Source organism: Oerskovia flava (assembly GCF_026163685.1).
In the GTDB taxonomy this organism is placed as follows: domain Bacteria; phylum Actinomycetota; class Actinomycetes; order Actinomycetales; family Cellulomonadaceae; genus Oerskovia_A; species Oerskovia_A flava.
Map to the genome: position 1 here is coordinate 138334 of NZ_JAOXSR010000010.1, position 52446 is coordinate 190779.

The 52446-nt window shown below is 72.0% G+C and carries 55 protein-coding genes and 2 tRNA genes (1 of these 57 only partly in view); 21 read left to right on the forward strand and 36 right to left on the reverse strand.

Annotated elements, in window-relative coordinates; genetic code table 11:
* The 10 genes from cas1e to OHL10_RS15740 all read right to left on the reverse strand — a co-directional run.
* A protein-coding gene (gene cas1e, locus OHL10_RS15695) for a type I-E CRISPR-associated endonuclease Cas1e (RefSeq protein WP_265523167.1) crosses the window boundary here: on the reverse strand, positions 1 to 276 show its 5' end (the start). Its footprint begins 678 nt before the window's first position; the window shows 276 of its 954 coding nt (coding positions 1-276); its start codon is at positions 274 to 276; the stop codon falls past the left edge of the window.
* Positions 273 to 965, reverse strand: coding sequence for a type I-E CRISPR-associated protein Cas6/Cse3/CasE (gene cas6e / locus OHL10_RS15700; protein ID WP_265523168.1), 693 nt, complete (start codon positions 963 to 965; stop codon positions 273 to 275). The genes cas1e and cas6e overlap by 4 nt, the downstream gene beginning before the upstream one ends.
* On the reverse strand, positions 966 to 1700 hold the full coding sequence (cas5e, locus tag OHL10_RS15705) for a type I-E CRISPR-associated protein Cas5/CasD (protein WP_265523169.1): 735 nt from the start codon (positions 1698 to 1700) through the stop codon (positions 966 to 968).
* Positions 1697 to 2842 (reverse strand): type I-E CRISPR-associated protein Cas7/Cse4/CasC, encoded by a 1146-nt coding sequence (cas7e, locus tag OHL10_RS15710; RefSeq protein ID WP_265523170.1) that lies wholly within the window; start codon positions 2840 to 2842, stop codon positions 1697 to 1699. Before cas7e ends, cas5e begins: the two co-directional genes overlap by 4 nt.
* Complete coding sequence (gene casB / locus OHL10_RS15715) at positions 2839 to 3531, reverse strand: type I-E CRISPR-associated protein Cse2/CasB (RefSeq protein WP_265523171.1); 693 nt, start codon at positions 3529 to 3531, stop codon at positions 2839 to 2841. Before casB ends, cas7e begins: the two co-directional genes overlap by 4 nt.
* On the reverse strand, positions 3528 to 5237 hold the full coding sequence (gene casA, locus OHL10_RS15720; protein ID WP_265523172.1) for a type I-E CRISPR-associated protein Cse1/CasA: 1710 nt from the start codon (positions 5235 to 5237) through the stop codon (positions 3528 to 3530). The genes casB and casA overlap by 4 nt, the downstream gene beginning before the upstream one ends.
* Positions 5230 to 8223: a CRISPR-associated helicase Cas3' gene (gene cas3, locus OHL10_RS15725; RefSeq protein WP_265523222.1), complete on the reverse strand. Its 2994-nt coding sequence runs from the start codon at positions 8221 to 8223 to the stop codon at positions 5230 to 5232. Before cas3 ends, casA begins: the two co-directional genes overlap by 8 nt.
* Positions 8224 to 8722: 499 nt before the next feature.
* The gene (locus OHL10_RS15730) at positions 8723 to 9607 is read right to left on the reverse strand and encodes a DUF4262 domain-containing protein (protein WP_265523173.1); all 885 of its coding nucleotides are present in this window, start codon (positions 9605 to 9607) and stop codon (positions 8723 to 8725) included.
* Between the two features lie 33 nt (positions 9608 to 9640).
* Positions 9641 to 10564: an ATP-grasp domain-containing protein gene (locus tag OHL10_RS15735; protein ID WP_265523174.1), complete on the reverse strand. Its 924-nt coding sequence runs from the start codon at positions 10562 to 10564 to the stop codon at positions 9641 to 9643.
* A 36-nt stretch (positions 10565 to 10600) separates the two neighbouring features.
* Positions 10601 to 11674, reverse strand: coding sequence for an ABC transporter ATP-binding protein (locus tag OHL10_RS15740; RefSeq protein ID WP_265523175.1), 1074 nt, complete (start codon positions 11672 to 11674; stop codon positions 10601 to 10603).
* A gap of 70 nt (positions 11675 to 11744) precedes the next feature.
* On the opposite strand from OHL10_RS15740, the gene OHL10_RS15745 reads away from it, so the two are divergent.
* The 3 genes from OHL10_RS15745 (at position 11745) to OHL10_RS15755 (ending at position 14333) form a co-directional block, all read left to right on the forward strand.
* Positions 11745 to 12467 carry an ABC transporter permease gene (locus tag OHL10_RS15745; RefSeq protein ID WP_265523176.1) on the forward strand — a complete coding sequence of 241 codons (723 nt, stop codon included), beginning with the start codon at positions 11745 to 11747 and terminating at the stop codon, positions 12465 to 12467.
* Complete coding sequence (locus OHL10_RS15750) at positions 12464 to 13144, forward strand: ABC transporter permease (RefSeq protein ID WP_265523177.1); 681 nt, start codon at positions 12464 to 12466, stop codon at positions 13142 to 13144. Before OHL10_RS15745 ends, OHL10_RS15750 begins: the two co-directional genes overlap by 4 nt.
* Positions 13145 to 13304: 160 nt before the next feature.
* Positions 13305 to 14333 (forward strand): glycine betaine ABC transporter substrate-binding protein, encoded by a 1029-nt coding sequence (locus OHL10_RS15755; RefSeq protein ID WP_265523178.1) that lies wholly within the window; start codon positions 13305 to 13307, stop codon positions 14331 to 14333.
* Between the two features lie 28 nt (positions 14334 to 14361).
* On the opposite strand, the gene OHL10_RS15760 is transcribed toward OHL10_RS15755, so the two are convergent.
* Positions 14362 to 15888, reverse strand: coding sequence for a dihydrolipoyl dehydrogenase family protein (locus OHL10_RS15760; protein ID WP_265523179.1), 1527 nt, complete (start codon positions 15886 to 15888; stop codon positions 14362 to 14364).
* Between the two features lie 49 nt (positions 15889 to 15937).
* The gene (trmB, locus tag OHL10_RS15765) at positions 15938 to 16690 is read right to left on the reverse strand and encodes a tRNA (guanosine(46)-N7)-methyltransferase TrmB (protein WP_265523180.1); all 753 of its coding nucleotides are present in this window, start codon (positions 16688 to 16690) and stop codon (positions 15938 to 15940) included.
* A gap of 85 nt (positions 16691 to 16775) precedes the next feature.
* Between trmB and OHL10_RS15770 the strand changes: the two genes are divergently transcribed.
* Complete coding sequence (locus OHL10_RS15770) at positions 16776 to 18164, forward strand: DUF2252 domain-containing protein (protein ID WP_265523181.1); 1389 nt, start codon at positions 16776 to 16778, stop codon at positions 18162 to 18164.
* A gap of 89 nt (positions 18165 to 18253) precedes the next feature.
* On the opposite strand, the gene OHL10_RS15775 is transcribed toward OHL10_RS15770, so the two are convergent.
* Positions 18254 to 18329, reverse strand: a tRNA-Lys gene (locus OHL10_RS15775).
* 72 nt (positions 18330 to 18401) lie between these two features.
* A complete protein-coding gene (locus OHL10_RS15780) occupies positions 18402 to 18764 on the reverse strand; it encodes a GroES family chaperonin (RefSeq protein WP_425499023.1) in 363 nt (120 codons plus the stop codon).
* Positions 18765 to 18839: 75 nt separating this feature from the next.
* Here OHL10_RS15780 and bcp point away from each other — a divergent pair, with 75 nt between their 5' ends.
* Positions 18840 to 19313 carry a thioredoxin-dependent thiol peroxidase gene (bcp, locus tag OHL10_RS15785; protein ID WP_265523182.1) on the forward strand — a complete coding sequence of 158 codons (474 nt, stop codon included), beginning with the start codon at positions 18840 to 18842 and terminating at the stop codon, positions 19311 to 19313.
* A gap of 49 nt (positions 19314 to 19362) precedes the next feature.
* Positions 19363 to 19444 (forward strand) — tRNA-Leu (locus OHL10_RS15790).
* A gap of 28 nt (positions 19445 to 19472) precedes the next feature.
* Here the strand turns inward: OHL10_RS15790 and OHL10_RS15795 are convergent.
* From OHL10_RS15795 to OHL10_RS15825, 7 genes are all read right to left on the reverse strand, one after another.
* On the reverse strand, positions 19473 to 19946 hold the full coding sequence (locus tag OHL10_RS15795) for a carboxymuconolactone decarboxylase family protein (RefSeq protein WP_265523183.1): 474 nt from the start codon (positions 19944 to 19946) through the stop codon (positions 19473 to 19475).
* 247 nt (positions 19947 to 20193) lie between these two features.
* On the reverse strand, positions 20194 to 20928 hold the full coding sequence (locus OHL10_RS15800; RefSeq protein ID WP_265523184.1) for a GOLPH3/VPS74 family protein: 735 nt from the start codon (positions 20926 to 20928) through the stop codon (positions 20194 to 20196).
* 164 nt (positions 20929 to 21092) lie between these two features.
* Positions 21093 to 22472: a DUF2252 domain-containing protein gene (locus OHL10_RS15805; protein WP_265523185.1), complete on the reverse strand. Its 1380-nt coding sequence runs from the start codon at positions 22470 to 22472 to the stop codon at positions 21093 to 21095.
* Positions 22469 to 23782 (reverse strand): glutaminase, encoded by a 1314-nt coding sequence (locus OHL10_RS15810; RefSeq protein ID WP_265523224.1) that lies wholly within the window; start codon positions 23780 to 23782, stop codon positions 22469 to 22471. Before OHL10_RS15810 ends, OHL10_RS15805 begins: the two co-directional genes overlap by 4 nt.
* Complete coding sequence (locus OHL10_RS15815) at positions 23782 to 24174, reverse strand: GNAT family N-acetyltransferase (protein WP_265523186.1); 393 nt, start codon at positions 24172 to 24174, stop codon at positions 23782 to 23784. Before OHL10_RS15815 ends, OHL10_RS15810 begins: the two co-directional genes overlap by 1 nt.
* A 157-nt stretch (positions 24175 to 24331) precedes the next feature.
* Positions 24332 to 25000: an NADPH-dependent F420 reductase gene (locus OHL10_RS15820; protein WP_265523187.1), complete on the reverse strand. Its 669-nt coding sequence runs from the start codon at positions 24998 to 25000 to the stop codon at positions 24332 to 24334.
* A complete protein-coding gene (locus OHL10_RS15825) occupies positions 24997 to 26067 on the reverse strand; it encodes an LLM class flavin-dependent oxidoreductase (protein ID WP_265523188.1) in 1071 nt (356 codons plus the stop codon). The genes OHL10_RS15820 and OHL10_RS15825 overlap by 4 nt, the downstream gene beginning before the upstream one ends.
* A 96-nt stretch (positions 26068 to 26163) precedes the next feature.
* Between OHL10_RS15825 and OHL10_RS15830 the strand changes: the two genes are divergently transcribed.
* The 6 genes from OHL10_RS15830 to OHL10_RS15855 are packed head-to-tail and all read left to right on the forward strand — an operon-like array spanning position 26164 to position 30913.
* Positions 26164 to 26640, forward strand: coding sequence for a MarR family winged helix-turn-helix transcriptional regulator (locus OHL10_RS15830; protein ID WP_265523189.1), 477 nt, complete (start codon positions 26164 to 26166; stop codon positions 26638 to 26640).
* On the forward strand, positions 26637 to 27773 hold the full coding sequence (locus OHL10_RS15835) for an NAD(P)-binding domain-containing protein (protein ID WP_265523190.1): 1137 nt from the start codon (positions 26637 to 26639) through the stop codon (positions 27771 to 27773). The genes OHL10_RS15830 and OHL10_RS15835 overlap by 4 nt, the downstream gene beginning before the upstream one ends.
* 48 nt (positions 27774 to 27821) lie before the next feature.
* On the forward strand, positions 27822 to 28355 hold the full coding sequence (locus OHL10_RS15840) for a histidine kinase (RefSeq protein ID WP_265523191.1): 534 nt from the start codon (positions 27822 to 27824) through the stop codon (positions 28353 to 28355).
* Between the two features lie 55 nt (positions 28356 to 28410).
* Positions 28411 to 29253, forward strand: a complete 843-nt coding sequence (locus OHL10_RS15845; protein WP_265523192.1) for a DUF4097 family beta strand repeat-containing protein — start codon at positions 28411 to 28413, stop codon at positions 29251 to 29253.
* 47 nt (positions 29254 to 29300) lie between these two features.
* Positions 29301 to 30089 (forward strand): ABC transporter ATP-binding protein, encoded by a 789-nt coding sequence (locus tag OHL10_RS15850; RefSeq protein ID WP_265523193.1) that lies wholly within the window; start codon positions 29301 to 29303, stop codon positions 30087 to 30089.
* On the forward strand, positions 30089 to 30913 hold the full coding sequence (locus OHL10_RS15855; RefSeq protein WP_265523194.1) for an ABC transporter permease: 825 nt from the start codon (positions 30089 to 30091) through the stop codon (positions 30911 to 30913). The genes OHL10_RS15850 and OHL10_RS15855 overlap by 1 nt, the downstream gene beginning before the upstream one ends.
* Before the next feature lie 30 nt (positions 30914 to 30943).
* Here the strand turns inward: OHL10_RS15855 and trxA are convergent, their stop codons facing one another.
* A complete protein-coding gene (gene trxA, locus OHL10_RS15860) occupies positions 30944 to 31336 on the reverse strand; it encodes a thioredoxin (RefSeq protein WP_265523195.1) in 393 nt (130 codons plus the stop codon).
* A gap of 111 nt (positions 31337 to 31447) precedes the next feature.
* On the opposite strand from trxA, the gene OHL10_RS15865 reads away from it, so the two are divergent.
* From OHL10_RS15865 to OHL10_RS15880, 4 genes are read left to right on the forward strand one after another with little or no spacing between them, the layout of a single operon-like run.
* Entirely contained in the window at positions 31448 to 32887 is a 1440-nt protein-coding gene (locus OHL10_RS15865; protein ID WP_322645577.1) for an MFS transporter, read from the forward strand.
* The gene (locus OHL10_RS15870; RefSeq protein ID WP_265523196.1) at positions 32884 to 34467 is read left to right on the forward strand and encodes a pyridoxal phosphate-dependent decarboxylase family protein; all 1584 of its coding nucleotides are present in this window, start codon (positions 32884 to 32886) and stop codon (positions 34465 to 34467) included. Before OHL10_RS15865 ends, OHL10_RS15870 begins: the two co-directional genes overlap by 4 nt.
* Positions 34464 to 35036 (forward strand): NUDIX hydrolase family protein, encoded by a 573-nt coding sequence (locus tag OHL10_RS15875; RefSeq protein ID WP_265523197.1) that lies wholly within the window; start codon positions 34464 to 34466, stop codon positions 35034 to 35036. Before OHL10_RS15870 ends, OHL10_RS15875 begins: the two co-directional genes overlap by 4 nt.
* Positions 35033 to 35722, forward strand: coding sequence for a Pr6Pr family membrane protein (locus OHL10_RS15880; protein WP_265523198.1), 690 nt, complete (start codon positions 35033 to 35035; stop codon positions 35720 to 35722). Before OHL10_RS15875 ends, OHL10_RS15880 begins: the two co-directional genes overlap by 4 nt.
* A 51-nt stretch (positions 35723 to 35773) precedes the next feature.
* Here the strand turns inward: OHL10_RS15880 and OHL10_RS15885 are convergent, their stop codons facing one another.
* The 3 genes from OHL10_RS15885 to OHL10_RS15895 form a co-directional block, all read right to left on the reverse strand.
* Positions 35774 to 36484, reverse strand: coding sequence for an alpha/beta fold hydrolase (locus OHL10_RS15885; RefSeq protein WP_265523199.1), 711 nt, complete (start codon positions 36482 to 36484; stop codon positions 35774 to 35776).
* Positions 36485 to 36601: 117 nt separating this feature from the next.
* Positions 36602 to 37318, reverse strand: coding sequence for an alpha/beta fold hydrolase (locus tag OHL10_RS15890; RefSeq protein ID WP_265523200.1), 717 nt, complete (start codon positions 37316 to 37318; stop codon positions 36602 to 36604).
* Between the two features lie 2 nt (positions 37319 to 37320).
* The gene (locus tag OHL10_RS15895) at positions 37321 to 38283 is read right to left on the reverse strand and encodes an alpha/beta hydrolase (RefSeq protein WP_265523201.1); all 963 of its coding nucleotides are present in this window, start codon (positions 38281 to 38283) and stop codon (positions 37321 to 37323) included.
* A 225-nt stretch (positions 38284 to 38508) separates the two neighbouring features.
* Between OHL10_RS15895 and OHL10_RS15900 the strand changes: the two genes are divergently transcribed.
* Positions 38509 to 40587, forward strand: coding sequence for a helix-turn-helix transcriptional regulator (locus tag OHL10_RS15900; RefSeq protein ID WP_265523202.1), 2079 nt, complete (start codon positions 38509 to 38511; stop codon positions 40585 to 40587).
* A gap of 102 nt (positions 40588 to 40689) precedes the next feature.
* Positions 40690 to 41253, forward strand: a complete 564-nt coding sequence (locus tag OHL10_RS15905; protein WP_265523203.1) for a flavodoxin family protein — start codon at positions 40690 to 40692, stop codon at positions 41251 to 41253.
* A gap of 19 nt (positions 41254 to 41272) precedes the next feature.
* Here the strand turns inward: OHL10_RS15905 and OHL10_RS15910 are convergent, their stop codons facing one another.
* Positions 41273 to 42901 (reverse strand): ABC-F family ATP-binding cassette domain-containing protein, encoded by a 1629-nt coding sequence (locus tag OHL10_RS15910; RefSeq protein WP_265523204.1) that lies wholly within the window; start codon positions 42899 to 42901, stop codon positions 41273 to 41275.
* Between the two features lie 80 nt (positions 42902 to 42981).
* Between OHL10_RS15910 and OHL10_RS15915 the strand changes: the two genes are divergently transcribed.
* Together OHL10_RS15915 and OHL10_RS15920 are read left to right on the forward strand one after the other, a co-directional pair.
* Complete coding sequence (locus OHL10_RS15915) at positions 42982 to 43395, forward strand: DUF3054 domain-containing protein (RefSeq protein ID WP_265523205.1); 414 nt, start codon at positions 42982 to 42984, stop codon at positions 43393 to 43395.
* On the forward strand, positions 43392 to 43829 hold the full coding sequence (locus tag OHL10_RS15920; protein ID WP_265523206.1) for a DUF3054 domain-containing protein: 438 nt from the start codon (positions 43392 to 43394) through the stop codon (positions 43827 to 43829). Before OHL10_RS15915 ends, OHL10_RS15920 begins: the two co-directional genes overlap by 4 nt.
* Positions 43830 to 43842: 13 nt before the next feature.
* Here the strand turns inward: OHL10_RS15920 and rdgB are convergent, their stop codons facing one another.
* From rdgB to clpS, 7 genes are all read right to left on the reverse strand, one after another.
* The gene (rdgB, locus tag OHL10_RS15925; protein ID WP_265523207.1) at positions 43843 to 44496 is read right to left on the reverse strand and encodes an RdgB/HAM1 family non-canonical purine NTP pyrophosphatase; all 654 of its coding nucleotides are present in this window, start codon (positions 44494 to 44496) and stop codon (positions 43843 to 43845) included.
* On the reverse strand, positions 44493 to 45260 hold the full coding sequence (rph, locus tag OHL10_RS15930; protein WP_265523208.1) for a ribonuclease PH: 768 nt from the start codon (positions 45258 to 45260) through the stop codon (positions 44493 to 44495). The genes rdgB and rph overlap by 4 nt, the downstream gene beginning before the upstream one ends.
* A gap of 22 nt (positions 45261 to 45282) precedes the next feature.
* Positions 45283 to 46101, reverse strand: coding sequence for an MBL fold metallo-hydrolase (locus tag OHL10_RS15935; protein WP_265523209.1), 819 nt, complete (start codon positions 46099 to 46101; stop codon positions 45283 to 45285).
* Positions 46101 to 46904, reverse strand: a complete 804-nt coding sequence (murI, locus tag OHL10_RS15940) for a glutamate racemase (RefSeq protein ID WP_265523210.1) — start codon at positions 46902 to 46904, stop codon at positions 46101 to 46103. Before murI ends, OHL10_RS15935 begins: the two co-directional genes overlap by 1 nt.
* Positions 46905 to 47067: 163 nt before the next feature.
* Complete coding sequence (locus OHL10_RS15945) at positions 47068 to 47223, reverse strand: hypothetical protein (RefSeq protein WP_265523211.1); 156 nt, start codon at positions 47221 to 47223, stop codon at positions 47068 to 47070.
* 90 nt (positions 47224 to 47313) lie between these two features.
* Positions 47314 to 47928: a DUF2017 family protein gene (locus OHL10_RS15950; protein WP_265523226.1), complete on the reverse strand. Its 615-nt coding sequence runs from the start codon at positions 47926 to 47928 to the stop codon at positions 47314 to 47316.
* A gap of 11 nt (positions 47929 to 47939) precedes the next feature.
* Complete coding sequence (gene clpS, locus OHL10_RS15955) at positions 47940 to 48299, reverse strand: ATP-dependent Clp protease adapter ClpS (RefSeq protein ID WP_425499024.1); 360 nt, start codon at positions 48297 to 48299, stop codon at positions 47940 to 47942.
* A gap of 215 nt (positions 48300 to 48514) precedes the next feature.
* Here clpS and OHL10_RS15960 point away from each other — a divergent pair, with 215 nt between their 5' ends.
* Positions 48515 to 49801 carry a nicotinate phosphoribosyltransferase gene (locus OHL10_RS15960; protein WP_425499026.1) on the forward strand — a complete coding sequence of 429 codons (1287 nt, stop codon included), beginning with the start codon at positions 48515 to 48517 and terminating at the stop codon, positions 49799 to 49801.
* A gap of 33 nt (positions 49802 to 49834) precedes the next feature.
* Here the strand turns inward: OHL10_RS15960 and OHL10_RS15965 are convergent, their stop codons facing one another.
* From OHL10_RS15965 to OHL10_RS15975, 3 genes are all read right to left on the reverse strand, one after another.
* Positions 49835 to 51586 (reverse strand): DEAD/DEAH box helicase, encoded by a 1752-nt coding sequence (locus OHL10_RS15965; RefSeq protein ID WP_265523228.1) that lies wholly within the window; start codon positions 51584 to 51586, stop codon positions 49835 to 49837.
* 98 nt (positions 51587 to 51684) lie between these two features.
* Positions 51685 to 52011 carry a DUF3039 domain-containing protein gene (locus OHL10_RS15970; protein WP_265523213.1) on the reverse strand — a complete coding sequence of 109 codons (327 nt, stop codon included), beginning with the start codon at positions 52009 to 52011 and terminating at the stop codon, positions 51685 to 51687.
* A gap of 69 nt (positions 52012 to 52080) precedes the next feature.
* On the reverse strand, positions 52081 to 52446 hold a 366-nt coding region (locus OHL10_RS15975; protein WP_265523214.1), incomplete at its 5' end, for a sugar phosphate isomerase family.

The following is a 52446-nucleotide window of genomic DNA, read 5'->3' on the forward strand; positions in this document are numbered from 1 at the left end:
GTAGCGAACGCCGCGCTCCCCCACCCACACGACGGTCGCCCCACTTTCGGCGAGCAGGACCATCGCCTGGTGCGTGACGTTCGTCCCGGGCCCGAGGAGAAGCGCGCCGAGCGTCGCGGCCGGGACGTGCACCGTGCCGCGCTCATCGGTAGCCGTGATCGCGCTCGCGTCGCGCGAGATCACGCACCGTTCGAGGTACAAGAACGTCAGGCGGTCCTGGGCGCGCACCAGCTCCGGAAGGGTCGGCGGGCGCGCGCCCGGGATCTGTTGGTTCATCGAACTGGTGCCAACGTGAGCAGCCCGCACCCGTAGCCCTTGGCGGGACCGAGACCGGTCACGAGCGCGTCACGCAGCCTGGCGGGGTCGCTCACCTCGAGCAGACCGTCGAACGACGCCGTCACGAGTGTCACGGTGCGCCCACCCCGCTGGAAGCGCCGGGTCTGACGGTCGTGCACGACGACGCCCCCACCCTCCCCGGGAAGAGTGAACCCCCAGTCGTCGGTGCGCCCGGCGAACCAGTTCAGCTGCTGCTCCACGGTGACGTGACCGTAGCGTCGGGTCTTGGGTCGACCCTTCGCATTGAGCTCCACGGCCTCAGGCGCCGCTTCGCTCATGCGGCCTCGGCGCGCGGTGCTTCGTGTGGGATTGGCCGTCAACCTGAACGCCCACCGCTGCCCCTCGACGAGCCCGTCGAGTACGGGGGCGTAGGGGCGCGTGTCCCAGCCCCGCTGCGTCGACGGCCATCCAGCGTCCTCCACAATTGCGGTGAAGTCCGGCTCGTACCGACTCACCACGTAGAGCCATACATGGTGCGCGTCGCGGTCGACACGCCAGAGGACCCTGCCGCGTTCGTCGTCGGGGTGCGGGAACGCCGAGAGGACGGCTGCGTGCATGGACTGAGGTGAGCCGAGCAGCTGCCGAGATGCCCGTCGCGCCGAGTTGATCTGAACACGCGAGAGGAACATTCACCGGCCCCCCAGTGCAGCCATCGGGTCATGACCCCGAGGACCGGGCCCAGCTTGCGCGGTCTCTACCAGGTCGTTCGCGACCAGCACCGCATGGCGCTCCACGGTGCGCCACGAGTACGACCGGCGTCGCGGATCGAACGAGACAGGAGCGTCGTGATGGGTCGTCACCGTCTTGTCGGAGCCCGCCTCGGCCGGGACGACACCAACGTCGACGATGAGGTCGAGCGTCACCTGCGGGTCGCTCCGCCGTTTCCACCACGCCGAGGCTTGCCACGGGTACTCGTGAAGGACCGACCACGCCGACTCTTCGTGGACGCCCAGGGTGAGCTGGCCCTCCGGCGTGAACGCACGGCGCCCGAGGTAGAGCGGAAAAACCGGGCGCCGTACCGCCTCGTCGAGAGCCTGCACGATCTCCTCCGCACCCTCGACTGCAGCGAGGAAGACAGCATCCGACCGGAAGTACCGTTGGGTGAGCGGAAAGCTCTTCGACTTGTCGAGTGTCATGGCGGTCTGGAAGTCCCGCTCGACCCTGCCCGGTTGGTCGATGCGCACGGCGAGCTGGAGACCCAGCAGGTCCTCGATCGGATCTGTCCTACGCCGTCCGAGCGCAGCCGCCAGCAGGCCGACGACTCCGCTCTTGGTGGGCGCCTCATTGGTGTCCCGGCGCGCGAACCGGGAGTCCTCGCCCCAGGACTGTTGTGGTCCGGCGAGCCTCAGCAAGAGCGTCGTCATGTGGCGTCCGTCGTGTCGGCGACCTGAAGTCGCGTGCTCACCGTCGCCGTCGCCGCCTCGACGAGCGCAGCGAACGAGAGAGCCGAGCCCAAGGGTGCCAGCCTGTCGGCGATCGGCCCGACGCCGACCGTCCAGGTCTGCACAGCGCTGCTCAAGAAGGCAGCCTCAACATCTCTCGCTTGGGCGACGAGCTTGTCGACCGACGCCGCGACCCTGCCGCCCGCCAGAGAGTCGGGTACCGGCTCCTCGAACGCTCCCACCAAGGACACCGGCTGGTCCTCCCGCAGCGAAACAACGACGGCGTCCGGCACAGTGCGGTTCGCGAACGTGTTCTGCTTTCCCGTCGGCATGCTCGTGACGAAGGATCGCAAGAAGGCGGCGACAGCGCGTTCGGTCGCTGCGGCGTCTCCGAGGTTCTGGTGAAGTCGGTCCACGTCGACCGTCGCGTAGCGGTAGAGCGTGGAGGAGTTGAACTCCACCGTGCCGATCATGCCCGCGCCTGCGTCCTCTTCCGCGTCGGCCGCCTTGTGGTCGTCGACAGCGGTGTAGTAGTCGAACTCGTTGTCCACCTTGTGCGTCGAGATCGCATGCGCCACCTGACAGGCCGCGTCGACGTTCAGGTCCGAGACGTCCGCGACCATCCGGCCGAAGAGCGCTAGGTCGATCGAGTTCTTGCCCTTCACCAGGGGTTGCGCCAAGGCCCTTGTCGGAGCGACCCCCGTGGTCAGCGAGTCCGCCCCCAACTGGGCAAGCGCCTCGATCTGCTGGGCAGACAGGAAGAGCAGGTATCCGGACTCGGCGGGCGCGCCTGCCTTGCCCCGCGGCTCAGCGGTCTTGATGCCGGCTTCTTTGAGCACCTGGGCCGCGGCAGCAAGCGCATTTTCGGTCGTGTGGCCAGTGGAGATCTCGGCGATCCGTGCACCGACGAGCTCGACGACGCGCTTGGTACGTGTTCCGAGCTCTGTTGCATCGAGGTGTCCCTGGAAGGCGGTCCGTGTCGCACGCTTCCAGGCCTGGGATGACACCCGGGCTCGACGCACTCCGCCGTAGGTCGCCGTCTTCGGGCTGCCGGTGTCGTCGCGGTTGAGATTGCTCGGAGGGACTGTCTGCAGGACATGGATGTCCAGAATCGTGCGGCTCACGCGTGCTCCTCAGTCTCGTCGGTGCTCTCGGTGCTGGCGGTCGGGGATACCGTTGAATCGTCGACGGTGCCGGGCTTGTCGAGCCTGTGGTACTGGCGCCCCCATCGGCGTCGAACGGCGTCGGCCTGCCCGGGGCGTTGGAACTGCAGCAGATCGTCCGCGAGCGCCCCGTAGTCGAGGCCGATGCTCTCGCCGCGCATCTGTGTCACCAGACCACGCATGTGGTGGGTGAGGTCGTCGACGCTGCTCGCGGTCACCACGATGTTGAACCGCCGGCGTACGGGGCCCGTACCGTCGTCGGCGTCCTGTCGGGCACGTCCTAGCTGCCACACGGCACGGCCGAAGCCGACCCCTCGCACATGCATCGGAGCATCCCTGGCCTGCTGGTGAAGCGCGAACAGGGTCATGGCTGCATGTACCGCTCTCTCGGCTGTGGTCGGGTCGTCGCTCCGCGCGTCAGGTGACACGTCTCGCAGTGTCACGTCCCAGATCGACGGGTCGCGGCCGGGCGGGCGCCCGACGTTGTTGCGCAGCCGTGCCAGAGTGGCGACCGCTGTCGAGCTCTCACGAGTCCTGAGCAGCCGTCGGACCCGCGTATCGACGAGCCTGCCGAGTTCGTGCTGCCCGCCGGTGCTCGACCCGACGGGTGCAGGAACGTCCTCATCGCTCGCGACTGTCTGCTCGCTCATGCCATGACCTCCTCGTCGTCGACTCTCTTCGTCTGTTCCACGGCTTGCGGCGGGTAGCTGTGGGGCAGGATCTCTCGCAACTTCTTCCGGAACCTGTACTCGGCCAAGCCGGCGTCCATGTACTGGTCGCCGACCATCCGCCCGACGACCGCACCAGGGCCGGCATCTGCAATGACCTCACCCGCCAGGCGTGACAAGACGGTCTGCACCTGCACCTGCCATCGGGTGCGCGCGTCGACCTCGTCGGCCGTGACCGCAAGGGTGCGGAGCCACTCCCGGAACGGGCCGTCGAGAGCGTCGAACCCGCGTTCCCTCGCGCGCTCCTGCGGTCCCTCGGCAGCGTCGGGTGATGCGCCTGCGGCGCGTGCGACGTTCTGCGCGAGGTAGCCGAGGTGGAGCACGGCCTTGTCCGCCTGGTCGACGGCATCGACGGCGCTCTGCGCAAGCCCGGCAGCGGACTCGCTCAGGAGTGACAGAGATAGAGACAACTTGTCGTCGATGACGGCACCGATCGCTGTCTGGTTGCTCTCGTACGTCGCACCGATGGCGCGTACACCGACGAGCCGGTCGTCGAGCATGCCGGAAAGCTGCAAAGTCCGCAGCCACGTGACGACCGCCGGCACCAACCGCTCCGACTGCCCGTCCTTGGTCCTTCGTTCGGTCGCGTGCGGCAGGAGCGACTCGAGGCCACGCCACAGCGCACGCCCGGGGACGAGTTCGAGCGGCATGTAGACGGGCTTCTTAAACTTCGCCGTCTGAGGCTTGGAGTGTCGCCAGGAGGTGAGCGGTTCGAGTCGTTGCCTGAACTGCGGCGTGGCTCGGTCTCCTTGAGCGTTGACGACGCCCGTCACGTAGGCCTCGTCGCCGACGAGTCGGACTCGGCGAGACTGCCAGGTGTAGAGATCAACAGGCCCGGTCGGCTCACGGTAGAGGTGATTGGCGGCGTCGGACTCCAACCAGTCTTCCGGGCGGGCGTCCAGCGGGGGCCGCTCCCAGACAGGCTTGTCGGGCTGCCGCGTCTCCAGCCCTGACCTGCCGGCGACCACAAGGTTCAGCATCAGCGTCTCCTGGAGGGTGTCACCGACGAGGTGGATGCCTCCGATCTGGCCCGCCCACCCGGTCCCGATCGGATACCCCTTCCCTCCCTTGACGCGTGGGTCCCCGACTGCGCCGGAATGGATGCCCGACACGTCGTACGCGTGGACATGGACGAGCCAGCGCGCGGCCTCCGCCCAGGTGATCCGGCTCAGTCCCTCCCCCAACCGTGTCGTCAGGTAGGCGGAGTTCCCGGGGCCGTCAGCGATGATCTCCGCAGGAGACTTCAGCTCGCCGTTCGTGCTCTCGAGCCCCGCCACCTGGAAGAACGGTTCCGTGGCATGAACGAGCCAGAACCGGTCCCGGAAGCGTTCCAGGTACTGCTCCACGCGCTCGACGGTCGAAGACCAGTTGCTGCGGATCTCACCCCATTCCTTCTCGCTACGTGGCCCTGTCTCGCGACTCGTTCCGACGGCGCGGTGCAGGATCGCGAGGAGCAGGCGAAGGTTCGCGAACGTCTGCGTCGGCAGCTCGCCGGTCAGCTCACGTAGCTCCCCGGCACGACGAAACGCGTCGACGAGCGAAAGGTCCGTCTGCTGCCCTTGGTGGTCGAGCGCGGGTAACCAGGCGCTGTCGATCAGGTTGAACCACGGGGCGAGATCTTCACTCATGCAGGCTCACGCTCATTCCTGTGCGGCGGTCGTAGCGGATATCGAGTCCGGCCACGCAGGCACGGCCGGTGCGGTCGAGGGACAGGACGAGCTGCCCCTTCAAAGCCGGGTGCTCCTGCCAGGCGTCCCGCACGTCTACTTCCAGTGCTTCGATGAGATCGGCGACGGGGTCAGGCATTCCGTGCCGACGCGGGAGGAAGCCAGGCAACCGCACGCTGCATCCCGCGAGCGTGCGCAACTGCGCCGCCCGGGGCACACGATCTCGGGGGAGCTCCCGATCCTCGGGTACGTCGCGGTCGAGCCAGTCGGGCAGTCTCCACTGGTCTGCGCCGTCGGTCTGGACCACCAGGACCTCGATGCCGTCCTCTCCGTCACGCACCTGCGCCCGTCCTGAAGACTCGTCCGCCTCTCCGACGCTCTGGTCGAGCCATCCCACCAAGTTGGCCTCTGACCCGGCCGCCGGGGCCGGGAGCCGATAAGTCGCCGCGCGTGACTCGGCATGGCGTTCTCTTGCATCGGAGCTCGAGCGGGCACGGAGCATGTCGTCCTGCCACGTGTCAGGCCCGAGTGCATCCTCGCCATATGCCTCTTGGACCAACGGCGAGATGTGACGTGGTAGCTCGATACCTCCCGAGCCAGCGATGATGTTGCGGACCTGCGCGGCTGCTCGAAGCAGCAGGTGCCTCCCGTAGACGGCTTCGCTCCCCCGGGGGAAGGCCGGTGGGCCGCCTGCGCGGTCCGTCATGCCGACGATCACGATCCGGGCCACTCGTAGCTCCTCGGGTCGGTGGTCCGCAGGACGGGCGTGGCGGTGGAGCCGGCCGACGCGCTGGAGCAACAGATCGGTCGGTGCGAGATCAGTGACAAGGAGGTCGAAGTCCACATCGAGGCTTTGCTCCACGACCTGGGTCGCCACGACTATCCGGCGTACGACGGGTCGCGCTCCCCTCGTGCCATCGGCTGGCGGCGGTCCGAGCTCCCTCACCAACTGCGCCTCACGCACCTTGCGGTCCAACGCGAGGAACCGAGAGTGCAAGAGCTCGACCTCGTCGCCAAAGTGCGCTTCGAGCGCCTCGTACGTCTCTTGCGCGCGAACAACGGTGTTCCGCACCACGAGAACGCACCCCGCTGACACCGTCGCCTCGGTGACACGCCGGACCAACGTGTCGAGGTCGTCATCTGCCAGGTCGATCTTCACGTCAAGCACTCGGTCGGCGGCGTCGACGGCTGTGCTCTGCATCACGCCGGACTGCATCGAGGTCACCACCGTGGACGGGGAGTCGCTCGCGGAACCACGGATCGCGGACACCTCGCGATCGTCACCCGGTTCGTCATCCCAGTCCGACTCCCACAGCGAGGCCGATTGGGCGGACCCTGCCCCCACCACCGTGCGGTTGCCGCGGTTGTAAGCGGCGTGGAGCCGTTCGCGAAGATGCGTGGGAAGCGTCGCCGACATGGCAACCACCGGAACCCCGTAGGCGCCGAGCCACTCCAGCGCGCGCTCGAGGTAGCTGTTCATGTACGCATCAAAAGCGTGGACCTCGTCCAACACCACCACCTTCCTCGCGACCGCGAGGTGACGTAGCGCCACGTGCCGTGACTGCAGCGCTGCGAAGAGCACCTGATCGATGGTGCCGACGACGAAATCGGCGAGGACCCCCTTCCGGTGGCCTGAGAGCCAACCGTCGACGTACGCGGCACCGAAGCGACCTGAACCGCTCACTCCGTCTCCAATGTCCCGACCGATGTCGCGGGTGCCCGGCAGGCGTCGCGGAATCGCCGCGAAGTCTGGGTTGAGCCATGACTTGCCGTGCGCGAGGAAGACGGCGTGCGCGCCGTCGTCGTCCACGACTCCGGCAGGGTGCGCGAGGGCTTTAGCAACGCCGGAGGCGGGAATGCCCACCTGCCATTGCAAGACGCGGCGGAACATCGCGTCGGTCGTCGCCTGGGTCGGGAGCGCGACGAGCAGTCCACCAGCGCCACTTCGCGCGGCGAGGATCTCGGCGGCGAGCAGCGCAGCCTCGGTCTTCCCTTCGCCCATCGGAGCCTCCACGATGAGCATCCCAGGAACATCCATCCGTCGGGCCGCGTCGACGACCGCCCTCTGCACAGGACGGGCGGTGGCCGACTCCGGGAACCGGAACCGGGCGCGAAGCAGTTCGTCCGCGCCCTCCAGCAGGTCGGTCGCCGACCACGGCGAGGGCAGGCGGACCTTCGCCCAAGCCGCCGCGAGGCGTACCTCGTCGTCGTCCGGCGGGGCGAGGGGGTGCCCGTCCTCGACGGGACTCAGCGGGAAGAGCTCGGTGTTGGAGGCGAGCCAGTCGGCGACGACCACGATGCTCGTCACGAGGACCTGCACGGTGTCCGGTACCTCGCGCCACGCGTGTCCGGCGAGGAATCGCGTCGCTCCCGTACGGCGCGCCATGTGATCGAGGATCTCGTCCTGGACGTCGCGCCATGCCCGGTCACCGAGGAGTAGGGCGTTGATGCTCGAGTCGAGCGTTGCCTCACGCACCTCGGAGGCGCTCGGCGGGATCCCGTGATGCCCGCCAACCACGACGGCCAAGCGATCCGCCTCGGGACCCACCCACTCATGCTCTTCTCGCAACCAGCGACGCAGGATCACGTGCCCGGCAAGGCTGTGCGGACGACGTCGCCGCTCGACCACCGGGATGTCCTTCGGCATCGAGAGCCCTGCCTTGACCATCTCGTCACGCAGGGTCGGGACCTGCACGGCGAACGCCGGGCTGAGCTTCCCGCAGTCGTGGACTCCCGCGAGAAACGTGACGAGCGACCGCGCAGCATCTTCGCTGCCCGTCGCGTCAACGACCTGACGCGTGACCATCGGAGGGAGCCAGCAGTCCCACAACCTGCTCGCTATCGCTGCTGAGTCCTGCAGATGCCTCCACAACGGGTTCCAGTGCTCGATCTCGGCGCGCATCGGCCAGCTCTTGCCCCACGCCGCCCGTGCCCCCGCGCTCAGCATCACTGGGACCCCGCTATCGAAGAGAGTGCCGACTTAGATTGCCCACGGCGTATCACGAGAAGGGCTAGCCCCTCCCTGACCGTGAGCTTCATGATCACGACGGTAGCACCGAAACTTCCTTAGCGCTACGCTCACTCATATACACATTATTCTTCTCCGAGGATGTCGCGACCCCCTGCTCTCGATAGAATCGACCCGTTCCCGACTTGGTCGGGATGATCCGGTGTACATGAGCGAGCGGATCGCACAGTGCTCCCCGTGTCGCGGGGCGTGAGGCGGGCGTGCCAGCTCTCAAGCCAGACACGCCCGTCTCCTCCCGGCGGCGCGGCGTCGGACCACACGACGGTTGTGCTCCGCTTGCTTGCGCAAGGATCAGAGCCGCTCAACAACGCCGTGGTGTCCGCGGTCCCGGAGATGGCACCGACCGAACGACTGGTTGACGAGCACGACCCACGGATCCGGTCCTCGAGGACGAAGTGGGACGGTCCAGCGACTCACCTCATTGATCTGGCGACTCTGCGGGCGAATAGAGCGCCGGTTGTGCGCACCGTGGGTTGAAACCCTGTTCCCAGGGCATGCGATGAGCCTTGTCCGGCAGGACGAGCTGCCGGACGGGGACCTCGCACCCATAGGTCTCGTACGCACAGCCGAGCGGGTCTGCGAGCTCGACGACGCTCCTCAGCTGAGGGGCGTAGCCACCGTCCAGCAGGCCCTCGATCCGCTCACCATCAGGGATGCTCGTTCCCCCGAGGAGCCGCTCGGCGACATCGTCGAGCAGTCGCCCACCTGCTTCCTCTGCCAAGCCGTAGACGATGAGCTCAGGGATCCTCTTGTCCCAGAGCCCGACCGTGTACTGGAACTCCTGCGCGGAAGGGTCTTCCGGCCGGACCGACACGACCGTCCAGCCGTACGCGTCGATCTGCTCCCGAACCGACATGCCCCTCGTCGGGCGCGATCCGACCTGTCGAGGAACCGCGGCGGCCCGATCTCCATCGCCCAAGGGAAGGTCTCGTGTCAGTCCGGCCTGCTTCATGCTGGCGGTGTCCGATTCGAGCAGTTCGACCAGATCACGATCCCGGTACGGCCCGAAGACGTGCCACGAGCCAGTCTCTCCGTCCCGCACCCCCCGAATGGCGTACTGGCCGGGCCTCAGGTCGAGAGAGAGCAGGTCACGGTCCATCTCCGGCACACGCCCAGGCGCGACGATCACCGGATCGTCGTCATCCGCCTCCTGCAGCGACAGGACCAACCACTCACCGTCGTGCCAGTAGAGGACGAGAGCCGGGGCGAATCCGTGGTCCGTGACCTTCGAGCTCGTGGTGATCGTCGCCGCGGTGGCTAGTGAGACCGGTCGCTTCTTTCGCCCTCGACCCTGCCACTTCATGATGTCGCCCGGTGCCGGAGGCAGGCGGCGTCGTCAGCCCGCGGGCGTGACGCGAGCGGCGACGGCGTCGGCGAACCGGTCGAGGGCTCCGGGTGCGAATCCGAAGAAGAGTGACGGCTCGGTGAGCTCGAGCTCGATGACGGTCGGTACGTCGTTGTCGCCGACGACCAGGTCGACGCGGGCGTAGAGGTACGGGCCGTCGCCGGGTACGGCCTTCGCGGCCACCTCGAGTGCACGGCGGGCGACGTCGATCTCCGCCTCGGTCGCCTCGTGGCGCCGCATCTCCTCCTGCTTGTACAGGCCCTGCGTGGGGCGGTGCGGGCCGGTGAGGAGGGCGTTCTTGCGCAGCGCGTGGGAGAACTCGCCGTCGATGAAGACGATGCAGGTCTCCCCCGCGGTGTCGACGCTGCGGATGTACGGCTGAACCATGACCTGCCGCCCGGAGACGAGGAGCGCCTTCGCGTGCTGGATCGCGAGCCCGCGGGAGTACGCCTCACCGGACTGGTAGCGGCCGGTGTCGTTCGCGCCCGCGCTCACGACGGGCTTGATGACGAAGTCGCCCTGGGCGGGCAGACGGGTGTGGATCGCGCGCGAGGAGAGGTTGCGCTCGGGGTCGAGCCACAGCGTCGGGATCACGGGGACGCCGTGCGCGTCCAGCTCGCGCAGGTAGCCCTTGTCCGTGTTCCAGCGCACGACGGGCTCGGGGTTCAGCAGGTGAGGCACCCGGGCCGCCCAGGCCACGAAGTCGTCGCGGCGCGCCGAGTAGTCCCACGTGGAGCGCAGCACGACGGCGTCGAAACCGGACCAGTCGACGGACTCGTCGTCCCAGACCGCCGGCTCGGCGTCGACCCCGCGCTCGGCGAGCGCGCCGATCAGGGGCGCGTCGTCGGGGTCCAGGTGGGGCAGGACGGAACAGGTGGCAAGGGCGACCCGCGGTCGCGTCGTCTCGGTGGTCACGGGACGAGCCTACGGGAGCGACGGGCGACGAGGACCTCAGGTCCGCGATGCGCCGTCCGCGATCCGGCGCAGCCCGGCGAGGATCCCGTCCGCGGTGAGGGAGCCGACGACGGTCCCGTCCGTGTCCACGACGGGCACCCGACCCATCGCGGCGGCGGGCAGCGCGGCGATGGCCTCGAACGCCTCGCTGAGCGGCGCACCCAGTCGCACGGCGGGCGGGGCGGGTTGCACGATGTGCCCGGCGTCGTCGAGGTCCGCCTGCTCGACGCGCGCGAGCGCGAGCATCCGTACCGGCGCGCCGTCGCCGATGAAGTCGCGGACCGGACCGCTCGCGGGGTGCGCGAGCACCGTCACGGGCTCGGCGAGCTGCTCGAGCCGGCCGCCGCTGCTCAGGACCGCGATGCGGTCCCCGAGGAGCACCGCCTCGTCGATGTCGTGGGTGACGAGGAGCACCGTGGTCCCGAGCTCGCGCTGGATCCGGCGGAACTCGGCCTGCAGCCGGCGCCGGCCGGCCGGGTCGACCGCACCGAACGGCTCGTCCATGAGCAGCACGGGCGGGTCCGTCACGAGCGCCCGGGCGACACCCACCCGCTGACGCTCCCCGCCGGAGAGCTCGTGCGGGTAGCGCGCGGCGTAGGTGTCGGGCGCGAGCCCGACCAGCTCCAAGAGGTCGTGCACCCGGGACCGGGTGCGCTGACGGTCCCAGCCGAGCAGGCCGGGGACGGTGGCGACGTTCTGGGCGACCGTGCGGTGCGGGAAGAGGCCCACGTTCTGGATGACGTACCCGATGCGGCGGCGCAGCTGCACCGGGTCGACCTGCGTGACGTCCTCGCCACGCAGGAGGATCCGCCCGCTCGAGGGCTCGACCAACCGGTTGACCATCCGCATGATCGTCGACTTGCCGCAGCCGGAGGCACCCACCAGGGCGAGCAGCTCGTGCTCGCGCACGCTCATCGAGAGGTTGTCGACCGCGACGGTGCCGTTCGGGTACTCCTTGCGGACCTCGTCGAGCTCGATGACGACGTCGCCCGGGGTGTACCCCAGGTCGTCCGACTCTCCGCCCGCCGGGGCGCGGTCGGTCACGGAGCTGCTCGCGGCGGGGCTCGACATGGCACCGACGCTACCCGGCGGGACCCACACCGGCGCGCGCACGTGGGTGCCTGCCGGTACGTTCGAGCGCATGCCACCCAACCCGTGGTTCTCCTGGGACTACGTCGTGAACAACTGGGACGAGCTGTCCACGGCGCTCGTCCAGCACACGACGATCACCCTCCAGGCGATCCTCATCGCGCTCGTGATCGCGCTGCCGCTGGCCGTGCTCGCGCACAACGTCCGTTGGCTCGCCGCGCCCGTGCTCGGCACCGCCGGAGTGCTCTACACCGTGCCGTCCCTGGCGCTCTTCGCGATCCTCGTGCCGTTCACCGGGATCGGCCGCACCCCGGTCCTCATCGGGCTCGTGATGTACGCGCTGCTCATCCTCGTGCGCAACGCCCTCGTCGGCCTGCAGGGGGTCGACCCCGACGTGCGCGACGCCGCCACGGGCCTGGGTTACGGGCGCTGGCGGCTGCTGGTCGCCGTCGAGCTCCCCAACGCGCTGCCGAGCATCATCACGGGTGTGCGGCTCGCGACCGTGACCACCGTCGCGCTCGTGACCGTCGGCTTCGTCGCGGGCTACGGCGGCCTGGGCACCGTCATGTTCCGCGGGTTCCGGTCCAGCTACAACGCGCAGATCCTCACCGCGACGCTCCTGTGCGTGGTGCTCGCGGTCGTGCTCGACGTCGCGCTCTACCTGCTCGGGCGGGCCCTCATGCCGTGGTCCCGCACGGGGTCCGGTGAAAGCCGTCGCGTGCGCCGAGCCCGACTTCGGGCACGTACGCCCGGCACGCTGGAGGGCGCCGCGTGAACATCCTCGACGACGCCCTGACCTGGCTCAACGATCCCCTCAACTGGACGGCGCCCGGCGGGCTGATCGACCGGACGGGCGAGCACCTCGCAATGACGGGGATCGCGGTGCTCCTCGCCGCCCTCGTCGCGCTGCCGCTCGGGATCTGGTTGGGGCACACGGGGCGCGGCGCCGCCGCCACGATCGTCGCGGCGAACACGACCCGCGCGCTGCCGACCTTCGGCATCCTGCTCATCCTCGCCGCCGGCGGCCTCTTCGGTGACCGCGCCGCGATCATCGGCGCCGCCGTGTTCGCCGTGCCGCTCATCCTGTCCAACACGTACACGGGGGTGGCGGGCGTCGATCCCGCCGCGCGCGACGCGGCCCGCGGGATGGGCATGGCCCCGCTCCGGTCCTTGTGGATCGTCGAGCTCCCGCTCGCCGTGCCCCTCATCGCGGCGGGACTGCGCACCGCGATCGTCCAGGTCGTGGCGACCATCCCGCTCGCCGCGTTCGTCGGCGGCGGCGGCCTGGGCGTACCGCTGCGCGCCGGGTTCGCCACCCAGCGCTACGGCCAGGTCCTCGCGCTCGGCCTCGTCATCGCGCTCCTGTGCCTCGCCATCGACGGGCTGCTCTCCCTCGTCCAGCGTGCTGTGACTCCTCGACCACTGCGAGCCTCCGCACGGGTGCGCGGATGACCGTGCCCGCCTCCGGTTGCCACGCCTCGCGCGCGACGGTCCAATAGGACGTCATCCACGCGCGTGAGCCCCTGCCTCATCCCCGTGCTGCCGCAGAACACCGCCGCACGCCACCTGCCGCGACACCCTGAACGACACGCCCGACAGACGAGAGGCCACGATGTCACCCCGCCTGACCACTTCCCGCCGCGCACCCCTGCGCACCGTCGCCGTCTCCGCGGCCCTGCTCGTGGCGCTGGCCGCCTGCGGGGACCCCGGGTCCTCGGGCGGCGGCACCACCCCCGACGCCGACGACGCGCCCACGTCAGGTGCACCCGTGTGCGACCCGATCGCGGGCGACACCCTGGTCGTCCTCGACGACGACCAGAACCTGCAGACCGTCGACAACATCATCCCGGCCGCGAACGCCGCGGCCGTCGCCGACGACCCCGCCGTGATCGAGATCCTGGACTCCGTGTCCGCGGCGCTCGACACCGACAAGCTCATCGCCCTCAACCGCGCCGTGGACGTCGACCGTCAGACGTCGGCGCAGGCGGCCGCGCAGTTCGTCGAGGACGAGGGTCTCGCCGTAGCGGACGACGCCACCGGGTCGAGCACCGTCGTCGTCGGCGCGGCGAACTTCTCCGAGAGCGTCACGCTCGCCGAGATCTACGCCGCGGTCCTCGCGAGCGCGGGGTACGACACCTCGGTGCAGACCATCGACGCCCGCGAGACCTACCTGCCCGCCCTGGAGGACGGGCAGATCACCGTCTTCCCCGAGTACGTGGGCACCCTCACCGAGTTCCTCAACAAGTCGGTCAACGGGGAGGACGCGGAGGCGGTCGCGAGCGGTGACCTCGACGCGACGGTCGCCGCGCTGACCGAGCTCGGCGAGGAGCGTGGGCTGGTCTTCGGCGAGGCCTCGGCCGCGCAGGACCAGAACGCGTTCGCCGTGACGCAGGCCTTTGCCGACGAGCACGGTGTCACGACGCTCACCGAGCTCGCCGAGGCGTGCAGCGGACTGGTGCTCGGTGCGGGCCCGGAGTGCGTGGAGCGCCCGTTCTGCCGGCCCGGCCTCGAGGAGACCTACGGTCTCGAGTTCGCCGACTTCGTCGCGCTCGACGTCGGCGGCCCGCTGACGAAGACCGCCCTGCAGCAGGGCGAGATCTCCCTGGGCCTCGTGTTCTCCTCGGACGGCCAGCTGGGCTGACCGGGCGCCCCGGCTGCTCGGGAACGGCCTACAGGCCGTACTTCTCGAGCAGCCGGAGCCACACCTCGCTGATCGTCGGGTAGGACGGCACGGCGTGCCACAGGCGCGCGAGCGGCACCTGCCCGACGATCGCGACCGTCGCCGCGTGCAGCATGTCCGCGGCGTCCGGGCCCACGAAGGTCGCCCCGACGATCACCTCGCGCTCGGTGTCCACGACGATCTGAGCGGTCCCGGTGTACCCGTCGGCGACGAGCACGGCCCCTGCCACCGACCCGACGTCGTAGCGCACGCACCGCACCGACAGCCCCGCCTTCTTGGCACCGGCCTCCGTCAGCCCGACGGAGGCGACCTCAGGCCGGGTGAACACGACCTGGGTGGCCGCCGCACCGTCGGCGGTCGCGGCGTACCGCGTCCACGGGGCAGGCTCGTCGCCCACCGCAGGTGGCTCGTCCCCCGAGGTCGGCGCACCGGACGTCTGTCGCCCGTACCGGGCGGCGATGACGTCCCCGACCACGCGTCCCTGGTACTTGCCCTGGTGCGTCGTCGGCGCGCGGCCCGTCACGTCGCCGGCCGCGTAGAACCACCCGTCCGACGCCTGGGCGTCCGCGCCCTCGGGCCACCGCACCTGCAGCGCCTCGTCAACCCGGAGCGGCGCGCCTGCCTTGAGCCCGACCGACTCCAGGCCCAGGTCCTGCGTGCGCGGCACACGCCCCGTCGCGACGAGCACCCGTTCCGCCGACACCGACCCCGCCCCGGCGCCCTCGAGCACGAGGCGCGCGCCGCCGTCGGGCAGGGCGACCACACCGCTCACGCTCACCCCGGTGCGCACGTCCACGCCGAGCTCCCGCAGCCCCGTCGCGACGGCCTCCCCCGCCCACGGCTCCATCTGGCCCAGCAGCCCGCCGCGGGACAGCAGCGTCACGCGGCTCCCGAGGTCGGTGAAGGCCACCGCCATCTCCGTGGCGACGACACCGCCCCCGATGATCGCGAGCGAGGCGGGGACCTCCTGCACGCTCGTCGCCTCTCGGCTGGTCCAGGGGTTCACCTCGGCGAGGCCAGGCGTCGACGGCAGCACCGGAGCGCTCCCGGTGGAGGCGACCACCGCGTACCGCGCCTCGAGCAGCCGCGTCGCCGGGACGTCGTCGACGTCGGCATCCGGTTCCTCGGGCACGACCTCGACCAGCCGCGGGCCGACGATCCGCCCGAGCCCACGTTCCACCGTGATCCCGACGCCGTCGAGCCACTGCACCTGCCCGGAGTCGTCCCAGTCGGCGACCATCACGTCCCGGCGCGCGAGGATCGCCGCCGGATCGAGCGTGGCGGACGCCTCGATCCCCGGCACAGCCCGCGCGGCCGCGAGCGCCGCTCCTGGTCGCAGCAGGGTCTTCGACGGCATGCACGCCCAGTAGGAGCACTCACCTCCGACGAGCTCAGCCTCGACGACGGCGACGCTCAGGCCGGTCCGGCTCGCCCGGTCGGCGGCGTTCTCGCCGACCGGGCCACCGCCGATCACGATGACGTCGTAGATGTGGTCCGGTGTGCGTGATGCGGTCATGCCTTATGGTGGCGCGAGTTCGCGCTCCGCGCTCGGCACCGCGCGGAGGTCACCGTCGCCGGTAGGCGAGGTCGGTGATCGTCCGACCGGCGTCGTGCGCCTTGTTCTCGAAGCTGGTGCGGACTCGTCCGTCGAACCGTGCGACCACGCCGTCGTCGCGCGCGACGGGCGCGAACCGGTCGTCGGCCTCGACGACGGCCCGCATCTGGTCGGCGTAGTGCGCCCAGTCCGTGGCCAGGCGCCAGGTGCCGCCGGGGGCGAGGACGCGGGCGGCGAGGCCGACGAACTCCGGTGTCACGAGCCGGCGCTTGTGGTGGCGGGCCTTGTGCCACGGGTCGGGGAAGAAGACCCAGAGCTCGTCGACGCTGGCCGGGGGCAGGGTGGTGGCGAGGACCTCGGCGGCGTTCGCCTGCAGGAGCCGCAGATTGCCGAGGTCGCGTTGGGCGGCGCGCAGCACGGTCTGCGCCAGCCCGGGCGTGTACACCTCGACGGCGAGGAAGTCGCGCTCCGGCGCCGCTGCCGCCGCTGCGACGACGGCCTCGCCCTGCCCCGACCCGATCTCGACGACGAGGGGTGCCGAGCGCCCGTAGGTGGCCGCGACGTCGAGCACGTGGGCGGGGTCCACGGAGGTGCGGGCGATGTGCCGGGGAACCTCGAGGAGGTAGCGTCCGTCGTCGGCGTCCCACGCACGCTGCTGGCGCGGGTTGAGGCGTCCGCTGCGGCGCATGAAGGACACCGGCTGGGTGCGGAACCGCGAGAGGTCGTCCGGTCGCGGCGGGGTGGCAGGAGCGTGCTCGGGCATCCGTCCAGGATACGAGCGCCCACGTGTCGGGAGGACCCACGGGCGCCCGGTGGCGGTCGTGCGGCCGAGGGCTACGCTCGGGATCGTGGACTCGCCCCTCTCCGCGCGTTCGGCAGTCGGCAAGGCAGCACGCCGCCGAGCACCCCGCAGCGCCCTCGGCGCATGGCGGCCCGCGGCGGACCGCCCCGACCCGGTCGGTGTGCTGCAGGCCCAGGCCACCACCCGTGTCCCGGAGCTCGTACCGATCCGCTACGGGCGGATGCTCGCCAACCCGTTCGCCTTCTTCCGCGGAGCGGCGGCGATCATGGCGGCCGATCTCGCGACGCTGCCGACGTCGGGCCTGCTCGTGCAGGCGTGCGGTGACGCGCACCTGGCGAACTTCGGGCTCTTCGGGTCGCCCGAGCGCACGCTCGTGTTCGACATCAACGACTTCGACGAGACGCTTCCCGGCCCGTGGGAGTGGGACGTCGCCCGGCTGGCGGCGAGCCTCGCGGTCGCCGGGCGCCACAACCGCTTCTCGCCCGCCGAGCGGCGTGTGGTGGTGACCGCGGCCGCTGCCGAATACCGCCACGCGATGGCCGAGTTCGCCGCCCAGCGGAACCTGGACGTCTGGTACGCCAACGCCCGGGTCGAGGAGGGCCTGCCGCGGGTCGCGGCGCTCCACGACGACGCCGCGCTCAAGAAGGCACGCAAGCTGGTCGCGAAGGCGCGGACCAAGGACTCCGCGCAGGCGGCGTCCCGGCTCTCCCACGTCGTCGACGGGAAGGTCCGGCTCCTCGCCGACCCGCCGCTCCTCGTCCCGATCGAGGACCTGCTGACCCCGGAGCTCGCCGCGTCGTTCACCGACTGGATCCGCGAGGTCCTGGCCGCGTACCGGTCGACGCTCCCGCCCGACCGCCGTCTGCTCCTCGACCAGTTCCGCCTCGTGCACGTCGCGCGCAAGGTCGTCGGGGTCGGGAGCGTCGGGACCAGGGTCTGGGTGCTGCTGATGGAAGGCCGTGACACCGACGACCCGCTGGTGCTGCAGGCGAAGGAGGCCGAGGCGTCGGTGCTCGAGCCGCACCTCGCACCGAGCCGCTTCGGCCAGCACGGCCGCCGGGTGGTCGAGGGGCAGCGGCTGATGCAGGCGACGAGCGACATCTTCCTCGGGTGGACCCGCACGGACGGGCTCGACGGGCGGACCCACGACTACTACATCCGCCAGCTCCGCGACTGGAAGGGCTCGTGGGACCCCGAGGAGATGGGGCCCACGACGATGGCCGCGTTCGGGACGTCGTGCGCGTGGACCCTCGCCCGGGCGCACGCCCGGTCGGGCGACCGCGTCGCGATCGCGTCCTACCTCGGCCGCTCGGACACCTTCGACCGCGCGGTGGCCGACTTCGCCGAGCTCTACGCGGACCAGAACGAGCACGACCACACGGCGCTGACCCGCGCCGTCGACGACGGCCGCTGCACCGCGCAGACCGGGCTCTGACGACGCCGGCAGCCGGTGCACGAGCGACGGGTGCACAACCGCAGACGAAAGGCCCCGACCCGCATCACTGCTGGTCAGGGCCTCTCGGGTGGTGCGCCATCAGGGACTCGAACCCCGAACCCGCTGATTAAGAGTCAGCTGCTCTGCCAATTGAGCTAATGGCGCGCGAGAAGAAACACTAGCAGCCGCTCGGACTCTGGTGGAAATCAGATCGGGCGTCGAGACCTGTGACCTGCGCTACAGGTACAGGCCCGTCTGACCCGAGGTGTCCTCGGGCTCCGAGACGGCGTGCACGTCGCGCTCGCGGAGCAGCACGTAGTGCTCCCCGCCGAGCTCCACCTCGGCACGCTCGTCGGGGTCGAACAGCACCCGGTCCCCCACCGACACCTGCCGCACGTGCTCCCCCGCCGCGACCACCCGCGCCCACGCGAGCCGCTTGGGGCCGACGGCGGTGGCCGGGATCACGAGGCCCGCGGAGGACTGGCGCTCGGCGGCGTCGACCTCCGGCAGGACGAGCAGCCGGTCGTGCAGCATCCGGATCGGCAGCGGGCCGGCGGGCACCGAGGTGCTCGGCGAGGTCGGGGCGGGTGTCGTGCTCACACCGCTCACGCTACCGGGGTCCTCTAGGCTCGAGGTCACCGCTGCACACCGCAGCCCGCACCACGAAGGAGCTTCATGAGCACACGTCTGCAGGTCGGGGACACCGCTCCCGACTTCACCCTGCCCACCACCGACGGGAAGGTCTCGCTGTCCGACCTGCGCGGGCAGCACGTCGTCGTGTACTTCTACCCCGCGGCCGGGACGCCGGGCTGCACCAAGCAGGCGTGCGACTTCCGCGACTCCCTGGCGTCCCTGCAGGGCGCGGGGTACACCGTCGTGGGGATCTCCCCGGACCCGCTGACGAAGATCGCGGCGTTCGTCGAGGCGGAGCAGCTGACGTTCCCGCTCGCGTCCGACGAGGACCGCTCCGTCCTCGCGGCGTACGGCGCGTGGGGCGAGAAGTCGCTCTACGGCAAGACGGTGACCGGGGTGATCCGCTCGACCGTCGTCGTCGGCCCGGACGGGCTCGTCGAGCTCGCCCAGTACAACGTCAAGGCCACGGGCCACGTCGCCAAGCTGCGCCGCGACCTCGGGATCGACACCGCCTGACCGCTCGACCGGAGCACCGCGCCCTCGCGCGCCCGTAGACTGTGCGGGCGCGCGAGTGGCGTAACTGGCAGCCGCGCCAGGTTTAGGTCCTGGTGTCTTCGGACGTGCGGGTTCGAGTCCCGCCTCGCGCACTCTCGGAGCGCTGCCCCACCAGGCGTGCTAGCGGACGACCTTCCCGTCCGCGTCCCGGGGACGCACCGGGTGCTGGCTGAGGATCGAGATCCGGTTGAACGCGTTGATCGTGACCGCCACCCACTCCGCCGCGACGAACGTCTCGTCGCCGAGGACCGACCGCGCGCCGGCGAGGTCGGCCTCCGACTCCTCGGAGAGAGGGAGCGACGTAGCCGCCTCGGCGACCACCAGCACCGCGCTCTGCCGCTCGTCGAACAACCCCGACTCCCGCCAGGCCGGCAGCACGTCCAGCTGCTGCTGCACGATCCCCACCTTCCGCGCGTCACGCGCGTGCAGGTCCAGGCAGAACGCGCACCCGTTGATCTGCGACGCACGCAGCTTGATGAGCTCGGACTCCTGGACCGAGAGACCGTGACGCGAGGCCTCCTCCCGGATCACCGACGACAGGGCCGCCATCGCCTGCCACGCGTCGGGCATGACCTTGTCCATGAACGGACGCATCACATCTCCTCTTCTCAGCCGGGACCGTGGCCGCCCGCTGCTTCACCTCAGGCAGCCCGGCACGAAATCGTACGCCCGCCTCGTGACTCTCCTTCTCGGTTCACGCTCACGGTGGACGACCGGGCCATGTGCACGGACTCCATCACCCACGATGCAGTTCACCCCGTGTACCGGGTACAGGGTCAAGCGCTGCGCTCTCCCGCCGCCTCGTCGCGGTCGCGGAGCGCGCCCCGAGCCCACCCGTCCGCTAGGTCCGCGGCAGCACCGCGGCGGCGACGATGACGTTGTTGACGATCGTCGCGGTGACCGTGCGCGCCACCGCCTCTGCTGCGGCACCGGCACCCCAGCTCCCGTTCTTGAGCTCCTCGGCGCGCGCGATCACCGGGGAGCTCCACGGGATGTCGCGGTCGAACTGCGGCAACGTCCCGCTCCCGTAGAGAAGCGCTGCGAGCGCCGCGACGCGTGGCGTCGGCGTCTCGCCGTCGACGAGCACGGCCCGGACGTCGGCGAGCAGGCCCGCTCGCCGGCCGCTGTCGCCCTCCGTGAGCACGGTGGTGTCGAACACGCCGAACGTCTTGCGCGTGCCGCGGTAGACGTCTCCGCGGTCGACGAGCCGGTCGAGCAGCGGTCCACGCAGGGTCGGTCCCGTCGCTGCGAGGACGGTCTGCACCCCCCGTGGCTTGTCGGCGACGTACTCCCAGCTCGCGCGAAGGAGGTGATCCGTCGGCGGGTTCTCCGCGATGGCCTCGACCGTCATCGTCCCCGTCCGGCCCGTGCCGGTCCGGACGTTCCCTGCGAGACCGAGGTCCGCGAGCACCGCCCCGGCGAGCACGTAGTAGAGCGTGCCCTCACCGGCGATGGTCCCGCTGCGGGGCTGGAACAGGAGCAGGAGGAGGTCCTCCGCCACCGTCGGGCTACCTGCTGCTGTCTGGTCCGGCTGCTCGGAGGAGTCCGGACGACCGTCGGCGTTCTGCTCAGTCATGGCATGTTCCGTTCTCTTCTCGCGATCGGGCAGGAGGCCAGTCGAGGCCATGTTCTGGGAACAGGGTCAAGTCAGGCAGACATCACCGTCCGTCCGCCTGACTGCCGTCGAGAGCCGGGACGCCACGGACTCGAACCCGTCGGGACGATCGTCGATTAGGCCTGCTACCAGGCTCTCTCAGCGGCCCTGACCTCGTCGTTCGCGATCGCGGCGCGGAGATCGGCGTGGTCGACGCGGTTCTGCTCGGCGTAGGCGCGGGCGAAGCCGAGAATGCCGGCAGCGAAGGCGTCCCCGCCGCCGATGTAGCCCGCCACCGCCTCGGGGTCACCGCTGCGAGCGTGCGACTTCGCCAGCGCACGTCCGCACGCCGCGGCGAACTGGGGCAGGTACCCCGAGATCTCCTGCCCGCTGGGGATGATCTTCATGTCGCGGAACTGGCGCACGTAGTAGTCGTGGCCGTCGACCCGCATGTGGCCGAGGAAGATGTCGCTCGCGGTCTGCATGAGGCGTTGACCGACGATGACGCGTTCGCCGTGGTTCGAGAACTCGCTGGGGCCCAGGTGCTCCTCGTAGACGGATGCCGTCGCCTGCTTGACCTGGGAGAACACCGGCTGACGACCGCTGTCGCCCTCCAGCAGGTGCAACCAGACGCGCATGCCGACGCTCCCCACGCCCACGATCTGCCGGACGGAGTCGACGCGGCTGAACCGCTCGACGAGCCGCCGCAGATGGGGCGGGATCGAGGCGAGGTACGTGTCGTAGACCTGTTCGTAGGCGCGGGACCGCTGGGCGTCGTCCAGTCCGTCGTCGATGCGCTTCATGGGGTCCAGGGCGATCCTCCGGCGCCCGTCCTCGTCGACGACGAGCTGCTTCGCGACCCCCTGGTGCGTCCGCTTCCTCGACTGCTTCTCGATGGTGCGGGCCGCGGCTTCCGCGAACTCCGAGCTCAGACCCTTCAGCGGCACGTCCGGCGTGATCCGGTCGTACCACACGTCCAGCTCACCCATCCGCGCGTACCGCCGCATCGCCGCGCGGTACGCCTCGACGGCGGCAGCCGCGGCGTCGTCCCCGCACGAGACCTCGAGCTGCTCCGCGTCCGCGAGCACGTAGACGCTGGTCGCGAGGCGCTTGAGGTCCCACTCGAACGGCCCGGGCAGGGTCTCGTCGAAGTCGCGGGCGTCGAAGAGCAGCTGTCGCTCCGGGGACGCCCAGAACCCGAAGTTGAGGATGTGCGCATCGCCGCACATCTGCACCGTGAGGCCCGAGTGCGGTGCGGCGGCAAGGTCCGCCGCCATGACGGCAGCAGCACCCCGCAGGTACGTCCACGGGGAGGTCGCCATCCGGGCATAGCGCAACGGCATGAGCGCCTGGTCGCGCACGGCTTCTTGCGCGCGCAGCCGGTCGATCGCGCTCACGCGACGGACGCCCGGGTCCCACAGCCCGGCGGACCGCCGCGGGGCGCGCCGGCGCGCGCGACGCCCGTCGTCGGCGTCTGCACCGACTCGCTCGGACGCGCGGACGCGCGCGACCGGCTCACCGGTCATGACGGGACCCCACCGTAGGTCGCACCGTGGACCGTCGTGCTCGCCACGTGCCCGACGTCGTCGATCACCGTGACCCTGCCGCCGTCGCCGGGTTCGGGGTCAGGGAGGATGGTCTCCGGGTCGACGAGGTAGACCTCGTGGCCGTCCAGCGTGAGCCGACGCACGATCTCGAGCACCATGCGCCGTGCCACGTCGTCGATCGAGGAGACCAGCGTGAGGTCGAGGACGACCCGGTACTCCGAGGGCGGGTGGTCCACGACCTCACGGACGACGCGTTCGGCCGCGGCGAAACGGATCCCTCCCTGCAGGTGGAGCACACGGATCGCGTCCGGTCCACGCCCGACGACCTCGTTGGAGCGCACGACCGCGAGCGCCGTGGGTGGAACCTCCATCACGTGCAGGCCCATGTCGGACGAGAACCGTTCGAACAGCGACACGCCGCGCACGCTGTTCCCGTGGACGTCCAGCCGTGGCGAGAAGGTGGCGATGCCGATCTGACCGGGCAGGGCACCGATCAGGCCGCCCGCCACGCCGCTCTTCGCCGGGATGCCGACCTGGGTCGCCCAGTCACCGGCCGCGTCGTACATGCCGCAGGTGGCCATGAGGCTCAGCACCTGCCGCACCACCCGCGCGTCGACGACCTGCTCGCCCGAGACGGGGTTCACCCCACGGTTGGCCAGCGTGGCCGCCATCATGGCCAGGTCGCGTGCGGTGACCAGCACCGAGCACTGGCGGACGTAGCCGTCCACCACGGCCCGCGGATCCTCGGTGAGGATGTCGTGGCTGCGGAGCATGTGCGCGATCGCCAGGTTGCGGTGGGCGTGCTCCATCTCGGACGCGCACACGGCCTCGTCGACCGTCAGGCGGCGTCCGGCGAACGACGACAGGCCGTGGACCACGCGTTCCACGCGCTCTGTCGGGCTCAGACCTTCCGCACCCGCCAGCGAGTGAGCGGTCATCGCGCCCGCGTTGATCATGGGGTTGAAGGGGCGCCCGGTGTCGCTCTCGAGGGAGATCTGGTTGAACGCCTCTCCCGACGGCTCCACACCCACCTTGGCGAGCACGGCGTCGAAGCCGCGGTCAGCCAGTGCCAGCGCGTACGCGAACGGCTTGGAGATCGACTGGATCGTGAACTCGGTGTCGACGTCGCCGGCCCCGTAGACCTGGCCGTCCACGGTGGCGAAGACCGCGCCGAGCCGATCAGGGTCCGCTGCTGCGAGCTCGGGGATGTACTGCGCCAGGACACCTGAGGTGTCCGCCTCGACATCACCGAGCACCTCCGTCAGGTAGTCGGGGACGACTGGCCGCATCATGCCCCGCCTCGTACCGCACGGGTGACCACGGTGATGTCTGCCGATGTCGGCTTCCGGAACACGCCGCCGCGCGCGACGAACTCGTCACCGTGCCTCGTCAGGTGGCGGGCGAAGAGCGGGCACACCGGGACGACGGTGAGGCCGTTGCGGATGCTGTCGTCGAGCGCCGCGCTCACCAGCACGCCGGCGAGACCGCGCCCCCCGAACTCCGCGTCCACCTCGGTGTGGAAGACGATCCGCTCGTGGTCTGCCGCCGGAGGATCGATGAAGTCGACCCTGCCGACCGCAGAGCCGTCGGCGATCCGCACGACGTAGGCGCTGATCGGTCGGCCGGGCTCGATCCCCACCGTCACCGGGTCGCCGTTCCTGTCGGTCAGTTCGTGTGTCACGCGAAGTCCTCTCTCCTGCCGTGCTGCACGACGTCGCACGGTCGGGCCGGATGACCCCCTGGTGCGGCGCCGTCAGTCGACACCGTGTGGTCGGAACATGGTCAACCCTGGCCCACCGAGAGCACCCGCGCATCGGCGCGGGACCGACCTTCTCCGTTCAGGGTCGCTCCCCGAGCAGGGCCGGCACGGAGTCGCTCGTGAGATCGCGGAGCCGGCCGACGTCGACGTTCGCACCGAAGGCAGGCGTCCCGGGCTCGAGCCGGGCTCCCGCTGTGAGGTCGCCGATGGTGAGCGCGTCGAAACCGAGGGCGTCGACCAGCTCGGAGACGACCGCGAGATCCTCGGGCGAGTCCCCGGCGATCGCGATCGCCTTGCGCCCGGGTGTGCTCCGCGGGCGGGCCTCGCCCTCGAGGTCGTGGTAACCCATGTGGTTGAGCGCCTTGACGACCCGCGCTCCCGTCAGCGTCTGCTGCACGACGCCGCTCGAGGTGGCGTCCGGCGGGAGGACCGCGTCCCGGGGACCGTCGATCTCCCACCAGTGGTTCATCGCGTCGACCACCAGCTTCCCTCCCAGCTCCGGGAGGGGGAGGTCGCGGTGCTTGCTGAGCGGGAGCGCGAGGATCACCACGTCCGCGGCCTGGGCGACCTCGGCCGGCCAGGCGGGGATCGCTCCCGGGGTGAGGACCTCGGTGGTCAGCGAGATCTTCGCAGGGTCGCCGGACCCGGAGACCAGGACCCGGTAGCCGGCGGCGACTGCCAGCCGCGCGAGCACGGTCCCGACCTTGCCGGCGCCCAGGATCCCGAGCGTGGTGACGGGGCCCGTCATCGTGCCGCTCCGACCGCACCGGCGGGGAGCTCGGCCAGGATCTCGCGGACCCGCGGGATGACCTGCGCGCCGTACAGCTCGACCGAGCGCATCCGGGCGGACGCCGAGACGGTGCCGGCCGCGGAATAGATCATGTCGAACCGGCCCGCGTCCAGCGCACGGATCGCGTGGGCGATCCTCGCCGCGACGGTCTCGACCGAACCGACGTACAGCGACCCGTGCTCGACGTCAGCGTCGAACTCTTCCCGACGGAGCGGTGGCCAGCCGCGCAGTGCCCCGATCCGGTCACGGATCTCCTTGTACCCGGTGTAGAACAGCTCCTTCGCCTCGGCGTCGGTGGCCGCCACGAATCCGGGTGAGTGCATCCCCACCGGCTGCGCGGTCGTGCCGAGCTGCTCGCTCGCGCGCCGGTAGAGATCGACATAGGGCGCGAACCGGTCGGGCGCTCCGCCGATGATCGCGAGCATGAGCCGGAACCCGTAGCGGGCGGTGCGGATCACCGACTGCGGCGACCCGCCCACACCCACCCAGGTGTCGAGACGCCCTGACTCGGTCTTGGGGTACACGTCGGCGTCCTGCAGGGCGGCACGGGTCGTGCCCTCCCACGTGACCGGCTTCTCGTCCAGGAGCCGGTGGAACAGGTCGATCTTCTCCTCGAACAGGACCTCGTAGTCCTTCAGGTCGTACCCGAACAGCGGGAACGACTCGGTGAACGAACCCCGGCCGAGGATCACCTGGGCCCGACCGCTGGAGAGCGCGTCCACGGTCGCGAACCGTTGGAACACCCGCACCGGGTCGTCCGAGGACAGTACCGTCACGCCCGAGGCGAGGCGGATCCGCTTCGTGGCGGTCGCGATTCCGGCCAGCACCGTCTCCGGGCTGGAGATCGCGTACTCCGGCCGGTGGTGCTCGCCCAGGGCGACCACGTCGATACCGACCTGGTCCGCCAGCACCGCCTCGGCCACCGCGGCGCGGATCGCCTGCGCGTGCGAGACGATCTCCCCGCGATCGTCCCGGGGGCGGTCCCCGAAGCTGTCGATGCCGAACTCGATCTGCGAGACATCCATCGTGCGCAACTCCCTCGAACGTGTCGTTCCCACCGTGTAGTTGACACGTCAATCATGTCTCCATATGATTCACATGTCAACTACTAAGGAGGGGCGATGGGCACCGCGTCGCGTCGCAGGGTCCCCACGCGGGACGAGCTCGCGATCTGGCGAGCGCACCTCGAGACGTTCGAGATCGTGCGCGCTCGCATCGAGGCTCGGCTGCACCAGGACTCACAGCTCTCGAGCGGGGACTACCGGGTGCTCCTCGCGCTGAGCGAGGCGGACGGAAGAGCGCTGCGGTCCTCAGCCCTCGCCGATCTCATCGGGTGGGAACGCAGCCGCCTGTCCGGCCAGCTCGGCCGGATGGAGAAGCGCGGCCTGGTGCGCCGAGAGCCCTGCGAGGAGGACGCCCGCGGGTCCCGCGTGTCCCTCACCGACGAGGGCGCGCGCGCCTTCGGTGCCAGCACCCTCCCCCACTTCCAGGCAATCAAAGAGGTCTTCGTCGACGCCTTCACCCCTGAGCAGCTCGCCCATCTCGGTGAGGCAGCGGCGGCGATGCGCCGCCACCTGGACCTGGACGGCCCGGCGTGACGACGTCGTCCACCACAGGGCCCCTGCGCCGCGCGACGGTGGTCGTGATCGGCGCCGGGCAGGCAGGCCTCTCGGCCGGGTACCACCTGAGCCGGCGCGGGTTCGCCAGCGCCCTGGCCGAGCCCGACGCCGACCGCAGCTTCGTCGTGCTGGACGCCGAGGACAGGCCCGGAGGGGCGTGGCTGCACCGCTGGGAGTCCCTCACGATGGCGACCGTCAACGGCATCTTCGACCTGCCGGGGTTCCGGCGGACACCCGTCGATCCGTCGGTGCCCGCTCGCCGCGCGGTGCCCGCGTACTTCGCCGCGTTCGAGCATCAGATGCAGCTGCCGATCCTGCGCCCCGTCCGGGTCGACTCCGTGACGCGCGCCGACGACGAGCCCGACGGTGACCTCCTGGTCGACACCGACAGCGGCACCTGGGCGGCGCGGGCGATCATCAACGCGACCGGGACCTGGACCAACCCGACGGTGCCCACCTATCCCGGTCAGGAGAGCTTCACCGGACGCCAGCTCCACACGCAGCACTACACCTCGCTCGAGGAGTTCGCGGGCCAGCGGGTCGCCGTCGTCGGAGGGGGGATCTCCGCCCTCCAGCAGCTCGAAGAGATCTCCCGCGTGGCCGAGGTGCTCTGGTACACGCGCAGGGAGCCGGTCTTCCGGGACGGCGAGTTCGATCCCGAGGTCGAGGGGCGCGAGGTGATCGCCAGGGTCACCGCCGACACCGAGGCGGGGAACCTGACGGGCAGCGTCGTGTCGTACACGGGTCTCCTCTGGACCCCCTACGCACTCGCGGCGAAGGAGCGCGGTGCGCTCGCCCGACGTCCGATGTTCACCCGCATCGAACCCCTGGGGGTGCGCGAGGCCGACGGCACGTTCACCCCGGTCGACACGATCCTCTGGGCGACGGGGTTCCGCGCGGCGCTCGGCCACCTCGACCCGCTGGCGTTGCGCAACGCGCGGCGCGGGATCGAGATGGCAGGCACGCAGGTCGCCGACGAGCCCCGCGTCCATCTCGTCGGGTTCGGTCCCTCGCAGTCCACGATCGGCGCGAACCGCGCCGGCCGCGACGCCGTCCGCGCCCTCAGCAGGCTCCGTGCACCCGCCCTCGGCGCCGGGTCCCGAGCATCCTGACACCACCAGGTGTTGCCATGACACCATGGATGGTGTCACTATGGCGTCATGAATCTTTCACCGTACGTCGACGACCTCCAGCACCGCCTCGTCATCGCGGCCGACGCCGCGGGTGACGACGCCCGCCAGCTCGCCCAGCGGCTGACCGCACCGCTCGACGCCGCCGTCCGCCTCGTCCTGCTCGACGCGCTCTCGGCCGCGGCCGGCGAGATCTCGGCCGAGCTCGCACCAGGCTCGGTCGACGTCCGCCTGCGCGGCGGTGACCCCGAGTTCGTCGTCGACGCCCCTGCCACGCCCACCGCCCCCTCGACTCCGGCCGCCACGGCTCCGCCCGCAGCGCTCGCCGGGCCGCCGGAGCTCCCGCCCGCCGACGCGGACGGCAGCACCACCCGGACGACCCTGCGCCTGCCCGACCACCTCAAGACGCAGGTCGAGGTCGCCGCCGCCCGCGACGGCGTCTCGGTCAACACCTGGCTCGTCCGTGCGGTCGCGGGAGCGCTCGAGCAGCCGACAGGTCACCCGGCTCCGCAGGCCCGCCCCGACAAGCGCGGCGAGACCCGGCTCACCGGCTGGGTGCGCTGACGCGGCACCACCTCACCAACCCTGACACCACTTCTGACACCACCTGGAGCACCCCATGACCACCTTCCCCGCGCCTGCCCCCGTCCCCGTCGTCGTGGACGTGCCGTTCGGCAACCTGCACGTCGTCGCCGGCGAACGGGACGACGTCGTCGTCACCGTCCTGCCCGCCGACCCGACCAAGTCCGGCTCGGTGCGCGCCGCGGAGGAGACGCGCGTCGCCCGCGACGGCGACGCCGTCACGATCGTCTACCCGTCCGCCTGGAAGCAGTACGTCCTCCCCTTCGCGTCCGGCGGCGCGCTCGTCACGATCGAGCTCCCGGCCGGCTCGGACCTCAGCGGCAAGGCCGGCTCGCTGTACGCGGAGGGCAGGCTCGGCGACGTCGACCTCACCCTCAACGGCGGCGAGGCACGGCTCGACGGCGCCGACCGCCTCGACCTCAAGGTCTCGGCAGGGCCCGTCGTCGCCGGTCGCGTCACAGGGCCGACGTCCATCAAGGCGAGCTCAGGCACCGTGCGCATCGCCGAGCTGGCCGGCGACGGCACCGTCCGCGCGAGCAACGGGACCACGACCGTCGACTCCGTCACCGGCTCGCTCGAGGTCGTCGGGGCGAACGGTGACGTCGCCGTGGGCCGCGTCCGCGGGACGCTCGCCGCGAAGACCGCGTTCGGCAGCATCCGCGTCGACCGCGTCGAGTCCGGGTCGGCCACGCTCACCACGTCCTACGGCTCGATCGACGTCGGCGTCCCCGAGGGAACCGCCGCCTGGCTCGACGTCGCGTCCGAGCGCGGCACGGTCCGCAACCAGCTCACACCCACCGGCGGCCCCGTCCACGACGAGGCCACGGCCGAGATCCACGCGAGCACCGGCTACGGCGACATCATCGTCCGCCGCCCCTGACACCCGCCCCCAGATCACTACCGCTCACCAGAGAGAGGAGCTCCACCATGACCGGCACGACCACCGACCTCGCCGTCGACGTCCGCGGCCTGCGCAAGTCCTACGGAGACCAGCAGGTGCTCGACGGCGTCGACCTCGCCGTCCGCGCAGGCACCGTCACCGCGCTGCTCGGCCCCAACGGCGCCGGCAAGACCACCGTCGTGGGCATCCTGTCCACGCTGCTCGCGCTCGACGGGGGCACCGCCCGCGTCGCCGGGCACGACGTCGTCACGCAGCCCGGGGCCGTGCGCGCCGCGATCGGCGTCACCGGCCAGACGTCCGCCGTCGACGACCTGCTGACCGGCGTCGAGAACCTGCGGCTCATGGCGTCCCTGCACCACCTGGGACGCCGCGAGGGGCGCGAGCGCGTCGACGCGCTGCTCGCACAGCTCGGGCTCACCGACGCCGCACGCAAGCCCGTGGCCACCTGGTCGGGCGGCATGCGCCGCAAGCTCGACCTGGCGATGACGCTCGTCGGCAGCCCCAGCGTCGTCTTCCTCGACGAGCCCACCACGGGCCTGGACCCCCGCAGCCGTCGCACCCTGCGGGACGAGGTGCGCGCGCTCTCCGCCGCCGGCACCACGATCCTACTCACCACGCAGTACCTCGAGGAAGCCGACCAGCTCGCCGACCGCGTCGCGGTGCTCGACGGCGGCCGCATCGTCGCCGAGGGCACACCGGCCGAGCTCAAGTCGGCCCACGGCGCGAGCTCGCTCGACGACGTGTTCCTGCGCCTCACCGAACCCTCGACCGGCCCGACCGCCGACCCCGACCCGACGACGCAGGAGGTGGCCTGATGACCACGCTGACCCTCACCCCGACGGCGCACGCGCGCCCGGTGACCGACACCCTCACCATGCTGCGCCGCAACCTCCTGCGCGCCGCCCGCTACCCGGGGCTGACCAGCTTCACCCTCGCGATCCCCGTCCTGCTCCTGCTGCTGTTCGTCTTCGTCTTCGGCGGGACGATCGGGGCGGGTGTGATGCCCGGTGTCGACCCGGGCGCGGACGGGCGGGCGGCCTACCTCGACTACATCACACCGACCATCCTGCTCTTCGCGGTCGTCGGTGCGGCGCAGAGCGTCGCCATCACCGCCGCGATGGACGCCACCGGTGGCATCATGGCTCGGTTCAAGACCATGGCGATCTCCCCCGGCTCCGTGCTCGGCGGGCCGGTGCTCGGCACCGTGGTCCAGGCCCTCGTGGCCGTCGCGGTGGTGCTCGGGCTGGCGGTCGCGCTCGGCTACCGGCCGGGCGCCGGGCCGCTGGGCTGGCTGGCGCTGACCGGGCTGCTCGCGCTGGTCACGTTCGCCTTCAGCTGGCTCTGCGTCGCGATGGGGCTGTCCGCGAGGTCGGTGGAGACGGCGTCGAACACGCCCATGATCCTCACCGCGCTGCCGTTCCTCAGCAGCGGGTTCGTCCCGGTCGAGACCATGCCGGCGGGCGTGCGCTGGTTCGCCGAGCACCAGCCCTTCACGCCGATCATCGAGACGACGAGGTCCCTGCTCACCGGAGCGTCGCCGGACGTCTCGACGACGCTCCAGGCCGTCGGCTGGTGCGTCCTGGTCGGGGCCGTCGGCTACGCCCGGTCCCGCTCCCTGTACCGCCGCGAGCGCCGCTGACGGCTCGGGCGGGCAGGGAGCCCGGGACGATCAGCTGGACGCGCTGCCGTCGGCGCTCGTGCCGTTCTGGGCCGCGGCGATCTGCGCGCGGACGTCGTCCATGTCGAGACCCTTGACGGCGTCGACGACCTGGGCGAGCGCGGGCGCCGGCAGCGCGCCGGGCTGGGAGAAGACGAGGACACCCTCGCGGAACGCCATCAGCGTCGGGATCGACGTGATGCCTGCCGCAGAGGCGATCGCCCGCTCGGCCTCGGTGTCGATCTTGCCGTGCACGACGTCGGGGTGGGTCTCCGAGGACGCCTCGAAGACGGGTGCGAACTGCCGGCACGGGCCGCACCACTCGGCCCAGAAGTCCACGAGGACGATGTCGTTGTCCTTGATGGTCTGCTCGAACGTGGCGTCGGTGAGCTCCTGCGTGGCCATAAGTGTCCCTTCCTGGGGCGTCGTGGGTTCCTCCCGTTCAGCGTGCCACGGCGCGCTGGTATTCCCGGGCACCCCGCCTGCGGGGCGCCACCGCGCTCTAGGGTGGCTCCTGTGACGAACGCCACCGACGGTCGACCCGACGAGACCGACCCCGCGCTGCCCCCCACGGATCGCCGCCAGGGAGCGCCCCCCTCCCGCCGGACGATCGCCGGCTACGCGATCGGCTCGGTCGGGACCGGCGGCTTCGGTACCCTGCCCGGTCTCGTCCTGCTCTACTACCTGACGGACGCGCTCGCCGTGCCCGCCGCCCTCGCCGGCCTCGTCGTCACGGGTGCCAAGGTGTGGGACGTCGTCATCGATCCCGCCATCGGGTACGCCACCGACCGCGACCTCGCCCGGCGAGGCTCGCGCCGCCGGCTCATGACGATCGGTGCCCTCACCCTGCCCGTGTTCTTCGCGCTCACCTTCGCGGTACCCGCGGGGACCACCGGCACCGCCGCAGCGCTGTGGGTCCTCGTGGCGTTCCTCCTTGCCGCGACGTCGTTCAGCCTCTTCCAGGTGCCGTATATCGCGCTGCCCGCCGAGATGGTGGGCAGCTACGACGGGCGCACCCGCCTGCTCGCCTGGCGCGTGGCGGTGCTCGCCCTCGCGATCCTGCTGTTCGGCGCCGGCGGGCCGGCGCTGCGCGGGGACGGCGACTCCCTGACCGGTTACCTCGTCATGGGCGTGGTGGCCGGCGTGACCATCGGCGCGGGCATGCTCGTCACCGCCCGCACCGCACCCCGTACCACCCCGCGCGCGGCAGCGGGCGGCCCGCTCGGCGCCGCCCCGCGTGGCGCGGTGCGCGACGCCGTCCGCGGGTCCGTGCGGGAGGCCGCCGGGGCGCTGCGCCGCAGCACCCCCTTCCGGATGCTGCTCGTCGCGTTCGTCCTGCAGGCCGTCGCGGTCGGGGCCATGCTCGCCGGCGCCGCCTACGTCGCGACGTACGTCCTCGACTCCGAGTCCGCCGTGAGCCTGCTGTTCGCCGCGCTCATCGCCCCCGCCCTGCTCGTCATGCCGCTGTGGACCCGCATCGCCCGGCGCACCGGCAAGGAGCGCGGCTTCGTCGTCGCGACGGTGCTGTTCACCGTCGCCACCCTCGGGATGGTCCCTCTGCTGTGGGTCCCCGGCCCGTGGGTGTACGCGCCGACGGCGCTCGCGGGCATCGCCTACGCCGGCATGCAGGTGCTGCCGCTGTCGATGCTGCCCGACGTCATCGCGCACGACGCCCGCGTCCACCGCCCGGGCCGGGGCGGGGCGTTCAGCGGGGTGTGGACGGCCGGGGAGACGACCGGGATGGCGCTCGGGGCCGGAGCGCTGTCGGTCGTGCTGGGCGTGACCGGGTTCCGCCCGTCCACCGTGGACGTCGACCTGGTCCAGCCCGCCGCCGCGATCGACGGCATCGTGTGGAGCTTCTCCCTGCTCCCCGCGGCCCTCGTCGCGGGCAGCCTGCTCGCCCTCGCGCGGTACCGCCTGCGCAGGGAAGACATCGACGGAGAGGACCGACAGTGACCCATGAGACCACCGGACCAGAAGGGCTCCCCGCCGTCCCCGTCCGCACCGACGGGATCCTCGAGCGGCTCGACGCACTGCGCACCGCCGACGCCCCGACGCACGGCGGACGGGTGCTGTCCTACGTGTACGACCCGGACCTCGCCGAGCTCGACGAGCTCGCCGCCCGGGCGATCCGCGCGGTGCAGCCGCTCAACGGGCTCGACCCGACGACCTTCACGTCCGTCGGCGTGATGGAGCGTGAGCTCGTCGGCTTCGCGCGCGACGTCCTGCACGGCGACGACGAAGTCGTCGGGACGGTGACGACCGGCGGGACCGAGAGCTGCCTGCTGGCCGTCAAGGCCGCGCGCGAGGCATGGCGTGCACGCGGCACGGGCGGCACGGGTGGGCCGCGCATCGTCGCGCCCGTCACCGTGCACGCCGCGTTCCACAAGGCCGCGCAGTACCTCGGCCTCGACCTCGACCTGGTCCCCGTCGACCCGGTCACCGGCGCCGTGCGGGCCGCCGACGTCGTCGCCCGGCTGGGAGCGGACGTCGCGCTCGTCGTCGTCTCCGCCCCGTCGTACCCCTACGGCGCGATCGACCCGGTGGCCGAGGTCGCCGCATCCGCCGCGGACGCCGCGATCCCGGTCCACGTGGACGCGTGCATCGGCGGCTGGGTCCTGCCCTTCTGGCCCGACGACGTCCCGCCCTTCGACTTCCGGGTGCGCGGCGTGACGAGCATCTCCGCGGACGTGCACAAGTACGGCTACGCCCCGAAGGGCACCTCCGTGCTGCTCGTGCGCGGGCGCGACCTGCAGCGCGGGCACTTCTTCGCCACGACCGCCTGGCCCGGGTACCCGGTCGTCAACCCGACCGTGCTCGGGTCCCGGTCGGCCGGTCCGCTCGCCGCCGCGTGGGCCGTGACCCAGGCGCTGGGTGTGCCGGGCTACGAGGCGCTCGCCGCCCGCTGCGCCCACGCCACGGCCCGGCTCACCGCGACCGTCGCGGGCATCACCGGGCTCCGGCTCATGGGTGCGCCGACCGGGCCGCTGCTCGCGGCCGCCGCGGACACCGGCCGGCCACCGCACGAGCAGGTCGACCCGCACGTGTGGGCCGACCGGGTCCGAGGCTACGGCTGGGTGCTCCAGCCCCAGCCCGCGAGCACGCAGCCCGACGGGACGCGCCTCGGGCGCACCACGCACCTGACCGTGACGCCCGTCACCGCGCGCATCGTCGACGAGCTCTGCGACGACCTCGTCCGCGCCGCCGACGAGGTCCGTGGTGAGCCCGCCCCCGACCCCGCCGACGTCGTCCGCGCGCTGACGGGCCGCATGCTCCCGGGTGCGGGCACGGCCGACGTCGCCGCCGCGCTCGCATCGCTCGACGCCGCGGGAGCGTGGGCCGTGCTGCAGCACGCCGGCCTGGGCGGCACGGACGCCGAGCCCGGCGTCGACGTCCCGGCCGAGACGGCCCCGCTCATGGCGCTCGTCGACGGGCTGCCCGGGCCCGCGGTCGAGCGCCTGCTCGTCGAGCTCATCGCCCGCCTCGTCGAGCCCGCGGGGCACCGGCCAGGCACTCCTGGTAGAACAGTCGGGTGACGGACACCGCGGACTTCCCGCCTGACGACAACTACTCCCGCGACGAACCGGCCCCCGCCGGCTGGCTGAGCCCGGAGGAGATCGCCGCGACCCGTTCCCGGGTACCCCTCGTCTACGTCGACGCCATCCCGGTGCGTGTCGACGACTCGGGCGACGTCGTGGCGGTCGGTCTGCTGCTGCGCGTCTCGACCGACGGCCTCATGACACGGGCGCTCGTCTCCGGCCGCGTGATGTACCACGAGCGCATCCGCGACGCGCTGCTGCGCCACATCGAGAAGGACCTCGGCCCGGTCGCGCTCCCCCACGTCCCGGCGTCCCCGCAACCCTTCACGGTCGCCGAGTATTTCCCGACCCCGGGGATCACCGCCTACCACGACCCGCGCCAGCACGCGGTGTCGCTCGCGTACGTCGTCCCGGTGTCCGGAGACTGCCGCCCGCAGCAGAACGCCCTCGACCTCGCATGGCTCACACCCGAGCAGGCGTGCAGCGACGAGGTCCAGTCGGAGATGCGTGGTGGGCAGGGCGTGCTCCTGCGCCAGGCGATGGCGTTCGTGGGCCGGCTGCCGTGACCGAGGCGACGGGCGCCACGCCCGTCGGCACCGCACCCCCGCCCGCGACGACGCCCACGCGCCCGACCGCCGCCCGGTGGTGGCACGGCGCGGTCGCGGTGATCGCGCTCGTCGGGGTCCTCATGGAGGTCGTCACGGCGGTCGTCGAGGGCCCCGGGACCGCCCCGACGCACACCGAGCGCATCGTGCGCGTCTTCAGCTACTTCACCATCCAGTCGAACCTCCTCGTCGGGATCACGTGCCTCCTGCTCGCCCTCGACCCGCGCCGTGACGGGCCGGTCTTCCGCGTCGCCCGGCTCGACGGCCTGCTGTGCATCGCCGTGACCGGCGTCGTCTACCACACGGCGTTGCGCGGGCTCGTGGACCTCACGGGTGCCGGCGTGATCTCGAACCTGCTCCTGCACACCGGCGCACCCGTGGTCGCCGTGATGGGTTGGCTGCTGGTGGGACCACGGCCGCGCACGGGCGCCCGCACCGTCTGGTGGTCGGTGGTCCTCCCGCTCGCGTGGATCGCCTATACGTTCCTCCGGGGCGCGGTCGTCGACTGGTACCCGTACCCGTTCCTGGACGTCTCCGCGATCGGCTACCCGCAGGCGCTGGCCAGCACGGCCGTCGTCGCCGTGCTGTTCCTGGCCCTCGCCGCCGTCGTCGGTGTCGTGGACCGGCGGCTGCGCCCCGCGCCCTGACGCTGCGCCCCGCGCCCTGAGTGCGTCCGGGGTCCGCGCTGACGCGATCGGTCACCGCACCTCGGCCAGCGCGTTCTGCGTCGCGGTGTGGATGACGTCCGCGACGGTTCCTGCCTGCGTCATGAAGACGGCGTGGCTGGCGGAGACCTCGGTGATCTCGGCGCCCGCGCGCGTCGCCATGTGCCGCAGCATGGCCTGGTCGAAGGACTGGTCCTCGGTGGCGATGACGGCCCAGGCCGGCTTGTCCCGCCACGCGGCGTGCGTGACGGGCGTGGCGAACGCCGACATGTTGATCGGCACCTGCGAGTCGCGCAGGAACGCCGCGTCCTCGTCGCCGGCGTCCGCGGCGAAGCCGAGCTTGAACGTGTCGTGGTGGAGGAAGCCGAACCCGTCCTCACCGACGTCGATGGTGAAGTTCGGCGTGGGCGCGAAACCCTCGTACTGCTGCGCCGTGCTCTCGCCGCTGTCGGGAGCCAGCGCCGAGACGTACACCAGTCCGGCGACGGCGGGGTGGTTGCCGGCCTCGGTGATGACCGTGCCACCCCAGGAGTGACCGACGAGGATCGTCGGACCGTCCTGCAGGTCGAGCACGCGCGTGGTGGCCGCGACGTCGTCCGCGAGCGAGGTGAGCGGGTTCTGCACGATCGTGACCCGGTGCCCTCCGGCCGTCAGCGTGTCGTACACGCTCCGCCAGCCTGAACCGTCGGCGAACGCGCCGTGCACCAGCACGACGTTCTTGATGCCTTCGTCCGTGTGACTCATGATGCCGTTCCTCTCCTGTCCCGCGTGCCTCCGCCCGCGGGGTCGTCGTCGAGCCGGCGGCTGCCGGCCCGGGGGTGTGGCTCGGTGGATCGTCGAGCGATGTGGCTCGTCGAGCGGTCACCGGGCGATGGCCGCGAGGATGGTCCGCGCGACGACCTCCGGCTGGGAGACCGCGACCGCGTGCGAGGCGTCCTCGACGCGCGTCGTGCCTCTCGACCCCGCGCGCTCCGCGAAGAAGGCGAGCGCGGCCTCGGGGATGTTCTTGTCGGCGCTGCCGTAGACGAACCACGACGGGATGCTCCGCCACCCCGGCGTCGGGGCCGCGAGCGCCTCGTTCAGGGCGCGGTCGGAGATCGCGCGTTGGGTCAGGCCCATGAGCGTCGCCGTGGCGTCGTCGACGTCCGCGCAGAACTGCCGGTGGAACAGCTCGGGACGGATGGTGAGATCGGTCTCGCCCGATGTCAGCGGCGTCCCGGTGACGCTCTCGCCGAGCGTGCTGCCCGGGTAGAGCCCCGTGAGCTGGGCCGTGCTCTCGCCGGTGTCGGGGGCGAAGGCGCCGACGTAGACGAGGGCCTCGACGTTGCTGACGGCGGACGCCGCCTGCGTGGTGACGAAGCCCCCGTAGGAGTGTCCGACCAGGACGACCGGGCCGTCGACGCCCCGCACGACGTCGGCGACGTACTCGCCGTCGCTCGCCACGCTGCGCAGGGGGTTGGACGCCGCGACCGCGCGGACGCCGTCCTGCGCCAGCCGTTCGATCACGCCGTTCCAGCTGGAGTTCTCGGCGAAGGCGCCGTGCACCAGCACGACGGTGGTGTTGCTGTGGGGAGACATGATCACTCGCTCCTTCCGTGAGTACCGAGCGCCTCGCCCAGGACGTGGACGGCCTGCGCGATCGCCGCGGCGGCCGCCGCGGAAGAGCGCAGGGGGTTGACCATCAGGAAGTCGTGGAGGATGCCGTTGTAGCGGACGCTGGTCGTTCGCACTCCGAGCCGGGTGAGCCGACGGCCGTAGGCCTCGCCCTCGTCGCGCAGGACGTCGTTCTCGTCGACGACGATGAACGTCTCGGGCAGCCCCGCGAGCTCCTCGTCGGACGCGCGCAGCGGCGAGACGATCGGGTCCGACCGCACGGCCGGGTCGGGTGTGTAGGCGTCCCAGAACCACGCCATCGACGCCGCCGTCAGGAACGGCCCGTCGGCGAACTCCCGGTAGCTGTCGGTGTCCTGCGCCCCGTCGGTGACGGGGTAGTACAGGGACTGATGGACGAACGCGACATCGCCACGTCGCCGGGCGAGGAGAGCGACCGCCGTGGCCATGCACCCGCCGACCGAGTCTCCCGCCACCGCGAGCCGGCCGGCGTCGAGTGCCTCCGACTCCGCGTTCTCGACGATCCACCGGGCGGTGGCGTACGCCTGCTCGACGGCGACGGGGAAGGCTGCCTCGGGCGAGCGGTCGTACTCCACGAAGGCGAGCGCCGCCCCGGCCCCCGCGCACAGCTCGCGCGTGAGCCGGTCGTGGGTGGCCGCGTCGCCGAGGATCCACCCACCGCCGTGGACGTACAGGATGACCGGGAGCACCCCGGTCGCCCCCGGGGGCCGGAGGATCCGGACCCGGACGTCGCCGACGTCCGCCGGCACCGTCACCCAGCTCTCGTCGACCTCGACGGTGACGACCGGTGCGGACTGGACGTCCTCGAGGACCTTCCTCGCCGCATCCGGTCCGATCTCGTACAGGTACGGAGGCCTGGCCGTCGCGTCCGCGAAGGCCTGCCCCTCCTTCTCCAGCACGTGCTCGACCATGTCCTGCTCCCCTCGGTGCTCCCGGCTCGTGCGGGCGGTGGTACGCCCCGCACACAGCGAGCATCTGCCGCCCGGGCGACGCGCTGAAGAGTCGATCGACTCGCACGGGTCATCAAGGGGTCGTCACGGGTCACGCGAGTCGGACAGCACGACGCTCGGGAGCGCCCGCAGGTCGTGTCGGAGAGAGGGGGTGCGGGCCGGCACCCGCCGTTCGTACCATCGATCATGGTGACCCCCACGCCGTGCGACGGCGGCGCGCCTGCTTCGTCCGCACTCGTCCTGCGGCACGCCGAGGACCTGTACCGTGGCGAGCCCGTCCCCCCGGCGGCCGTCGAGCGCCTCGCCCGGCATGATCACTGGTTCGAGATCCTCCCCCGCCCCAGCGAGGTTCCAGCCGCAGGCACGGCGCTCGTCGACGACTTCCGCGCGCTGACGCCCGATCTCCGTGGGCATCTGGTGGCGCTCGCGCTGCAGGGCCCGGTGGGCGCTGCGACCGTGGTGCGCGCGTCGGCCGCCTCGACAGGATGGGTGGAGGTCGCACCGCACGGACGCATCGAGTGGGCCTCCGACCTGCACCGGATCGCCGCCCTGGCGGCCGCCGAACCGGACGACCACCGGCTCGCGGGCGCTCTGCGACTCCCGGACCGCTCGATGCCCGGCGGAGCTGCGCTCCACCTGCTCCTCGCCGACGAGGCGGTCCAGGTCCCGGACCTGGTCGTCGCCGCCGACTTCTTCGCGCACTCCGACCGGCCGTCGTGGGCGGTGCACTGCCTCGTCAGTGCCGCCGACCTGGCGACCACAGCGGGCAGCACGGCCTCGCTGGCCGCCGCAGCCGCCAACATCGCCGCCTTCGACGGGGACTTCTGCGTCGCCGAGCGCGTCCTGGAGCGCTTCGCGGTGTCGGACACACGAGTGCTCGTCCGGGAGAGCGCCCCGGCCCGAGCACTGCGGCAAGCTCTCGTCGAGAACGATCCCGTCGCGGCGAGGTCGACCGTCCTCGCACGGCTGGGAGAGGACGACCTGACCTCCAGCGCCACCGGAGAAGCGCTCGCCGTCTACGCCCTCGCCAACGTGATCGACGGCGACGTGACCGCGTGGGAGGGCTTCGTCAAGACCTGCACCGCGGTGCCGGTGCCGCTGCACCCCGAGATCGTCGCGATCGCGGCCACCTACGGCGCCCCGAACATCGCGTCCGAGCCTCATCTGGGCTTCCCCGTCGCTGCCGACGGGCGCGGATGGCTGCAGCTCGCGGCATGCATGAACTCGGCCCTCCACATGTACCGCGAGATGCGGCTGGGCTCGTCCGACCCGCCCCTCGGCGTCGGGACGGGCGTGGACAACCGCCTCGTCCGGATGGTCGCGGCGACGTCGGCCTCGGTCATGCTCGCGCACAACCAGCACTGGAGCAGGCTCGAGACGGCGCTGAGCATCGCGGACGAGACCACCGACATCGTGCCGAGCCCTCTCCTGCGTGTCAGCGCCGAGACCCTACGGGCGCTGGTCGAGGCGTTCCAGGGCGAGCCGGACTCGGCGCGGGAGCGCGTGGACCGCCTCCGCGCGGAGCCGGCGTTGCGTCGCGGCTACCGGCTGAGGATGGTCCTGGACTCCGTCGAGGTCATGCTCGAAGGGCAGCAGGGCAACTACGAGCAGGCGCTCGCGCTGCTGTCCACCCGTCAGCCCGACATCCTCGACCTCACCGTCGGTCCGTGCGGCCCGGTGGAGCTGTTCGACTTCGTCGACTACGCACTCCTGCTGCACCAGGACGAGGAGGCGGCGGCGCGGGTCGAGCGGACCCGGGACCTCCTGCGTGAGCACCGCTCGGAGCGGGCCGACTTCGTGCTGGCCGCCTGCGACGCGGCCATCGCCGCACGCACGACGCTGACACCTGCGGAGGAGCTGCTGGCTCGCGCACAGTCGCTGCCCTTCGTGTACGAGTCCGCTCGCCTGCGCCTGGTCTACGCCGAACGCCTGAGAAGGGCAGGACGCACCGAACAGGCCCGGCGCCACCTGCTACGTGCAGAGCTCGACCTGAGGAGCGCGCAGGCCGGTGCATGGACGGGCAGGGTGCAACGCGAGCTCCGCGCATGCCGGCGGGAGATCGGCGTGACCGTCGCCGATCTCACCGAGCAGGAGGTGCGCATCGCGGAGCTCGCCGCCGACGGTCTGTCGAACAAGGAGATCGGCGCACGGCTGTACCTGTCGCCGCGGACCGTCGGCGGCCACCTCTACAAGATCTATCCGAAGCTCGGCATCACCACGCGTGCGCAGCTGCGCGACGCGTTGTCCGCGACGCGAGGTGAGTGAGCAGTCGTGCCCGGCAGGGTCGATCACCGGGGACGAAGGTCCCCCGCACCGGGGACCAGCGCACCTGCGAGCGCCGGTGCGCCGTCCGGCAGGCTCGAGGTCATGCGAAGCGAGAACGACGTGCCCGAGGCAGTGGTGGTCTACGAGTCGATGTTCGGCAACTGCCGCCGTGTCGCCCACGAGGTGGCCGAGGGTCTCGGCCGCCATGCCCGCGTGACGGTCGTGGACGTCGCCGACGCCGCGACGCGGCCCGAGCTGCTCGACGGCGCGGACCTCCTGGTCGCCGGTGGCCCGACCCACGCGTTCTCGATGTCCCGTCCCGGCTCGCGCGCCGAGGCCGTGCAGCGGGCCAGCGAACCCGTCGCCGCCCGCACGGTCGGCCTGCGCGAGTGGTCCGGCGCCCTGCCGGACGCCGGCACCCCCCGGCTGGCCGCGACGTTCGACACCCGCGCCAGCAGGATCCGCTCGGTCCCCGGCTCCGCCGCACGCTCCGCGGCCAAGGTCCTCACCCGCAAGGGCTACGAGCTCGTCGTGCCCTCGCGGTCCTTCTTCGTCGAGGAGTACCAGGGTCCGGTCGCCCCGGGCGAGCTCGACGCCGCCCGCACCTGGGGCGACGTCCTCGGCGCAGCGCTGCTCAGCGCCACCACGTCCCTGCGGAGCGCCTGAGCCGCACGCTCGGTGCTCGTCAGAGGTCGAGCCGCGGCCAGTCCTCGAAGTCCTCGCGCATCCGCCGGTCGTGCGTCGCCACGACGACCGCGGCCGGGGTCACGCGCAGCGCCTGCGTGAGCTCGTCGACGAGGTCGATCGACAGGTGGTTCGTCGGCTCGTCGAGCAGCAGCAGGTGCGGGACGGCCAGCAGCGCACGGGCCAGGTCGAAGCGGCGACGCTGCCCGGCGGACAGCTCGCGCAGCGGGCGCTCCAGGTCCTCCTCGCTGAGCAGACCGAGGAACGCCACGGGCACCAGGTGGTCGGGGTCGAGCCGGCCGGCGTCGAGCAGGTCCAGCGCCTCGCGCGCGTACTCGTCGAACCCCGTGCGCTCGCGGGCGTCCGGCCCCAGGTCGGGACCCTCCTGCGCGACGACGCCCGTGCGGACCCCGTCGCGCACCGTGCGCATCCCCCGGTCCAGACCGATCGCTCCCGCGAGCACGCCCAGCAGCGTGGACTTCCCGCTGCCGTTCACGCCCGTGATGAGCAGACGACCGGACGGCGGGATCGCGATCCGGGTGCCCGGCAGGTCGAGCCGCGCCGCGCCGTCGGGCCCCACCCGGGGGTTGCGCACCTCGACCAGGGGCGCCTCGGTGTCCCAGCCGGGCGAGAGCGCCGGCAGGTCGGGGAAGGTGAGCTGCAGCGGCGGGACAGGGACCTCGACCGCGTCCGCCTCGAGCCGCTCGATGAGGCGGTCCGCCGCCTTGACGTGGATGCGGGCACGCGTCGCGCGCCGGTGCTTCTGGCTGCCCTTGGGCGGGCGCCACTCGTCCGACAGCCCCTCGTACGACGCGTCGAGCACCGCCGCGAGCTTCTCGGCGCGCTTGCGCTCGGCGCGGTAGCGCTGGCGCCAGCGGTGCAGCGCCTGGTTCTTCGCGAACCGGTAGGCGAGGTACCCGGGCTGGCCGTAGAGGACCGGGCGCCCGTCCATGGCGGGGTCGAGGTCGAGGATCTCGGTCGCGACGTCGTCGAGGAGCTGGCGGTCGTGCGTGACCATGACCACTCCGCCGCGCCAGGCCACGACCTCGCCCGTGAGGTAGTCGATACCGCTCGTGTCGAGGTGGTTGGTCGGCTCGTCGAGCAGCAGGAGGTCGGTGCGCTCGGCGAGGCGGCACGCGAGCCGCACCCGGTAGCGCTCCCCGACCGACAGGCTCGCGAGCTCGCGCTCCGGGTCCCGGCACGCGCCGAGGCGGGACAGCGCGACGTCGACGCGCCGGTCGGCGTCCCACACCGCGAGGTGCTCCGCGCGGGCGAGCAGCTCGGTGAGCTCGGCAAGGTTCCCCTGCTCGTGGTCGAAGCCCTGCGTCGCCCGCTCGAGCTCGCCCGCGACCGTGCGCAGGGACGTCAGGCTGGCGGAGACGAGGTCGCCGACCGTCTCCCCGGGCACCGGGACGAGCTCCTGCTCGACGACGGCCAGCGTCCCGTCGCGACGCACGTCACCGGCCGAGGGGTGCAGCCGCCCGGAGAGCACACCGAGCAGCGTCGACTTGCCCGTGCCGTTCTCCCCCACGACACCCAGCCGGGTTCCCGCGGAGACCCGCAACGACACGTGCTCGAGGACGGGACGGCCCGGGTAGGCGAAGGCGAGGTCGTCGGCGGCGAGGTGCACGTCGACAACCCTATGCGGGCCGGTGCACCCGCGCGGACGCGGCCCCCGGGTGGAGGCCCCGTCGGGGGTACGGTCGGCACATGCGTCGTGCCGCCCTCCCCGTCCTGCTCGCCGTCGTCGTGGACGTCGCGGCGATCCTCGCGCTCGCCGTCGGGGGGCGTGCCTCCCACTCCGCCGACAGCCCGCTCACCGCGGTGGTGGGGATCGTCTGGCCGTTCGCCGTGGGGCTCGCGGTGGGCTGGCTCGTGCTGCGCGCCTGGCGCCGGCCGCTGGCCCCCTGGCCCGTCGGTGTCGGGCTGTGGGTGGGCACGTGGGGCGTCGCGATGGTGCTGCGCGCCGCGACGGGCGCGGGCCTCGCACCGGCGTTCCTCGTCGTCTCGGCGGCGTTCCTCGGCGCGACGCTCGTCGGGTGGCGGCTTCTCGCGCCCGCCGTGACGCACGTCCGGCAGCGCCGGGCGCGGGACGAGGTCGTGCGCAGTACCGTCGGGGGATGAGCGCACCGCCGGCCGGGGAGGCCCGCAGGCAGGCCCGGGCATGGGTCGTCGCCCTCGCGGGCATCGCCGACGTGGTGAGCGTGCTCGCGCTCTCGCTGCTCAGCCCCTCTGCTCGCGACGGCGGGCCGGCCGGCGCGATGAGCGCCGCCTGGCCGTTCCTCGCCTCCCTGGCAGTGGGGTGGCTCGTCGCCCGCGCCTGGCGACGCCCGACGTCCCTCTGGCCCACCGGGCTGGTCGTGTGGGGCATCACCTGGGCGCTCGGTGTCGTGCTGCGGGTGACGATGACGAACGACACCGTCCCGGCGTTCAACCTCGTCGCGTTCGGTGTCCTCGCCGCCACGATCCTCGGGTGGCGGGCGGTCGTCGCGCTGCGCGACGTGCTCTCCCCGCCCGAGCGCCGCCGCCGCGCCGCCCGGTTGTCCGGGCGGCGCTGACCGGCGCACGACCTCAGCCGGCGAGCACCCGGACCACGTCCGGGGCCAGAGCACGGAACGCGGTGCCGCGGTGGCTGATCGCGTTCTTCTCCGCGGCGCTGAGCTCCGCGCACGAGCGGGTCTCGCCCTCGGGCAGCAGGATCGGGTCGTAGCCGAACCCGCCGGTGCCGCGCGGCACGGTGAGCAGCGTGCCCCGGAGCTCCCCGGTCCGCACGACCTCGAGGCCCTCCGGCGTGACGAGCGCGGCCGCGCACACGAACGCGGCACCACGGTGCTCAGCCGGGACCGACTCGAGCTGGGCGAGGAGCAGCCGGAGGTTGGCGACGTCGTCGCCGTGGCGCCCGGACCACCGCGCGGAGAAGATCCCGGGTGCGCCGCCGAGCACGTCCACGGCGAGGCCCGAGTCGTCGGCGACGGCGGGCAGCCCGGTGGCCGCGACGAGGGCGCGCGCCTTGATGAGGGCGTTCTCCGCGAACGTCACACCGTCCTCGACGGGCTCGGCCGCGCCGACGCCCGCCGCCGTGACGAGCGCCTCCTCGTCGAGGTCGAGGCCCGGCTGGGCGCCGAGGATGGCCCGCAGCTCGGCGAGCTTGCCCGGGTTGTGCGTCGCGAGGACGAGGCGCGCCCCGGCGGGAACACCTGCCGGCACGGCGACGGGGGCCGTCACCGGCTGGACGCCGTCTCGAGCGCGGCGAGCTGCAGCGCGGTCAGCTCGGAGGTGCCCCGCAGCGCGAGGTCGAGCAGGACGTCGAGCTCGGTGCGGTTGAACGGGGTCTGCTCGGCGGTGCCCTGCACCTCGACGAAGTCCCCGGACCCGGTGACGACGACGTTCATGTCCGTCTCGGCGCGCACGTCCTCCACGTAGGGCAGGTCGAGGACGGGGGTCCCGTCGACGATGCCCACGCTCACGGCGGCCACCGAGTCCGTGAGGACCTTCTTGCCGCCACGGATCGCCCCGTGCCGCTGGCCCCACGCGACGGCGTCCGCGAGCGCGACGTACGCACCCGTGATCGCCGCGGTGCGGGTGCCGCCGTCGGCCTGCAGGACGTCGCAGTCGAGCACGATCGTGTTCTCGCCGAGGGCGCCGACGTCGATCACGGCACGCAGCGACCGGCCGATCAGCCGCGAGATCTCGTGCGTCCGGCCACCGATGCGGCCCTTGACCGACTCGCGGTCGCTGCGGGTGCTCGTCGAGCGCGGCAGCATCGCGTACTCGGCCGTGACCCACCCCTGGCCCGAACCCTTGCGCCAGCGCGGCACGCCCTCGGTGAACGACGCGGCGCACAGCACCCGTGTGCGGCCGAACTCGACGAGGACGCTGCCCTCGGCGGCGTCGAGCCACCCCCGGGTGATCGTCACGGGTCGCAGCTGGTCGGGGGTGCGCCCGTCGGGTCGTACGGCTGGGCGTGCGGCAGGGTTCGCAGAGGTCATGCGGCCCACCCTATCCGCGCCGTCAGACGTCGAAGACGGCCCCCGACGTCGCGACGTCGATCGGGCCGTCGTACACCGCGCGCGCCTCGGCGACCGAGCGTTGCGGGTCGTTCCAGGCCGGCAGGTGCGTGAGGACGAGCCGCCGGGCGCCGGAGCGGGCCGCGACCTGCCCCGCCCGGCGACCGGTGAGGTGGATGCCGCGCGGGACGCCGTCGTCGCGCCCCTCGTGGAACGCCGCCTCGGCCAGCAGCAGGTCGACGTCCCGGGCCAGGTCGACCACCCCGTCGCAGAGGTCGGTGTCGCCGGTGTAGGCGAGCGTGACGCGTTCGCCCGGTCGCAGGCTGGACGGCCCCGTGACGCGGACCCCGTACGCCGGGACCGGGTGCAGCACCTCGAACGGCTCCAGCTCGAGCGGGCCGAGGGTCGTCGGCAGGCCGGGCTCCCAGGTGCGGACGTCGAGCTCGGCGTCCATCGTCTCGCCCGCCTCCAGCCCGTACGCCACCGCGAGGCGCCGGCCCGTCCCCTGCGGTCCCCACAGCGGCAGGCTCTTGCCCGTACCGGTGCGCTGGGACCCGCGCTCGGGGTGGTACCGCAGGTAGACGTAGAGGCCGCACACGTCGACGAAGTGGTCGGGGTGCAGGTGGGAGAGCCCGACGCCGTCGAGGTCGAGCGGGTCGACGTGGCGCTGGAGCGCACCGAGCGAGCCGTTGCCGAGGTCGAGGACGAGGTTCCACGCGCGCCCGTCGGGCGAGACGTCGGCCGGCACCTGCACCAGGTACGACGACGCGGGCGAGTCGGGCCCCGCGAACGAGCCCGACGTCCCGACGGTCACCAGACGCATCAGACGGCCTCCACGAGGGAGACCTCGGGGCCGAGGAAGCGCCGCGCGAGATGGTCGAACGGCTCCGCGCTGCCCGTGGCCACGAACCGGTGCGTGGGCGGCCCGACGTCGCGCGAGCGCTCGAGGCCGTGCGCCACGAGCTGGCGGTAGACGTCCTTCGCGGTCTCCTCCGCGCTCGAGACGAGCGTGATGTCCTCGCCCATGACGTACGAGATCGCGCCGGTGAGCAGCGGGTAGTGCGTGCAGCCCAGCACGAGCGTGTCGACACCGGCCGCACGGACCGGGTCGAGGTAGGAGTGCGCGACGTCGAGCACCTCGGGGCCCGAGGTGATGCCGGCCTCGACGAGGCGGACGAACTCCGGGCAGGCGCGCGACGTCAGCGAGATCCCCGGCGCGACGGCGAACGCGTCGTCGTACGAGCGGGACTCGATCGTGGCCCGGGTCCCGATCACCCCGATCTTGCCGGTGCGGGTGGCGGCCACCGCGCGGCGGGCCGCCGGCAGGATCACCTCGACCACGGGCAGGCCGTGGCGCACCGTGTAGCGCTCGCGCGCGTCCCGCAGCACCGCGGACGACGCCGAGTTGCACGCGATGACGAGCATCTTCACACCCTCGTCGACGAGCTGGTCCATGATCGCCAGGGCCATCGCGCGCACCGCGGCGAGGGGCTTGGGCCCGTACGGGCTGTTCGCGGTGTCACCGATGTAGTGCAGCGCCTCGTTGGGGAGCTGGTCGAGGATCGACCGGGCGACGGTCAGACCGCCCACTCCCGAGTCGAAGATCCCGATGGGTGCGTCGTTCACGGGATCGAGCCTAGTGCCGGGCCCGCGCCCGCGCGGCGGGACGCGGGGCTCTCGGCGTGTGACGTGCACCGCCGACCGCACCCGGGGACGCCGAAGGGCGCCGCACGGGTGCGGCGCCCTTCGCGAAAGACCTGCGGGTCGGAGCCTGCGCGACCCGCGCCCCCTAGACCGTCTTCTTGCCCCGTCCCACAAGCCCCAGCACGAGGCTGACGACGAGCACGGCGATACCGATCCAGATGAGGATCTTGGCTGCTTCGACGGCAACGCCGAAGACGAGCAGCACAACACCGACGAGCAGGATGATGAGCCAGGTAGGCATGAGTGTCCTCTCTCTTGGCCGGGACACGTGCGCCCCGGTCGAAACATCACCGTGGCACTCCCTCGGACCACTCGCATCTTCAGCGGGCGTTCAGGTGGCACCTCGGCGCAGCTGGTCGAGCATCAGGCCCACCAAGGACTCCTGCAGCCAGCCTGCCAGGAGGAACACCCCGGCGAACGCCCGGCGGGCGTCGCTGCCCCGTGCCCGTCCCGCGACGACGTCGTCGTAGAGCCGCTCGACCTGCTCGTCAGTCGTCAGGCCGAGCCGCTCGGCCAGGACCAGCCGCAGGTCGGTGAGTGCGCCCGCGAACCGGTCGGCGTCCGCACGCTGGACGACGACGGCGTCCCCGGCGCCGAGCAGGCGCGCCAGGTGGCGCAGGCGCTCGGACTTCTCGTCCACGAGGTCGGCCTGCGTCAGCCGGCGGAACTCCTGACCGACCGCGTCGTCCTCGCGGGACGCGTCCGGCACGAGGCGCCGCAGCGCGGGGTCCGTCGGCGGCGCCACCGGACCGCTCGACCAGGCCGTGCCGAGCAGGTCGTCCAACTGGCCGCTACCCGGCTCCGCGGCCGAGGCCGGCCCGCCCTGCCCGGACGCGTGCGGCGCGAGCATCTCCACGACGTCCGCGGTCACGCGCCAGAGCGCGTACCGCTCGTCGGGACCGACCTCGGCGACATACCGGTCGCCGTCGGCGCGGAAGGGGCGCATCGTCACCCGCGTCACGTCCCGCTCCGCTGCAGGGTCGCCCAGAGGCCGAACCCGTGCATCGCCTGCACGTCGACCTCCATCCTCTCCCGGCTCCCGTGCGAGACGGTCGCGCGGCCCTGGCGGTGCACCTGGAGCATCAGCTCGTCGGCACGCGCCTGCGAGTAGCCGAAGTACGACTCGAACACGTAGCTGACGTACGTCATGAGGTTGACCGGGTCGTTCCACACGACGGTCGTCCACTCCGGGGCCTGCTCGGCGAGCTCACCCACCTGCTCCTCGATCTCCGTGGCGGTGCCCGTCGATGCGGTCGGGACAGGTTCGAGCGACGTTCTGCGCGTGGCGGGAGGGACAGCAGGAGCGGGAGATCTCACCCCACCACTCTAGGACCGCGCGCGGCGCCGGACAGCAGCGCCCACGATCGTCGCTCCTGCCCTAGGTTAGGTCCATGCATCCCGCCGACCGACCGGGCGACGACGCCCTCTCCGTCCAGGTGACCACGGGAACGGCTGCGCACGCGGGCACGAGCACCGCCCCCCACGCAGGCGCCGGGTCCACCGCTCTCCTGACCGACCGCTACGAGCTGACGATGCTCCAGGCCGCGCTCGCCGACGGCACCGCGCACCGGCACTGCCTGTTCGAGGTGTTCACCCGCCGGCTCCCGGCCGGTCGGCGCTACGGCGTGCTCGCCGGGACGGGCCGCGTCCTCGAAGCACTGTCGGCGTTCCGTTTCGACGACGGACAGCTCGACTGGCTCGCGCGCGAGCAGGTCGTCGACTCCCGCACGCTCGACTACCTCGCCGACTACCGCTTCGCCGGCTCGATCACCGGCTACGCCGAGGGCGAGGTCTTCTTCCCGCACTCCCCGGTCATGGTGGTGGAGGGGACGTTCGCCGAGGCCGTCCTGCTCGAGACGCTCGTGCTGTCGATCCTCAACTACGACTCCGCGATCGCGTCGGCGGCGTCCCGCATGACGAGCGCCGCCGTCGACCGCCCCTGCCTGGAGATGGGTGCTCGGCGGGCGCACGAGCAGGCGGCGGTGGCGGCGGCCCGCGCGGCGACCGTCGCGGGTTTCGCGGGCACGTCGAACCTCGAGGCGGGCCGCCGCTACGGCCTGCCGACGATCGGCACCGCCGCGCACGCCTACACGCTCCTGCACGACGACGAGGAGTCGGCCTTCGCGTCGCAGGTCGCGTCGCTCGGGCCCGGCACGACGCTGCTCGTCGACACCTACGACGTGCGCAAGGGCGTGCAGAACGCCGTGCGCGCGGCCGGCACCGGGCTCGGCGCGGTCCGCATCGACTCGGGCGACCTCGGTGTGCTGGCCGTCGAGGTCCGCAAGCAGCTCGACGGGCTCGGTGCCCGGGACACCCGGATCACGGTGACGTCCGACCTCGACGAGTACGCCATCGCCGCGCTCGCCGCCGCCCCCGTGGACTCCTACGGCGTCGGGACCTCGCTCGTGACGGGCTCCGGCGCGCCCACCTGCGGCATGGTCTACAAGCTCGTGGCCAGGGCGGACGCGTCCGGGATCATGCAGTCCGTGGCGAAGGCCTCGACCGCCAAGACCAGCAGCGGTGGCCGCAAGATCCCGGCGCGGCAGTACGGCGACGACGGTCGCGCGGTCGCCGAGGTGCTCGTCACCGGCCGCGAGGACGTCGTGGCGCGGTGGGAGTCCGCGGACGAGCGGCTGCGCCCGCTGCACGTGCCGCTGGTGGTCGACGGCGCCGTCGACTCCCGGTGGGTCGGCGCCTACGGGGTGCAGACCGCCACGCAGCGCCACCACGAGTCGCGCGCCGAGCTGCCGCGCGGCGCGCGTCGGCTGTCCGACGGCGAACCCGCGCTGCCGACCGTGACCCGCCACCTCGAGGACTGATTCGGCCACCGGCCTGCTCCGGTCAGCCGCCCGTCACTTCTTCCCGACGAACCAGCCGCGCAGGACCTCGAGACGCGCGTCGAGCTGGTCGACCGACGCGAGCGGCACCTCGGGGCCACCGCACCGGCGCCGCAGCTCGGTGTGCACCGTGCCGTGGGGCTGACCGCTGCGCCGCGCCCACGCCGAGACGAGCTGGGCCAGCTCCTTGCGGCGCTCCGCGGCGCGGCGGTGGTCGAGCTCGGAGCGTTCCTCGGCTGCCCGTGCCGTGCGCGAGCGGGTGCTCAGCTGGTCCGCCTGCCGCTGCCGCAGCAGGGTCGTGACCTGGTCGGCGTCGAGCAGCCCCGGGATACCGAGGAAGTCCTGCTCCTCGTCGGAGCCGACGTCGGCCTCGGTGCCGAACTCGCCGCCGTCGAACAGCACCCGGTCGAACGAGGCCTGCGCCTCGAGCGCCTCGAAGCTGCCCTGCATACCGTCCGCGAGCGAGTCGGACGCCTTGTCCTCGGCGTTGGCCGCGGCCATCAGCGCGTCCTCGGGGTTGTACCCCTCCCCCTGCTCCTCGGCCGTGAGCGGTCGGTCGAGCGCGTGGTCGCGCTCGATCTCCAGGCCGTTGGCCAGCCCGAGGAGGTGCGGCACGCTCGGGAGGAAGACCGAGGCGGTCTCTCCGCGACGCCGGGCACGCACGAACCGGCCCACGGCCTGCGCGAAGAACAGCGGCGTCGACGTCGACGTCGCGTACACGCCCACCGCGAGCCGGGGGACGTCGACGCCCTCGGACACCATCCGCACCGCGACCATCCACCGGGCGTCGGAGTCCGCGAACTCCTCGATGCGCCCGCTCGCGCCCTCGTCGTCCGAGAGCACCAGCACCGGAGACTTCCCCGTGATCCGCGCGAGGTGCCCGGCGTACGCGCGGGCGTCGGCCTGGTCCGTCGCGATGACGAGGCCGCCGGCGTCCGGGATGGCCCGCCGGACCTCCGAGAGCCGCTTGTCCGCCGCGGCCAGCACCGACGGGATCCACTCCCCCTCCGGGTCCAGCGCGGTGCGCCAGGCCTGGCCGGTCATGTCCTTCGTGAGCGCCTCGCCGAGACGCGCGCTCACCTCGTCGCCGGCCTTGGTGCGCCAACGCATCTGCCCCGAGTAGGACAGGAAGATCACGGGGCGCACGACGTGGTCGCGCAGCGCCTCGCCGTAGCCGTACGTGTAGTCCGCCCGGGAGCGGCGGATGCCGTCGGGCCCGCGCTCGTACGCGACGAACGGGATCGCCGCGGTGTCCGACCGGAACGGCGTCCCGGTGAGGGCGAGCCGGCGGGTCGCCCCGTCGAACGCCTCCCGCACGGCCTCGCCCCAGGACAGCGCGTCACCGCCGTGGTGCACCTCGTCGAGGATGACCAGCGTCGGCGCCGCCTCGGTACGGGCCGCGTGCAGCGCAGGCTTGGCGGCGACCTGCGCGTACGTCAGCGCGACGCCGTCGTACGACGAGCCGTGGCGACCCTGGCTGTTGCGGAAGTTCGGGTCGATGCTGATGCCCACGCGAGCGGCGGCGTCGGCCCACTGGTGCTTGAGGTGCTCGGTCGGCGCGACCACCGTGACCCGGCGCACCACCCCCTGCTCGAGAAGCTCTGTGGCCACCCGCAGGGCGAAGGTCGTCTTGCCGGCACCCGGCGTCGCGACCGCGAGGAAGTCCCGCGGCGACCGGGTGCGGTAGAGGTCGAGCGCCTCGGCCTGCCACGCGCGCAGCTTGGACGCCGCACCCCAAGGGGCGCGTCGAGGGAAGGCGGGTGACAGGTGGGAGGCCGCCGCCGAGGACGGGCTCTGCGGAGCGTTCGGTACCGGGGAACCGGGACGTGCGGTGGGCGAGGTGGGCGTCTGGTGGGGCTGACCGCTCACTTGCCGGAGTCGCCCTCGCCGTCCTGGGGATCCCGCAGGCCGTCGTAGATCTCCTTGCAGACCGGACACACCGGGAACTTCTTGGGGTCGCGGCCCGGTACCCAGACCTTGCCGCACAGCGCGATCACGGGCTTGCCCGAGAGCGCCGACTGCATGATCTTCTCCTTGCGCACGTAGTGCGCGAAGCGCTCGTGGTCGCCCGGCTCGACCTCCTCACGCGTCTCCTCGCGCTCGAGCACCGACGTCGAGCCCCCGGTGCGGGGGTCACGGGTCGGGTCGTCGAACCCGGGGTCGGAGGACGCGCGCACGAGAGGTTCGGTCATGGTCCTGATTCTACGTCCCTCTCGTGCGCGCGGTTCGGCCGTCACACCCCCGTCACGGTGTACGGAGGCTCACAGCCCTTGCCAGTCGGGCTTGGACAGGTACGTCTGGCGGTAGTACCCCGCGAGCTGCAACCGCGACGCCGCAGCGTCGTCAACCAGCACCGTCGCGTGCGGATGCATCTGCATGATCGTCGCCGGCCACAACGCGCTCACCGGACCCTCCACCAGCTGGTGCACCGCCTCCGCCTTGCCCTTGCCCGTGGCCAGCAGCACCAGGTGCCCCGCCGACATGATCGTCGCCAACCCCTGCGTCAGGCAGTGCTGCGGCACCTGCTCGATGTCATCGTCGAAGAACCGCGCGTTGTCCTCACGCGTCTGCGCCGTCAACGTCTTGATCCGCGTCCGCGACGCCAACGACGACCCCGGCTCGTTGAA

Bases quoted from the DNA above. Each gene is read 5' to 3' on its own strand.
- OHL10_RS15885 (WP_265523199.1), bottom strand. From the start codon at position 36,484: ATGAGTCACACGGACGAAGGCATCAAGAACGTCGTGCTGGTGCACGGC.
- OHL10_RS15760 (WP_265523179.1), bottom strand. From the start codon at position 15,888: ATGACCGCATCACGCACACCGGACCACATCTACGACGTCATCGTGATC.
- rph (WP_265523208.1), bottom strand. From the start codon at position 45,260: ATGACCTCTGCGAACCCTGCCGCACGCCCAGCCGTACGACCCGACGGG.
- OHL10_RS15850 (WP_265523193.1), top strand. From the start codon at position 29,301: ATGACCGGCACGACCACCGACCTCGCCGTCGACGTCCGCGGCCTGCGC.
- cas3 (WP_265523222.1), bottom strand. From the start codon at position 8,223: ATGCTGAGCGCGGGGGCACGGGCGGCGTGGGGCAAGAGCTGGCCGATG.
- OHL10_RS15945 (WP_265523211.1), bottom strand. From the start codon at position 47,223: ATGCCTACCTGGCTCATCATCCTGCTCGTCGGTGTTGTGCTGCTCGTC.
- OHL10_RS15950 (WP_265523226.1), bottom strand. From the start codon at position 47,928: ATGCGCCCCTTCCGCGCCGACGGCGACCGGTATGTCGCCGAGGTCGGT.
- OHL10_RS15915 (WP_265523205.1), top strand. From the start codon at position 42,982: ATGCGTCGTGCCGCCCTCCCCGTCCTGCTCGCCGTCGTCGTGGACGTC.
- OHL10_RS15745 (WP_265523176.1), top strand. From the start codon at position 11,745: ATGCCACCCAACCCGTGGTTCTCCTGGGACTACGTCGTGAACAACTGG.
- OHL10_RS15795 (WP_265523183.1), bottom strand. From the start codon at position 19,946: ATGCGTCCGTTCATGGACAAGGTCATGCCCGACGCGTGGCAGGCGATG.
- cas6e (WP_265523168.1), bottom strand. From the start codon at position 965: ATGTTCCTCTCGCGTGTTCAGATCAACTCGGCGCGACGGGCATCTCGG.
- OHL10_RS15755 (WP_265523178.1), top strand. From the start codon at position 13,305: ATGTCACCCCGCCTGACCACTTCCCGCCGCGCACCCCTGCGCACCGTC.
- casA (WP_265523172.1), bottom strand. From the start codon at position 5,237: ATGAGTGAAGATCTCGCCCCGTGGTTCAACCTGATCGACAGCGCCTGG.
- OHL10_RS15845 (WP_265523192.1), top strand. From the start codon at position 28,411: ATGACCACCTTCCCCGCGCCTGCCCCCGTCCCCGTCGTCGTGGACGTG.
- OHL10_RS15895 (WP_265523201.1), bottom strand. From the start codon at position 38,283: ATGGTCGAGCACGTGCTGGAGAAGGAGGGGCAGGCCTTCGCGGACGCG.
- OHL10_RS15890 (WP_265523200.1), bottom strand. From the start codon at position 37,318: ATGTCTCCCCACAGCAACACCACCGTCGTGCTGGTGCACGGCGCCTTC.
- bcp (WP_265523182.1), top strand. From the start codon at position 18,840: ATGAGCACACGTCTGCAGGTCGGGGACACCGCTCCCGACTTCACCCTG.
- OHL10_RS15935 (WP_265523209.1), bottom strand. From the start codon at position 46,101: ATGCGTCTGGTGACCGTCGGGACGTCGGGCTCGTTCGCGGGGCCCGAC.
- OHL10_RS15900 (WP_265523202.1), top strand. From the start codon at position 38,509: ATGGTGACCCCCACGCCGTGCGACGGCGGCGCGCCTGCTTCGTCCGCA.
- OHL10_RS15805 (WP_265523185.1), bottom strand. From the start codon at position 22,472: ATGACCGGTGAGCCGGTCGCGCGCGTCCGCGCGTCCGAGCGAGTCGGT.
- OHL10_RS15855 (WP_265523194.1), top strand. From the start codon at position 30,089: ATGACCACGCTGACCCTCACCCCGACGGCGCACGCGCGCCCGGTGACC.
- OHL10_RS15810 (WP_265523224.1), bottom strand. From the start codon at position 23,782: ATGCGGCCAGTCGTCCCCGACTACCTGACGGAGGTGCTCGGTGATGTC.
- OHL10_RS15820 (WP_265523187.1), bottom strand. From the start codon at position 25,000: ATGACGGGCCCCGTCACCACGCTCGGGATCCTGGGCGCCGGCAAGGTC.
- trxA (WP_265523195.1), bottom strand. From the start codon at position 31,336: ATGGCCACGCAGGAGCTCACCGACGCCACGTTCGAGCAGACCATCAAG.
- OHL10_RS15920 (WP_265523206.1), top strand. From the start codon at position 43,392: ATGAGCGCACCGCCGGCCGGGGAGGCCCGCAGGCAGGCCCGGGCATGG.
- cas5e (WP_265523169.1), bottom strand. From the start codon at position 1,700: ATGACGACGCTCTTGCTGAGGCTCGCCGGACCACAACAGTCCTGGGGC.
- OHL10_RS15730 (WP_265523173.1), bottom strand. From the start codon at position 9,607: ATGAAGTGGCAGGGTCGAGGGCGAAAGAAGCGACCGGTCTCACTAGCC.
- trmB (WP_265523180.1), bottom strand. From the start codon at position 16,690: ATGCCCGAGCACGCTCCTGCCACCCCGCCGCGACCGGACGACCTCTCG.
- OHL10_RS15960 (WP_425499026.1), top strand. From the start codon at position 48,515: ATGCTCCAGGCCGCGCTCGCCGACGGCACCGCGCACCGGCACTGCCTG.
- OHL10_RS15800 (WP_265523184.1), bottom strand. From the start codon at position 20,928: ATGACTGAGCAGAACGCCGACGGTCGTCCGGACTCCTCCGAGCAGCCG.
- OHL10_RS15740 (WP_265523175.1), bottom strand. From the start codon at position 11,674: ATGTCGAGCCCCGCCGCGAGCAGCTCCGTGACCGACCGCGCCCCGGCG.
- OHL10_RS15840 (WP_265523191.1), top strand. From the start codon at position 27,822: ATGAATCTTTCACCGTACGTCGACGACCTCCAGCACCGCCTCGTCATC.
- casB (WP_265523171.1), bottom strand. From the start codon at position 3,531: ATGAGCGAGCAGACAGTCGCGAGCGATGAGGACGTTCCTGCACCCGTC.
- OHL10_RS15825 (WP_265523188.1), bottom strand. From the start codon at position 26,067: ATGGATGTCTCGCAGATCGAGTTCGGCATCGACAGCTTCGGGGACCGC.
- OHL10_RS15970 (WP_265523213.1), bottom strand. From the start codon at position 52,011: ATGACCGAACCTCTCGTGCGCGCGTCCTCCGACCCCGGGTTCGACGAC.
- OHL10_RS15830 (WP_265523189.1), top strand. From the start codon at position 26,164: ATGGGCACCGCGTCGCGTCGCAGGGTCCCCACGCGGGACGAGCTCGCG.
- OHL10_RS15905 (WP_265523203.1), top strand. From the start codon at position 40,690: ATGCGAAGCGAGAACGACGTGCCCGAGGCAGTGGTGGTCTACGAGTCG.